At 63.9% G+C, this 56,891-nt stretch carries 56 protein-coding genes (2 of these 56 only partly in view); 24 read left to right on the forward strand and 32 right to left on the reverse strand.

The genetic code is table 11. The features are described from left to right. The 8 genes from leuB to accD form a co-directional block, all read left to right on the forward strand. Positions 1–174, forward strand: partial view of a 3-isopropylmalate dehydrogenase gene (gene leuB / locus FHW64_RS18980; protein WP_184528967.1) — the 3' end only. The gene continues 915 nt to the left of window position 1, outside the view; only the last 174 of its 1,089 coding nucleotides appear in the window; its start codon lies off the left edge, out of view; the stop codon is at positions 172–174. Between the two features lie 89 nt (positions 175–263). After that, on the forward strand, positions 264–1,406 hold the full coding sequence (asd, locus tag FHW64_RS18985; RefSeq protein ID WP_184528969.1) for an aspartate-semialdehyde dehydrogenase: 1,143 nt from the start codon (positions 264–266) through the stop codon (positions 1,404–1,406). Between the two features lie 166 nt (positions 1,407–1,572). Next, on the forward strand, positions 1,573–4,305 hold the full coding sequence (locus FHW64_RS18990) for a FimV/HubP family polar landmark protein (RefSeq protein ID WP_184528971.1): 2,733 nt from the start codon (positions 1,573–1,575) through the stop codon (positions 4,303–4,305). Between the two features lie 25 nt (positions 4,306–4,330). Further along, the gene (truA, locus tag FHW64_RS18995) at positions 4,331–5,143 is read left to right on the forward strand and encodes a tRNA pseudouridine(38-40) synthase TruA (RefSeq protein ID WP_184528973.1); all 813 of its coding nucleotides are present in this window, start codon (positions 4,331–4,333) and stop codon (positions 5,141–5,143) included. Then, complete coding sequence (locus FHW64_RS19000; protein WP_184528975.1) at positions 5,140–5,826, forward strand: phosphoribosylanthranilate isomerase; 687 nt, start codon at positions 5,140–5,142, stop codon at positions 5,824–5,826. The genes truA and FHW64_RS19000 overlap by 4 nt, the downstream gene beginning before the upstream one ends. A gap of 55 nt (positions 5,827–5,881) precedes the next feature. Beyond that, positions 5,882–7,159, forward strand: coding sequence for a tryptophan synthase subunit beta (gene trpB / locus FHW64_RS19005; RefSeq protein WP_184528977.1), 1,278 nt, complete (start codon positions 5,882–5,884; stop codon positions 7,157–7,159). Next, positions 7,156–8,001 (forward strand): tryptophan synthase subunit alpha, encoded by an 846-nt coding sequence (trpA, locus tag FHW64_RS19010; RefSeq protein WP_184528978.1) that lies wholly within the window; start codon positions 7,156–7,158, stop codon positions 7,999–8,001. Before trpB ends, trpA begins: the two co-directional genes overlap by 4 nt. 23 nt (positions 8,002–8,024) lie before the next feature. After that, on the forward strand, positions 8,025–8,897 hold the full coding sequence (gene accD, locus FHW64_RS19015) for an acetyl-CoA carboxylase, carboxyltransferase subunit beta (RefSeq protein ID WP_184528981.1): 873 nt from the start codon (positions 8,025–8,027) through the stop codon (positions 8,895–8,897). A gap of 6 nt (positions 8,898–8,903) precedes the next feature. Here the strand turns inward: accD and FHW64_RS19020 are convergent, their stop codons facing one another. Beyond that, entirely contained in the window at positions 8,904–9,464 is a 561-nt protein-coding gene (locus tag FHW64_RS19020) for a YggT family protein (RefSeq protein ID WP_184528982.1), read from the reverse strand. A 51-nt stretch (positions 9,465–9,515) separates the two neighbouring features. Between FHW64_RS19020 and FHW64_RS19025 the strand changes: the two genes are divergently transcribed. The 4 genes from FHW64_RS19025 (at position 9,516) to FHW64_RS19040 (ending at position 13,646) form a co-directional block, all read left to right on the forward strand. After that, positions 9,516–10,163 (forward strand): LON peptidase substrate-binding domain-containing protein, encoded by a 648-nt coding sequence (locus FHW64_RS19025; RefSeq protein WP_184528984.1) that lies wholly within the window; start codon positions 9,516–9,518, stop codon positions 10,161–10,163. Positions 10,164–10,285: 122 nt separating this feature from the next. After that, positions 10,286–11,848, forward strand: coding sequence for a lysine--tRNA ligase (gene lysS / locus FHW64_RS19030; RefSeq protein ID WP_184528986.1), 1,563 nt, complete (start codon positions 10,286–10,288; stop codon positions 11,846–11,848). Next, complete coding sequence (locus tag FHW64_RS19035; RefSeq protein ID WP_221210366.1) at positions 11,845–13,122, forward strand: Hsp70 family protein; 1,278 nt, start codon at positions 11,845–11,847, stop codon at positions 13,120–13,122. Before lysS ends, FHW64_RS19035 begins: the two co-directional genes overlap by 4 nt. Beyond that, positions 13,119–13,646 (forward strand): YgjP-like metallopeptidase domain-containing protein, encoded by a 528-nt coding sequence (locus tag FHW64_RS19040; RefSeq protein WP_184528988.1) that lies wholly within the window; start codon positions 13,119–13,121, stop codon positions 13,644–13,646. Before FHW64_RS19035 ends, FHW64_RS19040 begins: the two co-directional genes overlap by 4 nt. Here FHW64_RS19040 and nagZ read toward each other — a convergent pair whose 3' ends face one another. The 22 genes from nagZ to FHW64_RS34745 all read right to left on the reverse strand — a co-directional run bounded on the left by nagZ (position 13,647) and on the right by FHW64_RS34745 (position 32,653). Next, positions 13,647–14,720 carry a beta-N-acetylhexosaminidase gene (gene nagZ, locus FHW64_RS19045; RefSeq protein WP_184528990.1) on the reverse strand — a complete coding sequence of 358 codons (1,074 nt, stop codon included), beginning with the start codon at positions 14,718–14,720 and terminating at the stop codon, positions 13,647–13,649. Continuing rightward, positions 14,717–15,112: a holo-ACP synthase gene (gene acpS / locus FHW64_RS19050; RefSeq protein ID WP_184528992.1), complete on the reverse strand. Its 396-nt coding sequence runs from the start codon at positions 15,110–15,112 to the stop codon at positions 14,717–14,719. Before acpS ends, nagZ begins: the two co-directional genes overlap by 4 nt. Continuing rightward, on the reverse strand, positions 15,109–15,879 hold the full coding sequence (locus FHW64_RS19055) for a pyridoxine 5'-phosphate synthase (RefSeq protein ID WP_184528994.1): 771 nt from the start codon (positions 15,877–15,879) through the stop codon (positions 15,109–15,111). Before FHW64_RS19055 ends, acpS begins: the two co-directional genes overlap by 4 nt. After that, positions 15,876–16,634 carry a DNA repair protein RecO gene (gene recO / locus FHW64_RS19060; protein ID WP_184528996.1) on the reverse strand — a complete coding sequence of 253 codons (759 nt, stop codon included), beginning with the start codon at positions 16,632–16,634 and terminating at the stop codon, positions 15,876–15,878. Before recO ends, FHW64_RS19055 begins: the two co-directional genes overlap by 4 nt. Next, positions 16,635–17,573 carry a GTPase Era gene (gene era / locus FHW64_RS19065; RefSeq protein ID WP_184528998.1) on the reverse strand — a complete coding sequence of 313 codons (939 nt, stop codon included), beginning with the start codon at positions 17,571–17,573 and terminating at the stop codon, positions 16,635–16,637. Then, positions 17,570–18,268 carry a ribonuclease III gene (rnc, locus tag FHW64_RS19070; protein WP_184529000.1) on the reverse strand — a complete coding sequence of 233 codons (699 nt, stop codon included), beginning with the start codon at positions 18,266–18,268 and terminating at the stop codon, positions 17,570–17,572. The genes era and rnc overlap by 4 nt, the downstream gene beginning before the upstream one ends. Before the next feature lie 28 nt (positions 18,269–18,296). After that, positions 18,297–18,653 (reverse strand): DUF4845 domain-containing protein, encoded by a 357-nt coding sequence (locus FHW64_RS19075; protein WP_184529002.1) that lies wholly within the window; start codon positions 18,651–18,653, stop codon positions 18,297–18,299. Positions 18,654–18,683: 30 nt separating this feature from the next. Further along, on the reverse strand, positions 18,684–19,655 hold the full coding sequence (gene lepB / locus FHW64_RS19080; RefSeq protein ID WP_184529004.1) for a signal peptidase I: 972 nt from the start codon (positions 19,653–19,655) through the stop codon (positions 18,684–18,686). 3 nt (positions 19,656–19,658) lie between these two features. After that, on the reverse strand, positions 19,659–21,470 hold the full coding sequence (gene lepA, locus FHW64_RS19085) for a translation elongation factor 4 (RefSeq protein WP_184529006.1): 1,812 nt from the start codon (positions 21,468–21,470) through the stop codon (positions 19,659–19,661). 523 nt (positions 21,471–21,993) lie between these two features. After that, the gene (locus tag FHW64_RS19090; RefSeq protein WP_184529008.1) at positions 21,994–23,469 is read right to left on the reverse strand and encodes a DegQ family serine endoprotease; all 1,476 of its coding nucleotides are present in this window, start codon (positions 23,467–23,469) and stop codon (positions 21,994–21,996) included. A 51-nt stretch (positions 23,470–23,520) separates the two neighbouring features. Next, complete coding sequence (locus tag FHW64_RS19095) at positions 23,521–24,573, reverse strand: MucB/RseB C-terminal domain-containing protein (RefSeq protein ID WP_184529010.1); 1,053 nt, start codon at positions 24,571–24,573, stop codon at positions 23,521–23,523. Positions 24,574–24,588: 15 nt separating this feature from the next. Further along, complete coding sequence (locus tag FHW64_RS19100) at positions 24,589–25,233, reverse strand: sigma-E factor negative regulatory protein (RefSeq protein WP_184529238.1); 645 nt, start codon at positions 25,231–25,233, stop codon at positions 24,589–24,591. Positions 25,234–25,246: 13 nt separating this feature from the next. Further along, positions 25,247–25,921 carry an RNA polymerase sigma factor RpoE gene (rpoE, locus tag FHW64_RS19105; RefSeq protein ID WP_184529012.1) on the reverse strand — a complete coding sequence of 225 codons (675 nt, stop codon included), beginning with the start codon at positions 25,919–25,921 and terminating at the stop codon, positions 25,247–25,249. Beyond that, a complete protein-coding gene (locus tag FHW64_RS19110) occupies positions 25,918–26,382 on the reverse strand; it encodes a hypothetical protein (protein ID WP_311733333.1) in 465 nt (154 codons plus the stop codon). Before FHW64_RS19110 ends, rpoE begins: the two co-directional genes overlap by 4 nt. Positions 26,383–26,415: 33 nt before the next feature. Continuing rightward, complete coding sequence (gene fabF, locus FHW64_RS19115; protein ID WP_184529015.1) at positions 26,416–27,660, reverse strand: beta-ketoacyl-ACP synthase II; 1,245 nt, start codon at positions 27,658–27,660, stop codon at positions 26,416–26,418. Positions 27,661–27,754: 94 nt separating this feature from the next. Beyond that, positions 27,755–27,994, reverse strand: a complete 240-nt coding sequence (acpP, locus tag FHW64_RS19120; RefSeq protein WP_007830471.1) for an acyl carrier protein — start codon at positions 27,992–27,994, stop codon at positions 27,755–27,757. 99 nt (positions 27,995–28,093) lie between these two features. Then, positions 28,094–28,837, reverse strand: coding sequence for a 3-oxoacyl-ACP reductase FabG (gene fabG, locus FHW64_RS19125; protein WP_184529017.1), 744 nt, complete (start codon positions 28,835–28,837; stop codon positions 28,094–28,096). Between the two features lie 22 nt (positions 28,838–28,859). Beyond that, positions 28,860–29,813 carry an ACP S-malonyltransferase gene (gene fabD / locus FHW64_RS19130; protein ID WP_184529019.1) on the reverse strand — a complete coding sequence of 318 codons (954 nt, stop codon included), beginning with the start codon at positions 29,811–29,813 and terminating at the stop codon, positions 28,860–28,862. Positions 29,814–29,856: 43 nt separating this feature from the next. Further along, positions 29,857–30,834: a beta-ketoacyl-ACP synthase III gene (locus FHW64_RS19135; RefSeq protein ID WP_184529021.1), complete on the reverse strand. Its 978-nt coding sequence runs from the start codon at positions 30,832–30,834 to the stop codon at positions 29,857–29,859. Next, positions 30,834–31,883, reverse strand: coding sequence for a phosphate acyltransferase PlsX (gene plsX / locus FHW64_RS19140; protein ID WP_184529023.1), 1,050 nt, complete (start codon positions 31,881–31,883; stop codon positions 30,834–30,836). Before plsX ends, FHW64_RS19135 begins: the two co-directional genes overlap by 1 nt. Positions 31,884–31,978: 95 nt before the next feature. Then, a complete protein-coding gene (gene rpmF, locus FHW64_RS19145; protein ID WP_028248601.1) occupies positions 31,979–32,161 on the reverse strand; it encodes a 50S ribosomal protein L32 in 183 nt (60 codons plus the stop codon). 141 nt (positions 32,162–32,302) lie between these two features. Then, a complete protein-coding gene (locus FHW64_RS34745; RefSeq protein ID WP_311733334.1) occupies positions 32,303–32,653 on the reverse strand; it encodes a YceD family protein in 351 nt (116 codons plus the stop codon). Positions 32,654–32,887: 234 nt separating this feature from the next. Here FHW64_RS34745 and FHW64_RS19155 point away from each other — a divergent pair, with 234 nt between their 5' ends. Genes FHW64_RS19155 through FHW64_RS19165 form a run of 3 tightly spaced genes read left to right on the forward strand, consistent with a single transcriptional unit; the run spans position 32,888 to position 35,384 of the window. Then, a complete protein-coding gene (locus FHW64_RS19155) occupies positions 32,888–33,469 on the forward strand; it encodes a nucleoside triphosphate pyrophosphatase (protein ID WP_184529027.1) in 582 nt (193 codons plus the stop codon). Next, entirely contained in the window at positions 33,466–34,233 is a 768-nt protein-coding gene (locus FHW64_RS19160; RefSeq protein ID WP_184529029.1) for an SAM-dependent methyltransferase, read from the forward strand. The genes FHW64_RS19155 and FHW64_RS19160 overlap by 4 nt, the downstream gene beginning before the upstream one ends. A gap of 11 nt (positions 34,234–34,244) precedes the next feature. Continuing rightward, the gene (locus FHW64_RS19165; protein ID WP_184529031.1) at positions 34,245–35,384 is read left to right on the forward strand and encodes an MFS transporter; all 1,140 of its coding nucleotides are present in this window, start codon (positions 34,245–34,247) and stop codon (positions 35,382–35,384) included. A 1-nt stretch (position 35,385) separates the two neighbouring features. Here FHW64_RS19165 and FHW64_RS19170 read toward each other — a convergent pair whose 3' ends face one another. The 4 genes from FHW64_RS19170 to FHW64_RS19185 are packed head-to-tail and all read right to left on the reverse strand — an operon-like array spanning position 35,386 to position 38,518. After that, a complete protein-coding gene (locus tag FHW64_RS19170; protein WP_184529033.1) occupies positions 35,386–36,429 on the reverse strand; it encodes a S49 family peptidase in 1,044 nt (347 codons plus the stop codon). A gap of 1 nt (position 36,430) precedes the next feature. Then, the gene (locus tag FHW64_RS19175) at positions 36,431–36,796 is read right to left on the reverse strand and encodes a Rieske 2Fe-2S domain-containing protein (RefSeq protein ID WP_184529035.1); all 366 of its coding nucleotides are present in this window, start codon (positions 36,794–36,796) and stop codon (positions 36,431–36,433) included. A gap of 10 nt (positions 36,797–36,806) precedes the next feature. Then, on the reverse strand, positions 36,807–37,475 hold the full coding sequence (locus FHW64_RS19180) for an HAD-IA family hydrolase (RefSeq protein ID WP_184529037.1): 669 nt from the start codon (positions 37,473–37,475) through the stop codon (positions 36,807–36,809). Further along, positions 37,472–38,518: an RluA family pseudouridine synthase gene (locus FHW64_RS19185; protein WP_409350635.1), complete on the reverse strand. Its 1,047-nt coding sequence runs from the start codon at positions 38,516–38,518 to the stop codon at positions 37,472–37,474. Before FHW64_RS19185 ends, FHW64_RS19180 begins: the two co-directional genes overlap by 4 nt. A 536-nt stretch (positions 38,519–39,054) precedes the next feature. On the opposite strand from FHW64_RS19185, the gene FHW64_RS19190 reads away from it, so the two are divergent. The 9 genes from FHW64_RS19190 (at position 39,055) to FHW64_RS19230 (ending at position 51,131) form a co-directional block, all read left to right on the forward strand. Continuing rightward, a complete protein-coding gene (locus FHW64_RS19190) occupies positions 39,055–42,027 on the forward strand; it encodes an Rne/Rng family ribonuclease (RefSeq protein WP_184529041.1) in 2,973 nt (990 codons plus the stop codon). 475 nt (positions 42,028–42,502) lie between these two features. Beyond that, positions 42,503–43,225 carry a sugar transferase gene (locus FHW64_RS19195; RefSeq protein ID WP_184529043.1) on the forward strand — a complete coding sequence of 241 codons (723 nt, stop codon included), beginning with the start codon at positions 42,503–42,505 and terminating at the stop codon, positions 43,223–43,225. Next, positions 43,222–44,661 (forward strand): mannose-1-phosphate guanylyltransferase/mannose-6-phosphate isomerase, encoded by a 1,440-nt coding sequence (locus tag FHW64_RS19200; RefSeq protein ID WP_184529045.1) that lies wholly within the window; start codon positions 43,222–43,224, stop codon positions 44,659–44,661. Before FHW64_RS19195 ends, FHW64_RS19200 begins: the two co-directional genes overlap by 4 nt. 31 nt (positions 44,662–44,692) lie before the next feature. Next, positions 44,693–45,658: a GDP-L-fucose synthase gene (locus FHW64_RS19205; RefSeq protein WP_184529047.1), complete on the forward strand. Its 966-nt coding sequence runs from the start codon at positions 44,693–44,695 to the stop codon at positions 45,656–45,658. 28 nt (positions 45,659–45,686) lie between these two features. Next, entirely contained in the window at positions 45,687–46,661 is a 975-nt protein-coding gene (locus FHW64_RS19210) for a hypothetical protein (protein WP_184529049.1), read from the forward strand. After that, the gene (locus tag FHW64_RS34750) at positions 46,658–47,335 is read left to right on the forward strand and encodes an acyltransferase (protein ID WP_184529051.1); all 678 of its coding nucleotides are present in this window, start codon (positions 46,658–46,660) and stop codon (positions 47,333–47,335) included. Before FHW64_RS19210 ends, FHW64_RS34750 begins: the two co-directional genes overlap by 4 nt. After that, complete coding sequence (gene wzy / locus FHW64_RS34755) at positions 47,332–48,684, forward strand: O-antigen polysaccharide polymerase Wzy (RefSeq protein ID WP_184529053.1); 1,353 nt, start codon at positions 47,332–47,334, stop codon at positions 48,682–48,684. Before FHW64_RS34750 ends, wzy begins: the two co-directional genes overlap by 4 nt. Then, complete coding sequence (locus FHW64_RS19225) at positions 48,681–49,892, forward strand: glycosyltransferase (RefSeq protein WP_184529055.1); 1,212 nt, start codon at positions 48,681–48,683, stop codon at positions 49,890–49,892. The genes wzy and FHW64_RS19225 overlap by 4 nt, the downstream gene beginning before the upstream one ends. A gap of 6 nt (positions 49,893–49,898) precedes the next feature. After that, positions 49,899–51,131, forward strand: coding sequence for a glycosyltransferase WbuB (locus FHW64_RS19230; protein WP_184529057.1), 1,233 nt, complete (start codon positions 49,899–49,901; stop codon positions 51,129–51,131). A 55-nt stretch (positions 51,132–51,186) separates the two neighbouring features. Here the strand turns inward: FHW64_RS19230 and FHW64_RS19235 are convergent, their stop codons facing one another. The 5 genes from FHW64_RS19235 to FHW64_RS19255 form a co-directional block, all read right to left on the reverse strand. Further along, positions 51,187–53,433 (reverse strand): polysaccharide biosynthesis tyrosine autokinase, encoded by a 2,247-nt coding sequence (locus FHW64_RS19235; protein WP_184529059.1) that lies wholly within the window; start codon positions 53,431–53,433, stop codon positions 51,187–51,189. Then, positions 53,433–53,870: a low molecular weight protein-tyrosine-phosphatase gene (locus FHW64_RS19240; RefSeq protein ID WP_184529061.1), complete on the reverse strand. Its 438-nt coding sequence runs from the start codon at positions 53,868–53,870 to the stop codon at positions 53,433–53,435. The genes FHW64_RS19235 and FHW64_RS19240 overlap by 1 nt, the downstream gene beginning before the upstream one ends. A gap of 16 nt (positions 53,871–53,886) precedes the next feature. Continuing rightward, complete coding sequence (locus tag FHW64_RS19245) at positions 53,887–55,050, reverse strand: polysaccharide biosynthesis/export family protein (protein ID WP_184529063.1); 1,164 nt, start codon at positions 55,048–55,050, stop codon at positions 53,887–53,889. A gap of 248 nt (positions 55,051–55,298) precedes the next feature. Next, the gene (locus FHW64_RS19250) at positions 55,299–56,582 is read right to left on the reverse strand and encodes a heme biosynthesis protein HemY (RefSeq protein WP_184529065.1); all 1,284 of its coding nucleotides are present in this window, start codon (positions 56,580–56,582) and stop codon (positions 55,299–55,301) included. Positions 56,583–56,587: 5 nt separating this feature from the next. Further along, positions 56,588–56,891: the 3' portion of a uroporphyrinogen-III C-methyltransferase gene (locus tag FHW64_RS19255; protein ID WP_184529067.1), read on the reverse strand. It continues 773 nt past the right edge of the window; only the last 304 of its 1,077 coding nucleotides appear in the window; its start codon lies off the right edge, out of view — the gene reads right to left on this strand; it ends in the stop codon at positions 56,588–56,590.

A 56,891-nucleotide genomic window follows, 5' to 3' on the forward strand; every position in this document is an offset into this window, starting at 1 on the left:
TTCTCCCTGAACCAGCCCGAAGCTGCCGACCGTATCGAGTCGGCGGTCAAGCACGTGCTCGCTCAGGGTCTGCGCACGGCAGACATCTGGTCCGCAGGTACCACCAAGGTCGGAACCCGCGAGATGGGCGATGCCGTGGTGGCTGCCATCACCAAAAAGACGATTACCGGCTAACCGCAGCCCGATTCGTCACGCCCTCCCCGGCTCTGACGAGCCGGGCGCAAAGAAAAGACTGATTTCTTTTTTCAGAAGGGCAAATTGAAATGGCGAACGCAAATCAACCTCTGGTCGGCCTCGTAGGCTGGCGCGGCATGGTCGGCTCGGTCCTCATGGATCGCATGCAGGCCGAAGGCGACTTCGGACTGATCGAGCCGGTCTTCTTCTCGACCTCCAACGCGGGTGGCAAGGCCCCCGCCATGGCCAAGAACGAGACCACGCTCAAGGACGCGCATGACATCGACGCACTGAAGAAGTGCGACATCGTCATCACGGCCCAGGGCGGCGACTACACCACGGAGGTGTTCCCCAAGCTTCGCGCAGCCGGCTGGAAGGGCCACTGGATCGACGCGGCCTCCACACTGCGCATGAACGATGACGCGATCATCGTGCTCGATCCGGTCAACCTCCCCGTAATCCAGAGCGCGCTCGCCAAGGGCGGCAAGAACTGGGTCGGCGGCAATTGCACCGTGAGCTGCATGCTGATGGGCGTGGGCGCCCTCTACAAGGCAGGCCTGGTGGAATGGATGACCAGCATGACCTACCAGGCCGCTTCCGGCGGCGGCGCCCAGCACATGCGCGAACTGCTGACCCAGTTCGGCACGCTGAACGCCGAAGTGCGAGCCCTGCTCGACGACCCGAAGTCCGCCATCCTCGAGATCGACCGCAAGGTCCTGGCCAAGCAGCAGTCGCTGACGGCACTCGAAACCGCCAATTTCGGCGTTCCGCTGGGCGGCAGCCTGATCCCCTGGATCGACAAGGATCTGGGCGACGGCATGAGCAAGGAAGAGTGGAAGGGCGGCGCCGAAACCAACAAGATCCTGGGCCAGGGTGCCGGGTTCGGAACGGCTGCCACTCCGGTCGATGGCTTCTGCGTGCGCATCGGCGCGATGCGCTGCCATAGCCAGGCGCTCACCTTCAAGCTAAAGAAGGACGTCCCACTTGCCGATATCGAGGCATTGATCGCTGCTGACAACGAATGGGCCAAGGTCGTGCCGAACACGCGGGAGGCCACGGTCAAGGAACTCACGCCAGTCGCGGTGACCGGCACGATGTCGATCCCGGTCGGCCGTATCCGCAAGCTGGCCATGGGTCCGGAGTACGTTGGCGCGTTCACGATCGGGGATCAGCTCCTGTGGGGTGCGGCCGAGCCGCTGCGCCGCATGCTGCGCATCCTCCTGGAAGTCTGAAGCGTTACATGCGCGCCCTTCGGGGCGCGCTGCGTTGCTACGCAGCAACGTCCCATGCATGACGAAGTTTGCACGCACTGGGTAGATAAGGCCTGTCGCCTTGTCAGTGCGGGGTGATGGTGTTAACGTCCTCTTACATTTCTGGGCCGAGCTGCCCCCCTCCAGCATGACACGACCATCATCGCCCGCGGCCCGTCTCTCGGCCACCTCGCCCGCCCCTACGACGATGGGTCGAGGCCAGCTTTCCGTACTCAGCGCGGCTGTCGCGGTGGCTGTTGGCGCTTTCAGCGCCGACGCCAGCGCACTCGCGCTCGGGCGCCTCAATGTCCAGTCGGCTCTCGGTGAACCGTTGCGTGCGGAAATCGAAGTGACCGAGATGACTGCGGCGGACATGGATGGGCTCAAGATCCAGATCGCCTCGGCCGACGCCTTCAAGGCAGCGGGCGTGCCCTACAACCCCGCCCTTTCCGACGTCCGCGTAGCCATCCAGCGGCGGCCCGGCGGTAACTATGTCGTGCGCCTGTCGACCAATCGAGGCGTGAGCGAGCCGTTCATCGACTTGCTGCTCGAAGCCAACTGGAGTTCCGGCCGCGTGGTCCGCGACTACACAGTGCTGCTGGACCCGCCCACCACCCGTCAGGCAGCCGCGCCCGTTGCGCCGACCGCACCGCAGATCACGGCGGCACCCCCCCGCGCCGCAGCACCGGTCGTGGTCGAGGCGGCGCCCCAGGCACGTCGTCAACGCAGCGCCCCTGCCCCGGCCGCCGCGCCGAGCGAGTCGAACAACGTCCGTACCGGCACGGGTGCTGGTGCCGCCGATCAGCAGGTCACGACCAAGGCTGGCGATACCGCCGGCAAGATTGCTGCTGCATACAAACCGGCCGACGTATCGCTTGATCAGATGCTGGTCGCGCTCCTGCGAGCCAACCCGAACGCATTCGTCGGCGGCAACGTGAATCGGATGAAGGCTGGCGCCGTGCTCGACATCCCGAGTTCGTCCCAAGCCGAATCCGTGACGGCGACCGAGGCGAAACGCACGGTCACCGCCCAGAGCCAGGATTTCAGCCAGTATCGCCGCCGCTTGGCCGAGAACGCACCCGAGACGTCTGTGGCCGACGCCGGCCGCCAAGCCTCTGGCAAGGTGCAGACCAACGTCGAGGATCGCAACGCAGCGAACACTTCGACCGACAAGCTCAAGATCTCCCAAGGCATAGCTCCCGGCCGTCCCACGGACGAGCAAATCGCGCAGGCAGCCGAGACGAAGGCTCGCCAGGAGCGCGAGAAGGAACTGACCAAGAATCTCCAGGACCTGAACCAGCTCAAGGCAGCCGCTGGTGCGCCCGCGGCGCCGGGCGCTGCGCCTGCACCTGCGCCAGTTGCCGCCGCACCGGCGGCCGCGACTGCTCCTGCACCCGCGACGCCGGCGGCAACAGCACCGGCCGCCGCCGCATCGACGCAACCGGCCGCAGCGGCAGCGCCGGCAGGGCAAAGCGCACCTGCGGCTCCTCAGGCCGCATCGCCCGCACCCGCAGCATCGCCAGAGGCGACTGCCGCAGCCCCCGCTACAGCACAGGCTCCTGCGCCCGCGGCCGCTCCAGCACCAGCTCCTGCTGCAAAGCCCCCGGTCAAAGCCGCCGCACCGGCACCTGCTCCGAAGGAACAGAGCTTCTTCTCGGAGCTGATGGAAAACCCGCTGATGGTCGCGGCTGCCGCTCTGGTGGCCCTGCTGATCAGCTTCCTGCTCTACCGCGTCCTCGGCCGCAAGCGCCGCGATGCGGGTGACAGCGTCTTCATCGAGAGCCGTATCCCGAAGGACTCCTTCTTCGGCGCGAGCGGCGGCGAATCGGTGGACACCAAGAATCGCGGCAACTCCGTTGTTTCCTCGCTCTCCTATTCCCCGAGCCAGCTCGATGCCGGCGATGTCGATCCGGTGGCCGAAGCCGACGTCTACCTGGCGTATGGCCGCGACCTCCAGGCAGAGGAAATCCTTCGCGAGGCGCTCCGCGTCAATCCGGAACGCACTGCGATCCACCTCAAGCTGCTCGAAATCCACGCCAAGCGCCGCGATCTGCGCGCCTACGAAGCACTCGCTTCCGAGGTTCACAAGCTCACCGGAGGCACCGGCACCGAATGGAACCGCGTCGTCGAACTCGGCAAGGATCTCGATCCGGGCAACCCGCTGTACGAAGCTGACGGCAAGAGCGTCTCGGCTGCGGAAGCCGCAGCTTTCGCAGGTACCTTGGCCGCAGCTTCCGCAGCCGTCTCGACCCCGGCTCCGAGCCCGGTCGAGCAGGCAGAGGCTGAAGCGCCGCCTCCGGCCTTCGTGCCTTCGGTCGCACCGCTGGACTTCGATCTCGATCTGTCCACCCCGCTTGCAGCGGCGTCCACAGCGCCCGCCCCCATCAACGTGAGCCTGCCGACTGCGCCAGCGCCGATTCAGTCGACCCCGCGCGATATTCCGCGCCCGATCGCTGTTCCCGGCGGTCTGAACGGCGGCGGTGCATCGACTCACACGCCGAAGATCGACCTCGAGAACGATTTCGACACGGCACCTGGCGCGCTCGAACCGGTGACAAACGGCTCATCGCTTCGCGACGAAGAACGCACGCAACCGGCTCCACTGCGCGCAGGTCTGCCGACGGACTCGGGTTTCATCGAGTTCGACATGAGCTCGCTGGCTGGCCTGTCGACGCGCACCCCGGCAGACACCGAGCGCGGCCGCCTCGAACCCATTGAGGAAGGTGCCGACAACCCGCACGTCATCAAGCTGTCCCTGGCCCGCGAACTCAAGGCGCTGGGTGACGTTGAAGGCGCCCGCTCGCTGGTCGAGGAAGTTGCCGCCGAAAGCTCCGGCGACGTGAAGGCCGAAGCAAAGCAGATGCTCGGCCAACTGCGCTGAGCAGCCCACGGGCTGCCGTGCTGTCGTGAGGCTGGCCCTCGGCATCCGCTACAACGGTCAGGCTTACGACGGCTGGCAAAGCCAGCCCTCCGGCCGGACCGTCCAGGACAAGCTCGAAGCAGCCCTGTCGCAGTTCGCCGACCAGCCGATTTCCACGCTCTGTGCCGGCCGCACCGATTCCGGCGTCCACGCTCTGATGCAGGTGGTGCACTTCGACACCACCGCTGTCCGCCCGCCTTTCTCCTGGGTGCGCGGCACCAACAGCTTCCTTCCCGACGACATCGCGGTGCAGTGGGCGCATCCGGTGTCCGATCAATTCCATTGCCGCGCGAGTGCCCTCACCCGGCGCTATGTCTACGTTCTGTCGCAATCGCCAGTTCGACCAAGTCTCGAAGCGGGTCGAGTGGGCTGGTCGATGTACGAACTGGACGGCCAGGCCATGCGCGCCGCCGCGGCGATGCTGCTCGGTCGGCACGACTTCAGTTCCTTCCGCGCCTCGGCCTGCCAGGCACTCTCGCCGGTCAAGGAGATGCGGCGCATCGCGATCACCCGGCACGGCGACACGGAGCGCTGCCGCTGGCACGTCGAATTCGAGGCGGATGCGTTCCTGCATCACATGATCCGAAACATCATGGGCTGCCTCGTTCGCATCGGCCAAGGCAAGGAACGACCGGAGTGGATGCGCGAAGTCCTCGAAGCGCGCAGCCGACTGGTGGCCGCGCCGACCTTTTCGCCGCACGGGCTCTACTTCCTGGGCCCGTTGTACGCCGCCGGGTGGGGTCTACCGCCCGAGGCAACCGTTGATGGCGGAGGCGCTGCGTATGATGGCCCGCCATGAACGCCGCACCACTCGCAGCCCGTACCCGGATCAAGATCTGCGGGCTCACGCGCGAACAGGACGTTGACGCCGCGGTCGAAGCCGGTGCCGACGCCATCGGTTTCGTCCTTTACCCGGCAAGTCCGCGGGCGGTAACGGTCGAACGCGCAGCCGAACTCGCCTTGCGCCTCCCCCCTTTCGTTTCTCCAGTGCTGCTGTTCGTCAACGAAGACGCTGCACACAGCGTGAGGGCGCTGTCTTCCGTGGCGGGTTCAATGGCCCAGTTCCACGGCGATGAATCGCCGGCGCAATGCTGGGAAGCCACCGGCAATGGCACATACCGGTACATGCGTGCGGCCCGGATTCCACTGGGCGCAGCCGGCGCGGGCTTCGACCTCGTAAAATACGCGTCCGATTACTCCCGCGCCCAGGCCATCCTGCTCGACGCCCATGTCGAAGCCTATGGCGGTGGCGGCAAGGCATTCGATTGGTCACTCCTACCACCCGCCGTCGACGCTCACCTCGTCTTGAGTGGTGGGCTCACACCTGCAAACGTGGGCGATGGCATTCGTCAGCTCCGGGCGCGATGCAAGTCGCTGTCCGTTGACGTGAGTTCGGGCGTCGAGGCCTCCAAGGGCATCAAGGACGCCGCCAGGATTCGCGACTTCGTGGCCGCCGTACGTGCGGCCGATGCCTCCTCCTAGTTTGCAGCCGGCTGCCCGCCTCGATCGACCGGGCGCCGGCCCACCGATCGAGACCATGAACACCTATCAGCAACCCGACGCCAGCGGCCACTTCGGCATCTATGGCGGCACTTTCGCCAGCGAAACGCTCACGCACGCGATCAGCGAACTGCGCGACGCCTACGCCAAGTACAAGGACGACCCGGAGTTCCTCGCCGAATTCCGCTACGAACTCGCGCACTTCGTGGGCCGTCCCTCACCGATCTATCACGCTGCCCGGACCAGCCGCGAAATGGGCGGCGCGCAGATCTACCTGAAGCGCGAAGACCTCAACCACACCGGCGCCCACAAGGTGAACAACACCATCGGTCAGGCGATGCTCGCCAAACGCATGGGCAAGCCCCGCGTGATCGCCGAAACCGGTGCAGGCCAGCACGGCGTCGCAACTGCGACCATCTGCGCCCGCTACGGCCTCGAGTGCGTGGTCTACATGGGCAGCGAAGACGTCAAGCGCCAGAGCCCGAACGTGTATCGCATGAACCTGCTCGGCGCGACGGTCGTTCCCGTCGAATCCGGCAGCAAGACGCTCAAGGACGCCCTTAACGAGGCGATGCGCGACTGGGTCACGAACGTCGAGAACACCTTCTACATCATCGGCACCGTCGCGGGGCCGCACCCCTACCCGACCATGGTGCGCGACTTCCAGAGCGTGATCGGCAACGAGTGCATCGACCAGATGCCCGGCATGCTCGCCGCCCAGGGCATCACCGGCGAAGCCGAAGGCAGGCAGCCTGACGTCGTCGTCGCCTGCGTGGGCGGCGGCAGCAATGCCATGGGTATCTTCTACCCCTACATCCCGTTCGCCGGCACTCGGCTGATCGGCGTGGAGGCGGCTGGAGAAGGCCTCGACAGCGGCAAGCATTCGGCCTCGATCCTCCGCGGCAGCCCCGGCGTGCTTCATGGCAACCGCACCTACCTGCTCCAGAACGAAGACGGCCAGGTGACCGAGACGCACAGCATCAGCGCGGGGCTGGACTATCCCGGCGTCGGGCCGGAGCATGCCTACCTCGCAGACATCGGCCGCGCCGAGTACGTCGGAATCACCGATACCGAAGCACTGGAGGCCTTCCACTATCTCTGCCGCACCGAGGGCATCATCCCCGCACTGGAATCCAGCCACGCGGTGGCCTACGCCATGAAACTTGCGAAGACCATGCGCCCGGACCAATCCATCCTGGTGAATCTCTCGGGCCGCGGCGACAAGGACATCGGCACCGTGGCCGACTTGTCTGGCGTGGACTTCTACGACCGGCCGTCGATGCGCGGCCTCAACGTGAAGGGAGGCAAGGCATGAGCCGTATCGCCGCCACCTTCGAAGCCCTGCAGAAAGCGGGCCGCAAGGCGCTGATTCCCTACGTCACCGCCGGCTTTCCCTATTCCGACGTCACCCCTGAGCTGATGCAGGGGATGGTCGAGGCCGGTGCCGACGTGATCGAGCTTGGCGTGCCCTTCTCCGATCCAATGGCAGACGGTCCAGTGATCCAGCGCGCCGGCGAAGCAGCCTTGGCGCTGGGCGTCGGCATGAAGCAGGTGCTCGGGATCGTCGCCTCGTTCCGTCAGAAGGACCAGCGCACGCCCGTAGTCCTGATGGGCTACGCAAACCCGGTCGAGCGCTACGACATCGTCCACGGCAAGGGCAGCTTCATCCGCGACGCGGCAGCCGCGGGCGTCGATGGACTGCTGGTGGTGGACTATCCGCCGGAAGAGTGCGAGACCTTCGCCGCCGAACTCAAGTCGAAAGGCATCGACCTCATCTTCCTGCTCGCACCGACCAGCACCCCCGATCGCATGGCGCAGGTTGGCCGTATCGCCACGGGCTACGTGTACTACGTGTCGCTGAAGGGCGTGACCGGCGCGGGGCATCTCGATACCGAAGCAGTGAGCCGGATGATTCCTCGCATCCGCGCGCATATGCAGCTGCCCGTCGGCGTCGGCTTCGGCATTCGCGACGCGCAGACCGCCAAGGCGATCGGTGCATCTGCGGATGCCGTCGTGATCGGCACGCGGATCATTCAACTGATCGAAGATCAACAGCGCGATGCGGTGGTGCCTCGGGTGCGCGAGTTCCTGACCGGAATCCGGCAGGCGCTCGACACCCTGCCCGCCACGACCGCCGGCAGCCCGGCTGGCAGATAATCGCCGCCACCAAAGGAGCCCCCGTGAGCTGGCTTGAGAAACTTCTCCCCCCAAAAATCGCACCGACCGACCCGAGCGAACGCCGCCAGATGCCCGAAGGCCTCTGGATCAAGTGCCCGAGCTGCGAAACGGTGCTCTACAAGACCGACCTCGAGCACAACCAGAACGTGTGCCCGAGCTGCGGCCACCATCACCGCATCAGCGCGCGTGCGCGTCTCGACGCCTTCCTGGACGCTGAAGGTCGCTACGAGCTCGGCCAGGAAGTGCTGCCGGTCGACGCCCTCAAGTTCAAGGACAGCCGCAAATACCCTGAGCGGCTGAAGGAAGCGCTGGAGAACACTGGCGAGACCGACGCCCTGGTGGTGATGGGCGGCTCGGTCCATAGCATCAACGTAGTGGTCGCCTGCTTCGAGTTCGACTTCATGGGCGGCAGCATGGGCAGCGTGGTCGGCGAACGCTTCGTGCGCGGCGTCGAGACCGCGATCGAGCAGAAGGTGCCCTTCATCTGCTTCACCGCCACCGGCGGTGCGCGCATGCAGGAAGGCCTGCTGTCGCTGATGCAGATGGCGAAGACCAACGCTGCGCTCACGCATCTCGCGAAGAAGGGCCTGCCTTACATCAGCGTGCTGACCGATCCGACCATGGGCGGTGTGAGCGCGGGCTTCGCGTTCGTGGGCGACGTGGTGATCGCCGAGCCCAAGGCACTCATCGGCTTCGCCGGTCCGCGGGTCATCGAATCGACCGTGCGCGTGACGCTGCCGGAAGGCTTCCAGCGCGCCGAGTTCCTGCAGACCAAGGGCGCGGTCGACTTCATCTGCGATCGGCGCGAACTGCGCAAGACCATCGCGAACACGCTGGCGATGCTGCTTCGCCAGCCAGCGGACGCCGTGCTCTGACGGCCCTCAGCGGCCGAGAGTGAAGACCGAGCCCATCATGCTGCCAAGGATGATGGCGCCAACCTGAAGCAGCACGATCGCGACGAGCGCCGACAGGTCAACGCCGCCCACCGGCGGAATGACCCGGCGCAGCGGCCGCACCAGCGGCTCCGCCAGGCGCGCGATCAGGTCGTGCAGCATCGACGACGCGCTCGGCACCCAGGAAAGAATCGCGTAGACGATCAGTAGCGCGGTGAGCCCCGACACCGCAAGCTGAAGCAGCCCGATCAGCGAAATGAGGGGAAGGATCGTCCACCGACCGAGTCCGCCCAGCAGCAGCCCCAGCAACACGAACTTGACCAGCACGAGCAGCCACGCCGCCACGCCGCTCGCAAGGTCCCATCGCTTCACTGATGGCACGATCCGGCGCAGGGGCAACACGATCCAGTCAGTGACCGCAAACACGAAGCGTCCAAGCGGATTGCCGAACGGCACCCGGTGGTACTGCATGTAGAGGCGCAACAGGCAAGCGCCGCCCAGAAGGCCGACGATCACGTCAAGCAGGAACGATGGGATCTGATAGAACATGGGCGCGAGGTCGTGAGCGGAATGCGATGATAGCCACGCCAAGGTTCACCGATGACGACACAAACCCCTCTGCGACCGATCCCCTTGTTTCCGCTCGGCACGGTGCTGTTCCCCGGTGGCTTCCTGCCGCTGCGGATCTTCGAGGTGCGCTATCTCGACATGATCGGCAAATGCCACAAGAGCGGCGAGCCCTTCGGTGTCGTGTGCCTCACCCAAGGTTCGGAAGTGCGCAAGGCCGGAGCTGGCGCGGAAGCCTTCGCGACCATCGGCACGCTCGCGCTCATTCGCGAACTCGATTCACCCCAGGCTGGACTGATGCAGATCGAATGCATTGGCACGCAGCGCTTCCGTGTTCATTCGAGCGAACTGCAGAAGCACGGGCTGTGGACCGCCCAGGTCGAGGCCATTGCAGACGATGTGCGACTGGAAGTCCCCGCGGACTTGAAGCATGTCTCCGACGCATTGCGTCGCGTGGTCGACACGCTGGACGAGCGGCGTCGCCAACAGGGCGTTCCGGGTCTTCGCCTGCCCATCATCGAGCCCTATCAGTTCGACGATTGCGGCTGGGTTGCCAATCGCTGGTGCGAGCTTCTGCCGGCACAGCCCGAACTCAAACAGCGCCTGATGGAACTCGACAGCCCGCTGATGCGGCTCGAACTCGTTAGCGATCTGCTGGCACGTACCGGCATCGCGAAGTAGCGCGCTACGAATTCGATAGCAAGCGACCCACTATTGATGCGGGTCGGACGCGGGTCCTTTAATGGCCCCGCGCGGTTAAAATGGCGGGTTGCGCTCGACATCGACAGCGCCACTACCCAGCCATGTCCGACCACCTGATCCCCTCCGTCCCCACTCCTGCGGCAGCGCCTGCCTCGACGCCCGCCATCGACGACAACCAGCTCATTGCCGAACGGCGCGAGAAGCTGAAGGCGCTGCGCCAAGCGCAGGCCGAGGGTAAAGGGGTCGCTTTCCCCAACGACTTCAAGCCCGCCGACCGTGCGGCTGCACTGGTCACCTCGCACGGTGAGACGCCCGCAGACGTACTCGATGCGACGCCGATCGCGGTCAGCGTCGCCGGCCGCATGATGCTCAAGCGGGTCATGGGCAAGGCCAGCTTCGCGACCGTGCAGGACGCCACCGGACGCATCCAGCTCTACGTCACGCGCGATGCGATCGGTGAAGAACTCTATGCCGAGTTCAAGCGCTGGGACCTCGGCGACATCCTCGGCGCCGAAGGCACGCTGATGAAGACCAAGACCGGCGAGCTCTCCGTCAAGGTCACTTCGCTGCGCCTGCTCACCAAGAGCCTGCGTCCGCTGCCGGACAAGTTCCACGGCATGGCCGACCAGGAACAGAAGTACCGCCAGCGCTATGTCGACCTCATTACCGACTCGACGGCGCGTGACCGTTTCGCGGCCCGTAGCCGCGCCGTGAGCGCCCTGCGCGAATTCATGGTGAGCAACGACTTCCTCGAAGTCGAGACGCCCATGCTCCACCCGATCCCGGGCGGCGCCAACGCGAAGCCGTTCAAGACGCACCACAACGCGCTGGACCAGGAGATGTTCCTGCGCATTGCCCCCGAGCTGTATCTCAAGCGCCTCATCGTCGGCGGCTTCGAGCGCGTGTTCGAGATCAACCGGAGCTACCGCAACGAAGGCATTTCGGTGCGGCACAACCCCGAGTTCACGATGATGGAGTTCTACGCGGCGTACTGGAACTACCGCGACCTGATGGACTTCACCGAAACGCTGATCCGCACGATCGCGGACAAGGCAGTCGGCACCCAGCAGCTCACCTACCAAGGCAAGGCGGTCGATCTCACCCAGCCTTTCGAGCGCCTCACGATCCGCGAAGCCATCCTCAAGTACACCGACGCGGGCTCGAATGTCGACGACTCGACCTGGCTCGTCAACGCACTGCGGAAGCTGGGCCTGACCGAAGAGAAAGACAAGCTCTCGCAGCGTAGCCTCGCATCGCTGCAAGTGATGTACTTCGAAGAGACGGTCGAAGAGAAGCTCTGGCAGCCGACTTTCATCATGGAGCACCCGACGGAAATCTCGCCGCTGGCACGCGCGAACGACGAGCGCCCGGAGGTCACGGAACGCTTCGAGCTCTACATCACCGGACGCGAATTCGGCAACGGGTTCAGCGAGCTCAACGATGCCGAAGACCAGGCCGCGCGCTTCAACGCGCAGGTCGCCGCCAAGGACAGCGGCGACGACGAGGCGATGTACTTCGACCACGACTTCGTGCGCGCGCTCGAATACGGCATGCCGCCCACCGGCGGTTGCGGCATCGGCATCGACCGGCTGATGATGCTGTTGACCGACTCGCCCAGCATCCGCGACGTGATCCTGTTCCCGGCCCTGCGGCGCGAATCTTGAGCGAGCACGTGCCGGCAATCGGCATCGACTTCGGTACCTCGAATTCCGCCGTCGCCTTTGTGGCCGACGACGGGTTTGCGCGGGCCCTGCCGCTCGAAGGCACCGCGACCACCATTCCGACCGCGATTTTCTTCAACGCCGAAGATCGCACCACGCACTTCGGTCGCGACGCGATCTCGCTCTACCTGGCCGGTGTCGAAGGCCGGCTGATGCGATCGCTCAAGAGCCTGCTCGGCAGTTCGTTGATGCAGGAGCAGACCGAGGTCTTCGGCGGACGGATCGGCTTCGAGGACATCATCACCCTCTTCCTCACCGAGCTTGGCAGCCGTGCGCGCGCGCAGTTGGGTGCCCAGCCGGGCCGCGTCGTGATCGGCCGCCCAGTCCACTTCGTTGACGATGACGAGGAGCGCGACCGGCAGGCCGAAGAAACGCTTCGCCGCGCCGCCAGGAGCGCGGGGTTTGGCGAGGTCAGCTTCCAGTACGAGCCCATTGCCGCCGCGTTCGACTACGAGCGGCGCGTCGAGAAGGAATCGCTCGTGCTCATCGTCGATATCGGCGGCGGCACCTCGGACTTCACCGCGGTGCGCCTCGATCCTTCGCACAGCCAGATCGGCGACCGCGCTACGGACGTGCTCGCCACGACCGGCGTACACATCGGCGGCACGGACTACGACCAGCGACTCAGCCTCGAATGCGCGATGCCGGAGTTCGGATTCCGGCACATCGGCCCGCAAGGACGCGAGGTGCCGAGCAGGACCTTCTTCGATCTCTCGTCGTGGCATCTGATCAACTGGCTGTACGCGCCCAAGGCCGTTCGCCAAGTGCAGGAACTGCGCACCGGCTACGCCGACACCCGTCTGCACGATCGGCTCATGAATGTGCTCTTGAACCGCGAAGGGCATCGGGTCGCCAGCGAAGTCGAAGCCGCGAAGATCCGCGCCTCGACGACGAATGCCGACGCATCGATCGACCTCTCGTGCGGAGAGCGCGATCTCGCCGTCGCACTCACCGCCGACGGCATGGCGCGCCATCTCGGCCCGCTGCTGGAGCGCGTGATCGCCTGCGCCCACGAGTGCGTGCGGCTGGCCGCGCTCGGCAACGATGGACTGGATGCTATCTATTTGACCGGTGGTTCTTCGGCTCTGCGTCCGTTCCAGCAGGCGCTGGCTTCCGCATTCCCCAGTGCGAGGATCGTCGAGGGCGACTTCTTCGGCGGCGTTGCGGCCGGCTTGGCCTACACGGCTGCGGGCACACGGACGCCCCGGCCGGTATGAAGTACCTCGCCGCTTATCCCGCGGCGCTGCGCGCCCAGGTCGAGCAACTCATCGCCCAAGACCGTCTGGCCGCTCTGCTGCGCGGACGCTACGGCGATGCGCACGACATCCGCACGGATCGCGCACTCTACGACTACGTAAGCGAGCTCAAGAACGAATTCCTGCGCAATGCCGAGCCGCTATCGAAGGTGGCTTTCGACAGCAAGCTCCATGTGATCCGCAACGCCCTCGGCACGCACACGACCGTCTCGCGCGTGCAGGGCAGCCGGCTGAAGTCGAAGCGCGAGATTCGCGTCGCGAGCCTGTTCAAGGAAGTCCCGCTCGAATGGCTGCGCATGATCGTCGTGCACGAACTGGCGCACATCAAGGTGCGCGAGCACGACAAGGCCTTCTATCAGCTCTGTGCGCACATGGAGCCGGCCTATCACCAGTTCGAGTTCGACCTGCGGCTTTACCTGACGCACCTAGACGTTGGCGGTGGCCGCCTGTGGTCCGCGACCACCTCGCCAGAGCCGAACGCGTAGTCAGGGCCTCGGAAGCATCTGTACCGCGCTGCGGTACGCGGTGGACTGCATCAATTCATCCCAGTCGATGGCCGGTGACTTGGGGAGCAGGCTCCGGCGTCGCGCCTCGCTCACGGGGTTCGGCTTCCATTGGCCGTCGCGACCTGCGGCGGCAAAGCCATCGAGCAGCTGATCGAGCACTGCGCCATCGCCAACGCTCTGGTTGCACAGCAGCGCCAGATCGCAGCCCGCATTCAAGGCGGCCAGCGCTGCATCGACATAGCTGAGGGATTCGCCGTCGATTTGCCGCGCCGCTTCCATGCTGAGGTCGTCGCTGAACACGGCGCCTTCGAAGCCGAGCTTGCCTCGCAGGATCTCCTGCAGCCACTTCGCGGAGAAACCGGCGGGCCGTGCATCGACCTTGGGATAGATCACATGCGCCGGCATCACGGCCGAGAGCGAACCGACAAGCCAGTCGTAGGGCCGCGCATCGTCCGCAAGGATCGCCTTGAGGCTGCGGCGATCAACCGGGATCGCCACATGCGAATCCGCCTTGACGAAGCCGTGCCCCGGAAAGTGCTTGCCGCAATTGAGCATGCCGGCCTGCAGCATTCCATGCATCAAGCTGCGGGCAAGCACTGCGACCACGCGCGGATCGCGATGAAAGCTGCGATCGCCGATCACGCTGCTTTCGCCGTAGTCGAGGTCGAGCACCGGCGCGAAGCTGAAGTCGACGCCGCACGCCCGAAGCTCGGCCGCCAGGACATGCCCGCAGGCCACCGCGACTTGCGTCGCCCGCAGCGCATCCTTCATCCACAGCTCGCCCAGGATCCGCATGGAAGGCAGCCGGGTGAAGCCATCCGTGCGGAAGCGCTGGACCCGGCCGCCCTCGTGGTCCACGCAGATCAGGATGTCGGGCCGGATCGCCTTGATCTCGGCATTGAGCGCACTCATTTGCGCGCGGTCGCGCCAGTTGCGCGTGAAATGGATCACGCCGCCGACGAGCGGATCAGCGAGGCGTCGGCGGTCGGCCGCGTTCAGCTCGACTCCCGCGACATCGATGATCAGCGGGGCGTGCGGGGTGTTCTGGTTCATTCTTTGCGCTCGACCACGACGAAGCTGGCCGCGTAGTCGGTTTCATCTGTCACGGTCACGTGGGCCGTCAGGCCTTGTGCTTCAAACCAGGTCTTGAGTTCGCCGTGCAGCACGATCACGGGCTTGCCGCTCTTCTGGTTGACGATCTCGCAGAGGCGCCAGCTCATCGGCATCCGCATGCCGAGGCCGATCGCCTTGCTGAAAGCTTCCTTGGCCGAGAAGCGCGTCGCCAGATAGCGCAGCCCGCGCTTCGGCCAGCGAGCGCCGCGCGCCTGCCAGACAGCGAACTCGGCGTCACCCAAGACCTTGCGCGCAAAGCGCTCGCCTTGGCGCTCCAGGGTCGCCGAGATGCGCCGGATATCGCAGATGTCGGTGCCGATGCCGTAGATCACCTGGGCGCCTGCTCGCCGGCTTCTTCGATGCGCCGCAGGTATTCGCGCGTTGCCGCGGCGTAACCCAGCTCCAGCGCGTCGGAAACGAAGGCATGGCCGATCGACACCTCTCGCACACCCGGCACCACACGCAGGAACTCGGTCAGATTGTCGCGGCTGAGGTCGTGTCCTGCGTTGACTTCGAGACCCGCCGCCTGCGCGGCGCGCGCAGCCTCGGCATAGAGCCGCAGAACCGAATGCGCCTTCGAGGTGTCGCGCGACGCTGCGTAACCCTCCGTATAGAGCTCGATGCGGTCGGCGCCCACCGCCTTGGCAGCTGCCATCATTTCGGGATTCGGGTCCATGAAGAGGCTCACGCGCACACCCAGGGCCTTGGCTTCGGCAATGACCGGGCGGAGTCGCTCGGCGTCTTCCGGAAAGGTCCATCCGTGGTCACTGGTCGACTGGGTCTCGCTGTCCGGCACAAACGTCGCCTGATGCGGGCGCAGCTCGCGCACGAACTCCATCAGGTTGTGGAATGGATTGCCCTCAATGTTGAACTCGGCTTTCGGCCATTCCTTGTGAAGCAGCGCCGAGAGGTCGCGCACGTCCTGCGGACGGATATGCCGCTGGTCGGGCCGCGGATGCACGGTGATGCCGTGCGCGCCCGCGTCGAGGCACATCGACGCCGCGAACAACACGCTCGGAATGCCGAGCTGACGCGTGTTGCGCACCAGCGCGACCTTGTTGAGGTTGACCGACAGGGCGGTTGAAATCGAGGAGCTCATAGTGCTTGCAGGTCCCGCATCATCTGCCGCGTACGCAGCGTTGCAACGCCGCAATGGTAGTTGAGCAAGTTGCGCAACTGGATGCGCAAGGCGCCATTGACCCCGGCGCACGCACGGAGCGTGGCGACGAACGGCGCGAAATCGTCGAGCGCAGCCTGAAGCGCCTGCCAGTCGGCACCTTGTAATGAGGGCTCGTCTTCGAAGGCTTCGCGCAGGCCGGCCTCGGGCACGAGGGTGTAGCGGACCTCGCCCTGGAGCGGAGCGAGTGTGAGCGTCTGCGCATCCAGCGCCGGTAGCAATCCGACTTCCCGCAGCAGCAGCAGCTCGAAGGCGCGCAAGGCCGCGGATTGCGTTGCCGCCTGCGCGGCAGCGTGGTCACCGGCAAGCACCTGCACAACGCCGGCATAGGCGTCGAAAAGCGCTTCGTGCGGATCATCGCGCGCAAGCAAGCGCAGCAGCAATTCGTTGACGTAGTAGCCCGACAGCAATGCCTCGCCGGTCGGCATCACATGGCCGCCCATCCATTCGGCACTCTTGAGCGTGCGGATCTCTGCGTCGCCGGAAAAGCTGAGCTGAAGCGGCTGCAGCGGCAGCAACACCGGCCGGAAATTGGAGCTGGGCCGCTTCGCCCCCTTGGCCACGAGCGCAATGCGGCCGTGGTGGCGGGCGAAGACTTCGAGGATCAGGCTGGACTCGCTCCAGTCGTAGCGGTGGAGCACATAGGCAGGTTCATGCGAGACGCGCTTGACCGCCACTCACTCATACCCGAAGGAACGCACACGGGCCTCGTCGTCGGCCCAGCCGGAACGGACTTTGACCCAGAGTTCGATGAAGACCTTGGCATCCATGAGCTTCTCGAGTTCCTGCCGCGTCTCGGTGCCGATGCGCTTGATGCGCTCGCCCTTGTCGCCAATAACCATTGCCTTGTGGCCGTCGCGCTCCACGACGATCGTTGCAGCGATCTTGACCAGGCGCTTCTGGCCCTTGCGCGCGGGCGGCTCTTCGGTGAACTTGTCGATCACGACGGTCGATGTGTAGGGTAGCTCGTCGCCCGTGAGGCGGAAGAGCTTCTCGCGCACCATCTCGCTCGCCAGGAACTGCTCGCTGCGGTCGGTCAGTTCGTCCTCGTCGTACCACCATGGCTGTTCGGGCAGGTACTTCTCGCAGATGCCGAAAAGACGCTCGACGTCCTTCGAATTCTTGGCGGACATCGGCACGAACTCCGCGAATGCGTGCTTCTGCTGCATGGTCTGCAGCCAGGGTGCGATGTCGGCACGGCGATGCACGTGATCGAGCTTGTTGGCGATCAACACCGTGGGGATGCCGGTGCCGAGAAGCTTCAGCACCCGCTCATCCGCCGGAGTGAAGCTGCCAGCCTCGACCACGAACAGGATCAGATCGACATCGGAAACTGCCCCGACCACCGTCTTGTTGAGCGAGCGATTCAGCGCATTCGCGTGAAGGGTCTGGAAGCCCGGCGTATCGACAAACACGAACTGCGTTGCACCGAGCGTCCGCATGCCGGTGATGCGGTGCCGCGTGGTCTGCGCCTTGCGCGATGTGATGCTGATCTTCTGACCGACCAGGGCATTGAGAAGCGTCGACTTGCCGACATTGGGCTTGCCGACGATCGCCACCAGTCCGCAGCGTTGGGATTCGGGAGAAGTGGGGGCGGAGTCGATGGGTTCGTTCATGGGGTTGCCTTCGCGCCGCGCGCCTTGAGCCGGATCAACATCGCCGCCGCGGCAGCCTGCTCAGCGGCGCGACGCGAGCCGCCGATGCCGTGCTCATGCAGTCCCAGGTCGGACGCCTCGCATTCGACTTCGAAAGTCTGCTTGTGCGCGGCGCCGAGCGTTCCGACGACACGGTAGACCGGCAACTTCATTTTGTGGCCCTGAAGCCATTCCTGCAATTCGGTCTTCGGGTCCTTGGCGGCCGCTTCCATGCGCGGATTGATTTCCACGGATTCGTACAGACGCTCGACCAATGCCTGCGCGGCGCCGAACCCGGCATCGAGATACACCGCACCGATCACCGCCTCGAGCGCATCGGCGAGGATCGATGGCCGGTTCTGGCCACCCGAGCGGGCCTCGCCTTCGCCCAGTCTCAGGAGCGGCGAGATGGCAAGTTTGAGCGCGAGTTGGTGCAGCGTGTCCTGCTTGACGAGATTGGCGCGGACCCGGGAAAGGTCGCCCTCCGACATCTCAGTCAGCCGGGTGTAGAGGAGATGCGAGACGGCGAGGCTGAGCACCGAATCGCCCAGGAACTCGAGCCGCTCGTTGTGGTCGGCCGAGAAACTGCGATGCGTCAGCGCGCGCTGCAGAAGCCGAAGATCGGCAAACGAATACTGGAGCCGCGCCTGGAGCGCGGCAAGGCCGCCTTGGTTCACTGTGCGGCAAGCCTGGGGATGGGAGCCATCAGCTCGAACGGCCGCGGTACTTCAGCAAGAGGTAGGCGGGCCCGAAGAGGTGGATCTCGCGGTCATAGGCGAAAGAGACGACGACCTTGTCGCCGTCCTTTCGCACTTCGAGGTCCTTGCCGGTGACCGACGTGAAGTCATCGATTGCCTGGGCTCGATCGAAGATGGCGCGGACTTCGGGCACGGTCGTGCCCTCCTTCGCCTTGTTCGCGGCCTTCGTGATGGCCTGGTATTCGATAAGTGTCGGGATCACCTGCGCCACAACTACGCCGACGCACGCCACCACGATCGCCACGAACAACAGCCCGATGAACGAAATCCCGAGCTGCTTCTGTCTTGCCACTACAGACTTCATTGCCCTCTTCCCTATGTAGACACTAAATAGTTATTTGAATGTGCCGATGCGTCGCCAGTCGCTGAAATTCATCCAGATAAGGAATGCCCTGCCGACGATGTTCTGGTCCGGGACAAATCCCCAATAGCGCGAATCCAGCGAATTGTCGCGGTTGTCGCCCATCATGAAGTAATACCCCGGAGGCACCTTGCACACCACGCCTTCAACACTGTAGCGGCAATTCTCCTGAAAAGGGAACGCCATGATTTCGGCTTCCGAGAGGCCGGCACGACGAGTCTCGTCATTGAGGATGTCGTGCTGCGTGCCATTGAGGTTTTCCGAGTATTGCTTGAGGTAGCGCATCGTCTCCTCGTCGAAATAGTCCGGAATGGCATCCTTGCTGACCGGCTGCCCGTTGATCGTCAGCTTCTTGTTCAGGTAGGCCACCTCGTCGCCTGGAACGCCGATGACCCGCTTGATGTAGTCCATGCTGGGCTTGGGCGGGTAACGGAACACCATGACTTCGCCCCGTGCTGGCGGCCGGCCTTCGGTGATCTTGGTATTGATGACCGGCAGGCGGAGGCCGTAGACGAACTTGTTGACCAGGATCAGGTCGCCGACGAGCAGCGTCGGCATCATCGATCCGGAAGGAATCTTGAAGGGCTCGGCAATGAACGAGCGCAGCAAGAACACCACCAGGATCACCGGGAACAATCCAGCGGTCCAGTCCAGCCACCAGGGCTGCATGAGCAGGCGATCGCCTGCCTTGACGTCGACGGTGTCGACCTGGGTGATGCCCTGGCGTGCGAGTTCTTCGCGCCGGTTCGCGAGCGAGGACTCGAGCGAAGCAGCCGCACGTCGCCGCTTGGGAAGGAAATAGAAGCGTTCCGCCAGCCAGTAGACGCCGGTGACGACCGTGGCGAGGAACAGCAGAAGTGCAAAGTTGCCTTCAACTGCGCCGAAATACCAGGCACCGATGTAGCCGACGAAGGCCGCGAGAATCAATGAGGTGATAAATGCCATCTTTTAGTCTTCGACTTGCAGGATGGCGAGAAAGGCCTCTTGAGGGACCTCGACCGAGCCGATCTGCTTCATTCTTTTCTTGCCCGCCTTCTGCTTTTCGAGCAGCTTGCGCTTGCGGGTGATATCGCCGCCGTAGCATTTGGCAAGCACGTTCTTGCGCAGCGCCTTGATTGTCTCACGCGCAATGATGTTGGCTCCAATGGCCGCCTGGATGGCGACATCGAACATCTGCCGGGAAATGATCTCGCGCATCTTGCTGACGACGGCCCGCGACCGATATTGGCTCTGACTGCGGTGCACGATGATCGACAGCGCATCGACCTTGTCGCCATTAAGCAGGATGTCAACCTTGACGACATCCGACGCACGGTATTCCTTGAACTCATAGTCCATGGACGCATAGCCCCGGCTAACCGATTTCAGTTTGTCGAAGAAGTCGAGCACGATCTCGCCGAGAGGCATCTCGTAGGTCAGCATGACCTGCCGGCCGTGATAGGCCATGTTCATCTGAACGCCGCGCTTCTGGTTGGCAAGCGTCATCACGGCGCCCACGTATTCTTGCGGCATGTAGATGTGGACCGTGACGATCGGCTCGCGGATTTCCGCCATGCGCCCGACGTCGGGCATCTTCGACGGGTTCTCGACCATGATGACCTCGCCGTCGCTCTTCACGACCTGGTAGACCACGCTGGGCGCCGTCGTGATGAGGTCCTGGTCGAACTCGCGCTCGAGGCGCTCCTGCACGATCTCCATGTGCAGCAGCCCCAGGAAGCCGCACCGGAATCCGAAGCCGAGCGCCTGAGACACCTCGGGCTCGTAGTGCAGCGACGAATCGTTGAGCTTGAGCTTCTCCAGCGCATCGCGAAGCGAGTCGTACTCGCTCGCCTCGGTCGGATAGAGGCCCGCAAACACCTGCGGTTGGATTTCCTTGAAGCCGGGCAGCGGCTCGGTCGCAGTGGCTGCCGCACCGCCGGTGCCAGTCTTGATCTGCGTGACCGTGTCGCCGACCTTCGCGGCCTGCAGTTCCTTGATGCCGGCGATGATGTAGCCGACCTCGCCGGCTTCGAGGGACTCGCGCGCCTCGTTCGCCGGCGTGAACACTCCAAGGTTGTCTGCGTTGTAGCTGGCACCGGAAGCCATCATCTTGATGCGATCGCCCTTCGCAAGGCGACCATCAACCACACGCACGAGCATCACCACGCCGACATAGGAATCGAACCAGCTGTCGATGATCATCGCGCGAAGAGGTCCGTTGGGACTGCCCTTCGGCGACGGCACCTTCGCGACGATCGCCTCGAGGATCTCGTCGATGCCCATGCCGGTCTTCGCAGAACAGGGAATAGCTTCTGTCGCATCGATGCCGATCACGTCCTCGATCTCGGCCTTCGCGTTCTCTGGATCTGCTTGCGGCAGGTCCATCTTGTTGAGCACAGGCACGACTTCAACGCCGAGGTCGAGTGCGGTGTAGCAGTTCGCGACTGTCTGCGCTTCAACGCCCTGACTTGCATCAACGACGAGCAATGCGCCTTCGCATGCAGAGAGCGATCGACTCACTTCATATGAGAAGTCCACGTGGCCCGGTGTGTCGATCAGATTGAGGTTGTAGATCTGTCCATCGCGCGCCTTGTAGTGCAGCGCAGCGGTCTGCGCCTTGATGGTTATCCCACGCTCTTTCTCGATGTCCATTGAGTCGAGCACCTGTGCTTCCATCTCGCGCTCGGCGAGACCGCCGCAACGCTGGATCAAGCGATCCGCAAGCGTCGACTTGCCGTGATCGATGTGCGCAATGATCGAAAAATTTCTGATGTGATTCATCAACGGGAACGCTTAAGTACTTGAATTGGCTCGGGCACAAAGGGCTGCGGACAAGAAAAAAGGGCGCGTCCACAAGAGACGCGCCCTGAACCAACAAGCAATGGCAACTGCAGTAGTTGGAACTTCATTGTAGGCAAAAAGGGGGGCGCGTACAGTCGGGCCAAGGCCCTCGGACGGCCGTTGCAGGTCAGCAACAGCACACTTATAAACAACTTATCAACAGTGTCGGTGGACCAATCGCTTAACAACTTGTGGGCGAACTGTGGACCGTCGGTGGACGGACTGCAGGTATCTCGCATCGTGAAGATCCCGCGGTGGCTTATGCGATGACCAAAGGCTGCGGGCGCCCTATTCTACCGAAATCCATCATTAGACCCCTTACAAGTTAGCATTCGCTAACCAATTGAAGGTGCTGGCAGGCCTCAAAAAATTTTTCTTGGCGATGCGGCCGTGGCGCGACAGCGTCGAAAAAATGGCCCCAAACCCGACTACGGGGTGGGGCCACTTGACGCCGTCGATGTGATCAGCGTGCAGGCCGCACGAGCGCGTATTGCGCCCAGTCGCCCCGACGGAATAGCAGGCTGATCGGCTTGCTCCGGTCTGCCTTCGCCAGAGCCGCCTCGAACTCCTTGACGCTCGACACTTCCGTATTGCTGATGGCCAGAATGACATCGCCCTCCCGCAGGCCCGCCCGTGCGGCAGCATCTGTTGCGGCATCGACCTTCACGCCACCCTTGAGCTTCAGCTCTCGCCTTTGCGAGTCGGGCAGATCGCTCAGCGCGAGACCCATCGACTTCGCAGCGGCGGATGCCGGTGCCTTGCCCGTCGGCTCATCCCGATCCGAAGCACGCTTTGCAGGCTTGTCCGGCTCGATCTCGGCGATGGTCACGTTCAGGTCGCGCGTGTTGCCGCGTCGGAAGACCGTGACCGAACTCTTCGTGCCCGGCTTGGTGTTGCCCACGAGGCGCGGCAGATCGCTCGGCTTCTCGATCGACTTGCCGTCGAACTTGGTGATGATGTCGCCCGGTTCGATCCCTGCCTTCTCGCCTGGCGAGCCGGCCTCGACGCCACGAACGAGCGCGCCTTGTGCCTTGCCGAGGCCGATCGACTCGGCCACATCCTTCGTGACCTGATCGATCTGCACACCAATGCGCCCGCGCGACACGCGGCCAAAGGCGCGCAACTGGTCGCTTACGCGGATCGCCTCGTCGATCGGAATCGAGAACGAGATCCCCATGAACCCGCCGGAACGCGAATAGATCTGGCTGTTGATGCCGACCACCTCTCCACGCATGTTGATCAACGGGCCGCCGGAGTTGCCGGGATTGATCGCGACATCGGTCTGAATGAACGGCAGATAGTCGCCAGTATCACGCTGCTTCGCGCTCACGATGCCGGCGGTGACGGTGTTCTCGAGGCCGAACGGTGAACCGATCGCCATCACCCACTCGCCCACTCGCAGCTTAGACACATCACCTACCTTGACGGCAGGAAGGCCGGTTGCATCGATCTTCACCACAGCAACGTCGGTACGCTTGTCGGCACCGACGATCCGTGCCTTGAATTCGCGTTTGTCCGGCAGCGTCACCAGGACTTCGGAAGCGCCGTCGACGACGTGCGCGTTGGTCATGACGAAGCCGTCCGAGGAAAGAATGAAGCCGGATCCGACACCGCGTGGACGCTCTTCCTCTTGAGGCGCCGGACGGTTGGGACGTCCCTGACGCGGGACGCCGGGCATCGGCTGCCCGAAGAAGCGACGGAAGAACTCCTGCATCTCCTCGTCCATCTCCGGGTTGCCGCTTCCTTGGGTCACTTTCTCGACAGTGCGGATGTTCACCACGGCCGGCCCGACCTGATCGACGAGGTCGGTGAAATCGGGAAGGATGCGCGCCTGCGCGAATGCGGGTGACGGCGGCAGCAGCGCAGTGGTCGACACGACGGCCAGCGCGCAGGCCATCACGCACGCGCGGAGCTTGTTCCTCTCGAACTTGAGCATCATCAACTTCTTTCGTCTAAGAGCTTGGACAAAACGATATCCACGAGCGACGGTTCAGCGCGCGCGGGCGAGGCTTTGGGCAAACGCGTCCAAAGTCTGCGGCGGCACTTCGCCCACGGCCGTCAGCCACCAATCCCCATCCGTGTCGGTCAGTCGGCGCGTCAGCGTATACGTCGCACCGAGCGCAAGAAGGACCTCTTTAGCCGGGCGCTGGGCATCGTAAGGCTCCAGGAAAAGCGACACGGAAGCGAGGCCATCCGAGAAGGTCCACTGCATCGTGTGGCCCTGCGACTCGCCGCCAGTCGGTCGGCGATAGCAATTCACGGGCTTGAACCCGGGCACCGGCTTCTTGAGCGTCCAGCCCTCTCGTTGCGCCGTCGTGCGTTCAAGCTCCGACTTCTCGACGCGATAGCCCGAGGTGCTGGTCATCATCTGGTTCAACGCATGAACCTTGATCGGCGCGTCGAGTTGCAGTTCGGAGAAGGCGGACTGCTCGATGACCTTGTTGTCGCGATCGAGCGTCTGCAACTTCACGACCAGGCCGGAGCGGCGTTCGCTCCACACTCGGTATCCAAAACGGAATTCGTCACGAGGCTCCAGAAGGACCACGTCCGCATCGAATCCAGCAACGCGCCCCTTGCCCACGATCCGCGCACCATAGAAATCGGCAATGGATGAGTCCGGCGCGCCAATAAGGTTCGGGAACAGCTCTAGGTTCTCGCGCTTTTCGCTCTTGACCACCTTCGACTCAGGCAGGAACGTGACGACCCGGTCATTGCGCCGAAACGTCGAACGCGGCGGCCCGGACAGCGCCTCAATGCGCTCCATCTGAAGATCGCCCTCGCAGACGTGCCAGATGCGCGCGCTCGAAAGATCGCCCGTCTCGGCCGAGACGACAAACGTGCCAACATAGCTGCGCTGCTTCGACGCAGCATGCATTCGCTGGAGCCACTCGACGACCCCCAGGCTTGGCGTTTCACCAGTGGTGGGGCTCGCCTTCGCCGGCGGTGCGGCGCCCCGGGTCTGAGCCGTGGCCACCTGTGTCAAGCACAGCGCAGCCGTGAGGATCACGTATCGACGCGCGGGGATTGGGATCGAAACAGTCATCGCAGATGCAAGCGCTCAGCGCGAAGGCCTTTCGAAGGTGGCATTGCGCAGGAAGCCTGACGGAAGCTGCGATCCCCCGCTGACCTGCTGATGGGCTTCGAGTAGCTGATCGAGTCGTGGATCGCGCAGCATGACCTGCGGATTGCCGTTTCCGACCAAAACTCGGGTGGGGACGAGCGCTTGGCGCTGCGCAGGAGCCACATTGGCCGTCGCGACCACCGTGGCTGGGACCGCCTGCTGCTGGGCGAGCTGCGCGCCGGGAGCCCTGGCCCCCTCAACGCCAACCCAGTTCCAGCCGATGGCTGCTGCCGCCGCCAGCGATGCCGCCCCGGCGACAAGCTTCCAGCGAAAGACGGGCTCGTTCGCCGCCTCGACGCGCGGACGTCGGACCGGCTGCGCCTCAGGCAATGACTCCACGGCTTGCAGCGGAGGTTCTGCCGCCAGGCGGTCCTGGAATCGCGAAAGGAAGGTCGTCGTGTCGCTGCATGGTGCGTGAACTCCCGAACGCAGCACATCGCCGACCAGATGATAGGTCTGCCAAGTCGCGCGCAAGTCCTCGTCAATACCGAGGCTGCCAACCACGTGGACAAGCTCTTCACCTCGCAAATGGCCATCAGCAAGCGCGGACACCTGCTCACGAACTGTGTTTGTGTGCTTCATTTCATTCACCTGCTTACCATCGCTTGCCGGACTGGTTGTCCAGCAAGGGCTTGACCCTGGCAGAAATCGCCTCGCGAGCCCGGAAAATCCGCGATCGCACCGTGCCGATCGGACAGTTCATGACCTCGGCGATCTCTTCGTAACTCATACCCTCGATTTCCCGCAGCGTCACTGCCTGCCGGAGTTCAGCCGGCAACGCTTCCATGGCCGCCTCGACAGCCGCAGCAATTTCGTTGGCGGCCATCACGGACTCGGGGGTCTCGTCGCTGATTGGTTCGTTTCCGGGCCGGTAAGTTTCATCGTCATCTTCGGAAGACGAACGCAGGGCACTCTCGGTTACGGTTGGGTCGCGCTTCATGTCGACCAGCGCCTTCTTGGCGGTGTTCACGGCGATCCGGTAGAGCCACGTATAGAACTGGGCCTCGCCTCGGAACTGGTGCAGCGCCCGATAGGCTCGGATGAAGGTTTCCTGGGCGATGTCCTCGATCAGGTTCACGTCCCGCACCATACGGCCGATCAACCTTTCGATCCGGCGCTGGTACTTGACGACAAGCAGTTCGAAAGCCTTCTGGTCGCCCGCCACGGTCCGCTGGACCAGCTGAAAGTCGACTTCGCCCGGCCTCACCGCTTCGGCGGGCGCGCCTGACGGGCCGGCATCCGGTGGAACGGGGGGCGGTGAAGCTGTCATGACGAGAGGTGGTGCGCGTCTGAGGCGGATTCCGGGATCCCGGCCTTCGCTTTCGTCTGAATGGCGCGCGAATATAGCGCGCGGCGCAGATCTCGCCACCTTTGGGGCATGGCATTACGCTCGACCCAGACCCACCGTGTTGCGCCGACCGGTTCTCTAAGCCGTATGAGCAGCAGCCATTGCAGATCCAGCATCACCGCGGCCTGAGCAGTAGGCAAGTCAATGCCACCAGACATCGACCAGGATTGACCGTCGAAGATCAGATTTGCGCGGCTTGAACTTCGAAATACCCCGGTCCATGCCGCTAACGTGGCAATGATCGCGCAAACAAGGAGAACTCCGTCCCGCCAGTCGATTCCGGCCGATTGAACGGAGGCCACGATGACGGCGCAGATGCCAAGCACCCACAGAGCGATCAAAAGTCGCTCCGCATCGCGCGAGCGCCCCACCGGATAAATCACCGATGGGGCGCTATGCATGGGAAAAGAAGAGGATCAAACGCGCTTGAACACCAGCGTTCCGTTGGTGCCGCCAAACCCGAAGTTGTTCTTGACCGCGACGTCTATCTTGAGATCGCGCGCCTCATTGGCGCAATAGTCGAGATCGCACTCCGGATCCTGATTGAAGATGTTGATCGTCGGCGGGCTCTTTTGATGATGAACGGCCAGAACGGTGAACACCGACTCGATACCCCCAGCGCCACCCAGCAGATGCCCCGTCATCGACTTGGTCGAGTTCACGACGAGCCTTTTGGCGTGGTCGCCAAAAGCGTTCTTGATGGCGTTGGTCTCGTTCAAATCGCCCAATGGGGTCGACGTCCCATGAGCATTGATGTACTGGACTTGGTCTGGGCCCACGCCCGCATTAGCCAGCGCCACTTCCATGGAGCGGCGGGGCCCGTCCACGTTTGGCGCCGTCATGTGATACGCGTCGCCACTCATCCCGAAACCCGAGACTTCGGCGTAGATCTTTGCGCCGCGAGCCTTCGCGCGCTCGTATTCCTCGAGTACCAGCACGCCTGCACCCTCGCCAAGCACGAAACCGTCGCGATCCTTGTCCCATGGACGGGATGCCGTCTTGGGATCGTCATTTCGCGTGGACAGGGCACGTGCCGCGGCAAAACCACCCAATCCGAGCGGAGAGACGGTGGACTCGGCGCCGCCGGCGATCATGACGTCGGCATCGCCGTACTCGATCATTCGAGCGGAAGTGCCGATCGCATGCAAGCCGGTGGTGCACGCGGTCACTACCGCAATGTTTGGACCCTTGAATCCGTACTGAATCGACACATGGCCCGAGATCATGTTGATGATCGAAGCCGGCACGAAGAACGGAGACACGCGGCGCGGACCGCGATTCACCAATTCGGCGTGAGTGTCCTCAATGAGGGGGAGACCGCCGATACCGGAGCCAATATTGCATCCGATACGCACTGCCTCTTCTTCCGACAGCGCATCACCCGTGGGAAGACCGCTGTCTTGCACCGCCTGCATGGCGGCGGCAAGCCCGAGGTGAATAAAGCGATCCATGTGGCGCGCTTCTTTCTCGGCGATGTACTGCTTGATGTCGAAACCCTTCACTTCGCCGGCAAACTTGCAGGCGAAGCCGCTCGCGTCGAACTTGGTGATGGTGTCGATCCCCGACTTCCCGGCCAGTAGATTGGCCCAGGATTCGGTGACCGTGTTTCCGACAGGAGCGAGGCAACCGAGCCCGGTCACGACGACGCGGCGTTTGGTCATGCCGGCAAACCTTTCTGGAAGCGCTGAGACCGCTGCAGGGCGCTCGCAAGCATCAAGACTGCGGGCCGAAGGTACGGTATCTCAGCGTGGCCGATCAGGCCTTTTGATTCTTGGTGGCGTAGTCGACGGCGTTTTGCACCGTGGTGATCTTCTCGGCGTCTTCGTCCGGAATTTCGATGCCAAACTCGTCTTCGAGCGCCATCACGAGTTCGACCGTGTCGAGCGAGTCAGCACCGAGGTCGGCAACGAAAGCCTTTTCATTGGTGACTTGGGACTCTTCAACGCCGAGTTGTTCGGCAATGATTTTCTTGACACGTGCTTCGATATCGCTCATTTGGTTCCCTCTGAGGGTTGTAGGTAATCGGTGGATTTTAGCCGGCCGGATTGTGGCATTTGCCGCTCGGCTGTAGGTGAAGGGGATTGCGCTGGCGGCCTACATGTGCATGCCGCCGTTCACGTGCAGCTCCTGACCGGTGACGTAGCCCGCCTGAGGAGATGCAAGGAACGCGACTGCATTGGCAATGTCAGCAGGCTTACCCAGATGACCGAGAGGGATCTGGGCAAGCAGCGCCTGCTGCTGTGCCTCCGGCAAGCTGGCGGTCATGTCGGTTTCGATGAATCCCGGCGCGACGCAATTGACGGTGATGCTGCGACTGCCGAGTTCGCGCGCCAACGCTCGCGTCATGCCAGCGACGCCAGCCTTTGCCGCCGCGTAGTTGGCCTGGCCCGCATTGCCCGAAGCACCGACCACGCTGGTGATGTTGATGATGCGCCCATAACGCTGCTTCATCATCGGTCGGATCACTGCGCGTGACAGCCGGAAGACCGCCTTCAGATTGGTATCGAGAACGGCGTCCCAATCGGAATCCTTCAGACGCATCGCAAGCGTGTCGCGGGTGATGCCCGCGTTGTTCACGAGCACGTGGATGGCACCGTAGACCTTCACGATTTCGTCGACGAGCGCTTCGACAGCAGCGCCGTCGTTGACGTCCAGCGCGCAACCGCGGCCACCGTAGGCGCCCAGCGCCGCAGTGATCTTGGCAGCACCATCGTCTGTCGTGCCTGTTCCGATCACCTTGAGGCCACGCTGGGCCAACTCGAGCGCGATGGCGGCACCGATGCCGCGCGACGCTCCGGTCACCAACGCGACCTGTCCTTCAAATTTAGGAGTGCTCATTGGATTAACTCTGGATCGACGCTCAAGCTGCGAGCAATTGCCTGGTGTCGGCGAGACTCGCCGGGTCATACACCGACGCTGCAGCCAACTCGGGAGCGATGCGCTTGGCCATGCCGGCCAGCACCTTACCGGGACCGCATTCGATCAAGGCTTCGATCCCGCGCGCCTTCAGGGCATGCACCGTTTCGACCCAGCGCACGGGGCCAGCGGCCTGACGCACTAGCGCATCACGGATCGACTCGGGATCAGTCACGACTGCCACATCGATGTTGTTGACCACTGGAATCTGCGGCGCCAGGAAAGTCACTGACGCCAGGCGCTCACGCAGCGCTTCTGCCGCGGGCTTCATCAAGCTGGAGTGAAAAGGCGCAGAGACCGGCAGCGGCAGTGCCCGCTTGGCTCCGTTCGCCTTCAGGACTTCACAGGCCTTCTCGACTGCGGCCTTGCTTCCGGCGATCACGGTCTGCATCGGATCGTTGAAATTCACAGCCTCCACGACTTCGGCACTGCCCGTACCAAAGCTCGCAGTCACTTCGGCACAGCCCGCCTTCACCTTCTCGGCGTCCATACCCAGAACGGCCGCCATTGCTCCAGCCCCGACAGGAACCGCCTGCTGCATGGCCTGTGCGCGAAAGCGCACCAGAGGAGCAGCCTGAGCCAGCGTCAGCACACCAGAAGCGACCAGCGCAGAGTACTCGCCCAACGAATGCCCGGCCACGACGGTCGGTCGATCGCTGCCTTCGGCCAGCCAGGCGCGCCATGCTGCGACGCCGGCAACCAGCATCACGGGTTGGGTGTTGGCCGTCAGGGCGAGCGCTTCTTTCGGCCCCTCATGAATCAGGCGGGCAACATCCTCGCCCAGCGCATCCGACGCTTCGCGCAGCGTCTCAGCCACGGCAGGATGATCGCCCCAGGCGTCGAGCATGCCCACCGCCTGAGAACCCTGTCCCGGGAAGACAAATGCGAAAGATTTCATTGTTCTTGGCTCCACGTGCGCAGCCGTCGCCGCGATGCGCACTTCAATAGTTCAACAGCACCGCGCCCCAGGTGAATCCGCCGCCCACGCCTTCGAGCATGAGCGTGTCGCCCTTCTTGACCTTGCCCGATCGCACCGCGTGGTCGAGCGCGAGGGGGATCGATGCGGCCGAGGTGTTGCCGTGCTCGTCGACCGTGACGATCAGCTTTTCGCGAGGAAGCTTGAGCTTCTTGGCCGTGCCTTCCATGATCCGGATGTTGGCCTGATGCGGGATCAGCCAATCGATGTCCTGATCGGTCTTGCCGGCTTTTTCCAGGGTCGTGCGCGCCGCTTCTTCCAGCACGCGAACCGCGAGCTTGAATACCGCCTGCCCATCCATGTGCAGGAACGGCGTGCCAAGCACAGAGCCGCCAGATACATGGCCCGGCACGCACAGGATGCCGACGTGCTTGCCGTCGGCATGCAGGTCGGTAGCCAGAATGCCGGGTTCGCTGCTCGCCTCGAGGACGACTGCGCCGGCACCGTCCCCGAACAGCACGCAGGTGGTCCGATCGCTGAAATCCAGGATTCGCGAAAACACTTCCGCCCCAACGACAAGCGCGCATTTGGCGCTGCCGGTGCGGATCATTGCGTCGGCGACGGTCAATGCATAGACGAACCCACTGCAGACCGCCTGAACATCGAACGCAGGGCATCCTGCAATACCGAGCTTGTTCTGAAGAATGGCCGCCGCGGACGGGAACACCATGTCTGGCGTGGACGTCGCGACGATGATCAGATCCACATCGGCCGCACTCCGGCCGGCGGCTTCAAGGGCGCCACGGGCGGCCTCGAGCCCGAGATCGCTACTGGTTACTTCAGGCGCAGCAAAATGCCTGGCCCTGATTCCGGTGCGCTCGATGATCCATTGGTCAGAGGTCTCAACGCCGCGAGATGCGAGGTCTCGAGCCAGATCGTCGTTGGTCACGCGGCGAGGCGGCAGGTAGCTGCCGGTGCCGGTAATGCGAGAGAAAAGTGTCATCAGACGTGGAGCGCTGCCGCGTCGGCCGCTGCTGGTTCTTGCCGCGCAAGCAGGGGCGCGGCGTGGGCTATGCGGGCCCGCACACGATCGAGCAGGTTGTTGCGAGCGGCATCATAAGCGCGATCCAAGGCATGGCCGAAAGCCACTTCATCCGCAGAGCCATGGCTCTTGAATACCAACCCGCGAAGCCCGAGCAAGGCGGCGCCGTTGTACCTCCGATGATCGAGGCGTCGCTTGAGCGCTTTTAGAACCGGATAAGAGACGATCGCCGCCAGTTTGCTGAAAAAGCCGCTGGAATACTCGATTCTAAGAAAGTCCACGATCATCGAAGCAACGCCCTCTGTTGCCTTCAATGTGACATTGCCAACGAAACCGTCGCACACAACGATATCGGTCGTCCCTTTGAAGATGTCATTCCCTTCCACGTTGCCGTAGAAGTTGAGATCCTGCGAATTGGCTGCTTTTCGAAGCAGTTGACTCGCTTTTTTGATCGTTTCGCTACCTTTGATCGCCTCTTCCCCGACATTCAGAAGGCCCACACTGGGGGACTCATTGCCGGTCAACGCCGAAACCAGGGCCGATCCCAGAACGGCGAACTGCAGAAGATCCTCTGCGTCGCAATCCACGTTGGCGCCAAGATCCAGAACGGTTGTCGCACCGCCCTTGCTGTTGGGGAGTTGGGGGGCAATTGCCGGCCGGTCGATGCCATCCAGCGTCTTGAGGAGATATCGCGCAATCGCCATCAACGCACCGGTGTTACCGGCGGAGACGGCCGCTTGAGCAGCCCCATCCTTTACTTGCTGGATGGCCACACGCATCGACGAATCCTTCTTCTTACGAAGCGCGATCTCGATGGGGTCATCCATGCCAACGACCTCGGTGGCCGCGACCACCGTTGCGCGGGGATGGGAGAAGCTGGAAAGCTCGTCGGGAATGCCAACGAGAAGGAGCGACGCCTCGGGGTGGCGCTCAAGAAAACCACGGCAGGCCGCGAGCGTGACGCGCGGACCGTGGTCGCCGCCCATGCAATCAACGGCAAGCGTGATCACTGAAGGCGCAGGGAATGAAGCAGACGGCGTAGCCATCAAAACAAAGGCCCGACGCTACGCAAAAAGTAGCTTCGGGCCTCGACCTTGAAACGGGTTCAGGCTTCGGATTTGGTCTTGAGAACCTTGCGACCGCGGTAGAAACCGTTCGGGCTGATGTGGTGACGCAGGTGGGTTTCACCGGTCGTGGGCTCGACGGCGATGCCGGGCACGCCCAGCGCGTTGTGCGAGCGGTGCATGCCGCGCTTCGACGGCGACTTCTTGTTTTGCTGGACGGCCATGATGGCTCCTGAATGAATTCGGGTGGGTTGGTGGGCATGCGAGGCGGCGATAACGCTCCAATAGCATTAGCGGCGGCGCGCGCGAAGCCCATGATTATAGCCTAGAGGCACCAAAGAACGCCACTCCCGCCGCCTGAACGTCTATTTGTCCTTGCCCGACCTCAATTGCTTGAGTACGGCAAATGGATTTGGCTTGGCTTCTTCCCCCGCATCGAAATCGGGATCGATCGCCGATAGGCGCGCAGGCTCGGGACACACTTCGTGCCGCGGAGTGACTGGAATTTCCATCAGAAGTTCGTCCTCGATGAGTCCGTGCAGGTCGAAGTCCCGGCTCGCCACCAAGACATCTTCTTCGGCTTCCTCGTCTTCCGCTGCGGCAATGGTCTCGTCCGCGACAAAGCGGAACCACCGAGCGACATCGAGCGCCACATCCACCGGCGCGAGGCAGCGCTGACAAACCAGAGGAACCAGAGCGTGTGCGGTGAGGTGCACCCATGGCACTGCGTGACCGTCGGCACCACCTCGGAGCTCCCCTACGGCCTCCCACTGGACAGGCAAGTCGGCGGACGGCTCGACCAACTCGGCATGCAGCCGCTGATAGCTCCGTACTGGCTCGCTCCCGGAAATGGAGGCACCCGCTTCGGCAAAACCATTCACGTCCAGTCGGCCGGGGACAAATTCTCTCGTCATCCGATCAGTCTAAACCGCTCGCGCACAATCGCGACCATGCAACGCCAAGTGATCCTCGCCTCGACCTCGCGATACCGACGGGAACTCATGCTCCGGCTGCGTCTGCCCTTTGATGTGCAGCCACCGGAAGTCGACGAAACGCCCCTCGACGGCGAAGTGCCGCGCGCGCTCGCGGAACGGCTCGCGCTCGAGAAGGCGCGCGCCGTCGCGCGCCTCTTTCCGGAGGCCGTGGTGATCGGCTCGGATCAGGTCGCCGACCTTGCCGGCGAGCCCCTAGGCAAGCCCGGGGACCATGCACGTGCCACGGCGCAGTTGCGCCGCATGCGCGGCCAGACGCTGATCTTCCAGACTGCGGTAGCCGTTGTTTGCCAGGCAACCGCATTCGAGCAGCGCGATCTCGCACCGGTGCGCGTGGTTTTCCGCGACCTCACCGATGCGGCAATTGAGCGCTATCTAATCGCAGAACAACCCTATGACTGCGCCGGAAGCGCAAAAAGCGAAGGGCTCGGCATCGCCCTCCTCGATGCCATCGACAGCGACGATCCGACCGCGCTCGTCGGCCTGCCTCTGATTCGCACAGCACGCATGCTGCGAGCCGCTGGAGTCGACCTGCTGTGACGAGCCAAGCCCACGGCAAGCTCTACCTCGTCCCCGCCCCGCTGGACTTCGGGTGCGACGAGCAGCCCGATATCCAGGAAGCTCTGCCGCTCGGCACGCTGCAAGCGGCCGCACGCATCACTCATTGGATCTGCGAGAACGCCAAATCGGCGCGCGCCTATCTGAAACGGATTGATGCGGTCGCACCCCTTGCAGCGCCGCTCCAGGCACAACAGATCCAGGAGCTTCCGCGCGAGGTGCACAAGAAGGGCGATCACGGCGGGCAGTTCGACGCCCGGCCGTTGCTTGCGGCGGCGCTCAACGGCAACGACATCGGGTTGCTCAGCGAAGCCGGCATGCCAGCCATCGCCGACCCCGGCTCCTCGGTGGCCAAGGCTGCGCATGACCTTGGCATCACGGTCGTGCCGCTCGTCGGTCCGGTATCCCTGCTCCTGACACTCGCCGCCAGCGGGCTCAACGGGCAGAACTTCGCTTTCGTCGGCTACCTGCCGCAGGACGCGGACGCCCGCATTCGCCGTATTCGAGAGCTCGAAACGCTTGCACTCAAGACAGGCCAGACGCAACTCTTCATCGAAACGCCATACCGGAATGCCGCCCTGCTGCAGGCGTTGACGCAGACACTGCAGCACAACACCCGTCTGGCGGTCGCAAGCGGACTGACGCTCTCGTCATCCCAGATTCGAAGCAACACCGTGAAGACATGGCGCACCATGCCGGGCCTGCAGGATGAACGCATGCCGGCGGTATTCGCGATCGGCCGTTAGTGGCTCCAACGATGACGGTCACTTCCGCAAGGATGCGCTGGGCATCGCGCGCGCAGTTCTTCTGTTCGGGCTTTGTATTTGCCACCTGGGGCGTGCACATCCCCACGGTCAAGGCGCACTACCACGTGAACGAAGCGCAGCTCGGTTTTGCCATGCTTGCCGCGGGCGTCGGTGCACTGCTGGGCCTCACCCGGGCCAGTCGCTGGATCGGCCGCCACGGCGCAAGACGCATGGCGGCGGTTTGCGGTTGCACTTACGCGGTGCTCCTGTCCGGTCTGCTCCTTGCCCCCAATTTCCTCGCCGTGCTTGCGCTGCTCGCGGTATTCGGTATCGCGACGAGCGTGTTTGATGTGGCAATCAACACCGAAGCCGCCCAGCTGGAATCGCGCAACGGAAAGCCCCTCATGAGCGGTATGCACGGCATGTTCAGCCTCGGCGGCATGGTCGGGGCGACCACGGGAGGCGCGGCGATCGCGGCGGGCATGGCACCGCAGCACCACCTGACGCTCGTCGCAGCTGCGATGGCACTCACGATCGCCCTTTCATCTCAATGGATGCTTCCGAAAGAGGCCACCGCGTTTCAGACCTCGGACGAAGGATTTCGCCTTCCGCGCGGCGCCCTGGCCATACTCGGCCTGCTGGCCGCGCTGGGCCTGATCGCCGAAGGCGCGATCTACGACTGGAGCGTGCTGTATCTCCAACAGGAGCTCGGCAGCGCGCAGCAGCAGGCAGCACTGGCCTATGGAAGCTTCTCTGCGGCCATGGCGCTGGCGCGATTCTGCGGCGACGCGATGAGAGCCCGGTTCGCGCCCGCCGTGCTGCTGCGCGGCAGTGCTCTGCTGGCGGCCGCTTCGATGACGCTCGTACTGGTCACCAGCAATCCCTGGGTGGCACTCGCAGGATTCGCGGGCGTCGGGATCGGCTTTGCGAATGTGGTGCCGGTTCTTTTTTCGGCGTCGGCGCGTGTGCCGGGCGTCGAGCCTGCGCAGGGCATTGCAGCAGTTTCGGCAGCCGCCTATCTGGGTTTCATGGCCGGGCCGCCGGTGATCGGCTTCCTGGCGCAGATCAGCTCGTTGACAGTCGCGCTATATGTAGTGGTGGCCTTTGCGGCCGCGCTGGCAGCCTCCGCCCGCTACGCCAATTCCGCCTGATTCACCGCAGCGCTGGCGCTGCGCGCAACGCGCGGACCGACGCATCGCCAAGGGCAGCACCGAATTTCTTCGCGAGCTTTTCGGCCACGTTGTCGCGGCGGGTGTAGTCGATGAGCTCTTCGGCCTTGACCACTTCTCGCGCGACGTAATCTACATTGCCGAGCTGATCCGCCAGACCGAGTTCGATCGCCTGCTGACCGCTCCAGAACAGGCCGCTGAAGAGGCCCGGCGAATTGACCTTGAGGCGATCGCCACGGCCAGTCTTCACCACATCGATGAACTGCGTGTGGATCTGGTCCAGCATCTGCTGCGCATGCGCGCGCTGGGCGTCGCTCATCGGGCTGAACGGATCGAGAAATCCCTTGTTCTCGCCCGCCGTCAGCAACCTGCGCTCCACGCCGACCTTCTCCATGATTCCCGTGAACCCGAAGCCATCCATCAAGACGCCTATGCTGCCGACGATGCTGGCCTTGTCGACAAAGATCTTGTCCGTAGCTGCCGCGATGTAGTAGGCAGCCGAAGCGCAGGTCTCTTCGACAACCGCATAGATCGGCTTGTTGTACTTGGCCCGCATGCGCTTGATCTCATCGTTGATGATGCCGGCCTGCACAGGGCTGCCGCCCGGCGAATTGATGAGCAGGATCACGCCCTTGGCGCCCTCGTCCTCGAACGCGGTCTTCATCGCCGCAACGACGAACTCCGCACTTGCATCGGCGCCGTCCGCGATCTCGCCCTTGATCTCGATCACCGCGGTGTGCGCCGTCGTCTTGGCCGCCGTTTGCGAGCCGCGCGAGATCACGAACCACGCCAGCGCAACGAAGAAGACCAGCCAAGCCAGGCGGGTGAAGTTCCTCCACCGGCGTGCGGCCCTTTGCTCCTTCAATGCAGCGAAAGCGAGCTTCTCCAGAGTCGCACGCTCCCATCCGGATTGCTGGGTCGGATCGTTTCTCGACATGTTTCTCGAGCCCCCCTGGGCGGTTGATGAAGGCGCGGCGCGATCGAAGGGTTCGAACCCTTCGGGCTCCGTGCGGTTTGAATCGGTCATGTCAGAAGGCGAGAGGTTGGAGGTTCCAGGCAGTATGCCAGTGCACGACGCCGTCACGCTCGCTGAGCGCGATCTTCACCAGGCCTCCGCGGCACGGGCCGCCGACGCATTCGCCGGTGTCGGGCCTGTAAACAGCGCCGTGCGTCGCGCAGAGGAGCCATTGCCCGCTGTCGTCGAAGAAGCGGTCGGGCTGAAAGTCCAATTCCATCGCCACGTGGCTGCAGCGATTCAGGTAGGCATGCGCCACGCCCTCGAAGCGGACAGCGAATGCACGGCAGGTCTGCCCTGCGTGCACCACGTCGAACGGCACCGCGCGGCCGCCTTCGACCAGCTCAGCGGCGTTGCAAAGAGGAATGCAATCGCTCATGCCCGGATTTTCACGCGTTCCCCAGAAGCCATTCCGCAAGGCCGGAAACCGAATGCGCCACGTGCAGCGGCGAAAGTGGCTCGAAGCCGCCGGGTTCGTGCGCCCCGTAGCTCACGCCGACGCTCGCGCAACCGGCATTGATCGCAAGTTGGAGGTCGTGTGTGGTGTCCCCGATCATCAGCGTGCGTTCGGGTGGCACGTCGAGCTCTTCCATGAGCTCCAGCAGCATGCGCGGATGCGGCTTGCCGAAGGTCTCATCTGCCGTGCGCGAGGCATCGAAGCGGTCCCGCAGCGCGACCGTCGCGAGCGCCTCGTTCAGCCCCCGGCGCGACTTGCCGGTGGCGACGGCGAGCAGGTGGCCGCGGGCCCGCAGCGCGTCCAGCATCGGGAGCACACCGTCGAACAGCACGACGTCGTCCTGGTGCTGCAGGTAGTGGAAGCGGTAGCGCGCGCCCAGTTCCGGATATTTTTCCCGCGGGACGTCGGGAGCCGCCTTTGCAAGCGCTTCGGCAAGCCCCAGCCCGATTACCCAGGCGGCATCGCTTTCGCTGGGCTTGGCGCCACCAACATCCACCACGGCGGCCTGGATGCACCGGACGATCAGTCGCGTAGAGTCATAGAGCGTCCCGTCCCAGTCAAAGGCAATCAGGTCGAAACGGCGGGAGAGTGGGTCAGTCATGAGGAATTTGATGGATGGGCAGCGAGCACGTCGAGCGCCTCCGGCGAGACCAGAGCACTCAGCTCCGTCGGGAGATCGGCCTGCAGCGCCATGCGCTCGTGACTCGCGGGATGGTTGAACTGCAGGCGCCAGGCGTGCAGGAACATGCGTTTGAGGCCAATCTTCTGCAGCGCCCGGTTGTGCTCGAAGTTGCCATATTTGTCGTCGCCGACGATGGCGTGGCCGGCCGAGGCGAGATGAACCCGGATCTGGTGCGTCCTGCCGGTCTTGATGGTGACCGCGAGCAGCGATACGGGCACCGCATCCGCCGCCAGATTGAAACGGGCAAGCACCTTGACCAGCGTGACCGCCCGCATTGCATCCGGGTGATCCTTGGCCACCACACGCACGCGGCGCTCGCCCGCCTCAGATCCGCCGGTCGACCCCGGAAGCAGATATTTCGCAAGCGGTGCGTCGAGCACCTTCTTGTTCGCTGGCCAATCACCGTCGACCAGTGCGAGATACGTCTTTCCGGTCTCGCGGTCACGAAACTGGTCCTGCAGCGCCGTGAGGGCCGAACGCTTCTTGGCGACCAGCAGGATGCCGGAGGTCTCGCGGTCGAGCCGGTGCACCAGTTCGAGGAAACGGGCCGCCGGTCGCGCGCGTCGCAGTTGCTCGATCACGCCGAAACTCACGCCGCTCCCGCCGTGCACCGCGACACCGGCGGGTTTGTTGATTGCGATCAGTGCGTCGTCTTCGTGCAACACGGGGAATTCCCGAGGTGGCGCGGCCGGCGACGCCCCCTCTTCCGAACGCGCAGCGACCCTCACTGGGGGTACGCGCAGCACGTCGCCTTCGGAAAGACGGGTCTCTGCCTGCGCTCGGCCCTTATTGATGCGCACCTCGCCCGAACGGATGATCCGGTAGACGTGCGTCTTCGGCACGCCCTTCAGTTGGCGGAACAGGAAATTGTCCAGTCGCTGCCCGGCAGACTCCTCGTCAACCGTGAGAAAGCGAACTTCCGCTGCCCCGGGGCCTGGCTTCGCACCTATAATATTTTTCACCAGCGCGGTCATGTAAGTGCTTGATTAATCAGAAGTTTAGAGCACGCAGGAGGCGCTGTGAGGTCGATGCCGCTTTGATGTCGAGTCCGCAAGCTGCGCGCTAATGCGCAAGGCGGCGGGCGCTTCATCCGAGTCAAGCCGACGCCCACGAAACACCATTACGGAATACCCAGCCGGCAGCTCCAGGCTACCGGCGGATCGAAGCGAGTACCTCGTGTTGATGCTACTGGTTCAACTTGTCCTGCGCTGGCTGATGCCGGCGAGCACAGGCATTGAGCCGCAAGCCGTGCGCATCACCATTGCGCCAGTCGCTGTCGAAAAGATAGCAAGTCAGCACCCGATTGGGCTCGCACCCATCCACGCGCCCCCGCCCTGGCCTGCATTGAGCTGAATCTCGATGCGGCTGCCGGCATTTGTGCGGCAGTTCAAGCCAAGGCATAGCGGCAATTCCTTCGTTTCGCGGCGCGCCGTCCGTGCATCGTTAGGTCCGTCATGGACCGGTAGACGAGACGAAACATAGAGAAGGACAACGCATCATGAAACGGATGCTGATCAATGCCACGCAGGCCGAAGAACGCCGCCTGGCAATCGTCGATGGGCAAAAGCTCCTCGACTACGAAATCGAGATTGAGGGACGCGAACAACGCAAGGGCAACATCTACAAGGCGGTCGTGACGCGCGTCGAGCCGTCGCTGGAAGCCTGCTTTGTCGACTACGGCGAGGACCGCCACGGCTTCCTCCCGTTCAAGGAAATCTCCAAGCAATACTTTGCCGAAGGCGTTTCGGCCAGCCAGGCCCGGATCCAGGACGTGATCAAGGAAGGCCAGGAGCTGGTCGTCCAGGTCGAAAAGGAAGAGCGCGGCAACAAGGGCGCCGCCCTAACGACCTTCATCTCCCTGGCCGGGCGCTACGTCGTCCTGATGCCCAACAACCCGCGAGGCGGCGGTGTCAGCCGGCGCATCGAGGGCGACGACCGGGCCGAGCTCAAGGAAGCGATGGACCAGCTCGAGTACCCGAAGGGGATGAGCATCATCGCGCGCACCGCCGGCATCGGCCGTTCGGCGCCCGAGCTGCAATGGGACCTGAACTACCTGCTCAAGCTCTGGTCCGCCATCGACGGCGCCGCCAAGGGCGGCAAGGGCGCCTTCCTGATCTACCAGGAGTCCTCGCTGGTCATCCGCGCGATCCGTGACTATTTCAATCACGACATCGGCGACATCCTGATCGACACCGACGACATCTACGACCAGGCCCAGCAGTTCATGGCTCATGTGATGCCGGAGCACGCAGGCAGGGTCAAGCGCTACCGCGACGACGCGGCGCTGTTCAGCCGCTTCCAGATCGAGCACCAGATCGAATCGGCCTACGCCCGCACGGTGCAGTTGCCCAGCGGCGGCGCCATCGTGATCGACCACACCGAGGCGCTGGTCTCGGTCGACGTGAACTCGGCCCGCGCGATCAAGGGCGGTGACATCGAGGAAACCGCGACCCGAACGAACCTCGAAGCCGCCGACGAAGTGGCGCGCCAGATGCGCCTGCGCGACCTTGGCGGCCTCATCGTCATCGACTTCATCGACATGGATGAGTCGAAGAACCGCCGCGAAGTCGAAAGCCGCCTGCGCGACGCGCTGCGCCAGGATCGCGCCCGCGTGCAGTTCGGCTCGATCAGCAAGTTCGGCCTCATGGAAATGAGCCGCCAGCGCCTGAAGCCGGCGCTGAGCGAAGGCTCCTCCATCCCCTGCCCGCGCTGCGGAGGCTCCGGCCACATTCGCGACACCGAATCGAGCGCACTGCAGATCCTGCGCATCATTCAGGAAGAGTCCATGAAGGACAACACGGCGGCCGTGCATGTTCAGGTGCCGGTCGAAGTGGCCTCCTTCCTGCTCAACGAAAAGCGCACCGAGATCGCAAAGATCGAACTCAAGCAGCGCGTGAGCGTGCTGATGGTGCCGAACAAGACGCTCGAGACGCCCAACTACAAGCTCGAGCGCCTGAAGCACGACGATCCGCGCCTCGACCACATCGACGCCAGCTACAAGATGGCTGACGAATTCGAGGATCCGACGTCGGTGACGCGCCGTTCGCAAGAGCCGACCAACAAGCAGACGCCGGTGATCAAGGGCGTGCTGCCAGACGCACCCGCGCCTGTCGTGGCCCCGAAGCCCGAAAGCGTCCAGGCGCCTGTCGCGGCGCAGGCCGCAGCAACGGCTGCCGCCTCCGCGGCACAGGCCAAGGCGGCCGAAACGGGCTTCTTCGGCTGGATCAAGCGCGTCTTCGGCGGCGCCCCTTCCGCGGCACCTGAGCCCGCGCCGGCTCCCGTCGAAGCACCGAAGCAGCGTCGCGAAGGCCGCTCTGGCCGAGACGGCGAGGCGCAACGCGGTCCGCGCGAAGGCGGCGACCAGCGTCGTGGACGCGCCGAAGGCCGTAGCGGTCGCGATGGCGAACGCCGTGGCGGTCGCAACGGCGATCGTCGCGAAGGAGGCGAGCGCCGCGAAGGCCGTAACGAGGCCCGCACCGAAAACCAGGCACGCGAGCCGCGCGAAGCGCGCCAGGGCCGCGAAGGCGAACGCCGCGGTCGCGGTGGCGAACGCCGCGAAAGCGAAGTCCGCCAGCAGCCGATGGAGGCGGTAGACGCCCAACTCGAAGCCCAAGCGCTTGCCGCAAGCGGCGCAGCCAACGATTCCGCCATCCAGGCCGAACGCGTGCCACGTGGCCGCGGCGAGCGCCGCGATCGCGGGGAGCGTGGCATGGAGACGGGACGCGAACGCGGCGGCGACGCCTCGCGCGAATCCGGCGAAGTGGCCGAAGGCGGCGCATCCGGCGAACGCGCGGGTCGCGGCAGCCGCGAAGAACGTGCACCACGCGGCGAACGTGGTGAACGTGGCGAAGGCCGCCGCGAACGACGCAATGACGGCGCTGCGCGCCCTGAAGCGTCTCTGGAACAATCCGTTGCCGAACTCAATGGAGCACCGGCTGAAGAGCAAGGCGTCGAGGCAGCGCCGCGCCGTGAAGGCGAAGAGCGTCGCGGCCGTTCGCGCGACCGGTACGGCCGTGATCGCCGCGAACGCGCACCGCGCGAAGAGGGCGACATCAACATCGCTGCTTCGACGGAACGCGCGGCGAGCGAAGTCCAGACGGCCCAACTGCCCGCGGAACCTGCGCTTGCGGAGGTGATTGCCGCGCCCCAGGCGCAGCCGATCGTGGTTCCGACAAGCGCTGCGCCCGTCCGCGCGATGCCCAAGATCCAGCCCTTCGTACTCCCTTTGGACGAACTGGCTCAGATCGCTGAAGGCTCGGGGCTGCAGTGGGTGAACTCCGACGCCGACCGTGTGGCGCAAGTCCGCGCCGCGATCGACGCGGAGCCCAAGCCGGTTCATGTTCCCCGCGAGCGGCCGCCGGTCATCGTGCTCGACGACGGTCCGCTGGTACTGGTCGAAACCCGCCGGGATCTCGCGGGCATCGTGCTGCCTTTCGAAAAGGCAACGCAGGACGCGAGCCCCCGTCTTTAAGACCAAAGGGGCGCTGAGCCCCTGATTCACAAGAACCAAGCCCGGTGTGCAAGCACCGGGCTTTTTTCATGCGTGAGCGCCCGCTCCCGGCAGCTCATTGCTGTCGCCACCCCCTCTTCGCCTGTATCGAGATTTCGCGGGCGATGCGACTTGTGATGCTGCGCCGCACAAGAGGCAGTGGCTGCACAAAGTCACGTTTCGCCAAACGGCGTATGTAAACAACACATTCAGGCCCGCGAGCATTAACATGTTGTTAAACAAAAGGACTACACTTGGTTCGCACATGTTGCATCGCATCAACCGTCGTGGCAACGCACCTTACAGAGGTAAAGACTAGACCGTTTGGCGGAAGATGTAGCGCTTTTGTTGACACGACAACGGCAGCAGCATATGTTCAAATTCTTGCGAATAGTAGTAAAGCGTTACACTGGAACGCCCCCTGATTGAAGCAGCACCCGTTACGGGAGAATTTCAAATGTTTCGTTCTGACTCGACCGCAAACGGCAACGTGGTCCGACGTTTTTCTCCCGACGGGGGCGGTCCTTCGGCACCTGCGACGTACGCACAGCCGCGCCGACTGTCCTACTTCGAACGCACCGTCAAACGGTCGATCGACATCGTGGGCGCACTCACGTTCTTTGCCCTGTTCGGGCCGCTCTACGTCATCGTCGCGCTGAGCGTGGCGATCAGCATGGGCCGTCCGGTCCACTTCTGGCAGAACCGCCTCGGCGAAAACGGTCAACGCTTCCGGTTCTACAAGTTCCGCTCGATGGTGCGGAACTCCGAGGATGTCCTGGATGAGTTCCTCAGCCGCAACGACATGGCCCGCACCGAATGGGACACCTTCCAGAAGTTGGACAAGGATCCACGGATTACACCGATTGGCATGCTCATCCGCAAGCTGAGCCTGGACGAACTCCCCCAGTTCTGGAATGTCCTGAAGGGTGACATGAGCCTCGTCGGCCCACGCCCGTGCATGGAGCGCCAGCGGAGCCTCTACGGCAAGGGATGGGAGCACTACTGCGCAGTGCGCCCCGGCATCACCGGCTTGTGGCAGGTGAGCGGTCGCAACAGGCTGTCGTATGCACGCCGCGTGGAACTCGACGTCGAATACGTGTGCAACTGGTCTCTCTGGCTGGACATCAAGATCCTGTTCAGGACCGTCCGCGCCGTGGTCAGCGGGGAGGGTTCGCGGTGACAGTCGTTCACCCCGTTGTTCTCTGCGGGGGTAGCGGCACGCGGTTGTGGCCCCTCTCGCGCAAGACGCTTCCGAAGCAGTTCGTTCCGCTCGTCGGCGACAAGAGCTTGCTGGTGCTCACGCTGGAGCGCCTTCGCAAGCTCAACACCGAAGTCACCTGCGTGGCATCGGAAGAGCATCGATTTCTCGTGCAGGAATGCGTGGATGCGGCCCGGGTGACGGGCAGGCAACTGCTCGAGCCTGTTGCGCGGAACACTGCCGCCGCGATGGCTGCCGTGGCGCTGCTGAGCAAGCCGGACCACCTGCTGCTCTTCGCGCCCGCGGACCATCACATTCCCGATGTCGACAGCTTCGCCGACACGATCCGCAAAGGCATTCCCGCCGCGTTGCATGGCCATCTGGTGACGTTCGGCGTGGAGCCGACCTTCCCCAGTACCGCCTACGGTTACATCCGTCAGGGGACCAAGCTCGATGGACCACTGGCAGATGAAGCGGGCCATACGGTGGCGTCCTTCATCGAGAAGCCAGCGGCGGCTCGCGCCGAGCAGTTGCTGCTCGAGGGGGGAAACTTCTGGAACGCAGGGATCCTGCTCGTACAGGCCAAGGTGCTCATCAAGGCACTGGAAGCGCATGCGCCGGACATCCTCAAATCGTGCAGGGCTGCGACTCAGGCAGTCGAAGTCGACGGTGACTTCCTGCGCATGGAACGGTCCACATTCGAGCACTGCCGCAGCCAGAGCATCGACTACGCGGTCCTCGAAAAATCCGACCTCGTTGCCGTCATCCCCTTCCGCGGACGTTGGACTGACGTCGGAAGCTGGAATGCGGTGGCCGAACTGCACGACCTGGACTCGAACGGCAATCGCATCAGCGGCAATGGCTTCGCGATGAGTTCGGCTAACACCTTCATCCATGCGCCCATTCGTCCTGTCGTGGCGCTGGGCACCAAGGATCTGCTGGTGGTCGACACGCCGGATGCATTGCTGGTGGTGCACAACGACTGCGTCGAGCAGGTCAAGGACGTCGTCGCGCTGCTTACAGCCAAGGGTCAGAGCCAGGCGGTCAACCACCGGCGCGTCCCAAGGCCTTGGGGCGCCTACGACAGCATCGATGACGGCGAGCGCTTCGCGGTCAAGCGGCTCACGGTGAAGCCGGGCGCCCGGCTCGCGCTCAGGATGCACCACCATCGCGCCGAGCACTGGGTCGTGGTCAAGGGCGCCGCCCGCGTGACCTGCGACGGCAATGCCCGTCTCGTGAAGGAAAACGAATCGATCTACATCCCCGTGGGCGCGGTCTACCGTCTGGAGAATGCCGGCAAGACCACCCTCGAAGTGATTGAGGTGCAGACAGGCAGCTACCTGGGTGATGACGACATCGTTCGTTTCGACGGCGAAGACGCGTTGGGCGCCGACACCAGTCAACGCAAACTCGCGTGACCCTCATCCTTGAACGTCAAGGTGATACTGAATGAACGAGTTCCGGAAGCCGATATTCGTGGCGGGTCATCGCGGCATGGTCGGAAGTGCGATCGTGCGCGGCCTTGCCAGCAGGGGCTACACCAACATCATCACGCGCAGTCGCGCCGAGCTTGACCTGACCGATCAGGCGCAGGTCAGGGCCTTCTTCGCCAAGGAGAAGCCGCAGGAGGTGTACATGGCGGCGGCGCAGGTTGGCGGCATTCATGCCAACAACACTTACCCGGCCGAGTTCATCTATTCAAACCTGATGGTCGAGGCGAACGTGGTCCACGAGTCGTGGCGCAACGGCGTCGCCAGGCTGCTGTTTCTCGGATCGAGTTGCATCTATCCGCGCCTTGCCGCCCAGCCCATGTCGGAGGATGTGCTCCTCACCGGCAAGCTGGAGCCCACCAACGAGCCGTATGCGATCGCGAAGATCGCCGGCATCAAGCTGTGCGAAAGCTACAACCGCCAGTACGGCTGCGACTATCGCAGCGTGATGCCGACGAACCTCTACGGCCCCGGCGACAACTATCACCCGCAGAACAGCCATGTTCTGCCGGCGATGATCCGCCGCTTCCATGAGGCCAAGACGTCGGACGCGCCGTCGGTCGTGATCTGGGGCACCGGCACACCCAAGCGGGAATTCCTCTACGTCGACGACCTGGCCAGCGCATGCGTCCACATCATGGACCTCCCCCGCGAGGTCTATGCCGCGCACACCGAGGTGATGAGCAGCCACATCAACATCGGTTCGGGCGAAGACCAGTCGATTGCCGAACTCGCCCAACTGGTGAGCGAGGTCGTGGGATACCGCGGCTCGATCCAGTACGACACGAGCAAGCCCGACGGCACGCCGCGCAAGCTGCTCGACATTTCCCGCATCCGCCAGCTCGGCTGGATGCCCAGAGTGCCTTTGCACGAAGGCATTGCCAAGGCGTACGAAGATTTCCGCAGCGAAGAACTGGTCGCGTGAGCGGGGATCTCCCGATACGATTCGCGTGATGTCAGGCCCTTCGATCTCGCTCATTCCTCCGGGCAGCGGTGGTGTCAAGGATTACGCGGTCGTCGTCGGTGGCCCGTTGCAGGCGCCTCCGATGGAGCTCAGTCCCACCACCGACTCATCGTCGTGGACCGGTGACTTGCTGCTGCTGCATTTCAGCTGCTACGGCTTCCAGAAGCGCGGCGTACCTCTCTGGCTGGTCAAGCGGATCGGCAGCCTCCGGCATCAGTTCAGGTCCTTCGGCGTGGTCTTCCACGAACTCTTCGCCTCCGGCCCGCCCTGGGGGTCGGCGTTCTGGCTCAACGGCATCCAGAAGCAGATCGCGCGCGAGCTGCTCTCCGTTTCCGATTTCTGGCTGACCAATCGGAGCGAGTCCGCCCGCTGGCTGCTCGACCAAAGTCGGGAAGCACCGCACCGCGTGCTGCCGGTGTTCTCGAGCGTCGGCGAGTTGGACGACATCGGGACAGAGCGCCTTCCGCACATGGTCGTGTTCGGGAGTTCGGGCGTGCGGGCCAATGTCTACCAGTGGGCCGACGGTGAAATCTTCCGGCGAGCACGAAACGCGGGGCTCGAGATCCACGACATCGGCCCGCCGCAACAGGATCCGGCACTGCTCCAGCGCTTCGAGCAGGAAGGCGTGGTAGCACACGGCAGACTCTCCGCCGCGGAAGTCAGCGCCAAGTTGGCCACGGCAGCTTATGGTGCCCTCGCCTACCCATCCGACTACGTCTCGAAGAGCAGCATCTTTGCAGCCTATTGCGCGCACGGCATCTGCCCGGTGTTGCTCTTCAAGGAATACGGCTCGTACGACGGCCTGTCGCCGAACGTGCACTACATCCCGGGCTTCGAGGCACTGGCCACCTCGGCAGCGAACGCCAGGGCCATCGGGCGTGAAGCGCGCGACTGGTATGAGCCGCATCGCATCGACGCCCATATCGCCGCGCTGCAGACCATGGCCGCGGAGGTGCAGAAATGAACGAACTGAAGTTCCTCTGGACCTCGCGCGAACGTCCTCCGTTCGGTTCGAAACGCTGGCTCGTGGTGTGGGCCAAGCGTGCGCTTCAGCTTCGCCCGCTGATGAGCCTCGTGTTGCACAGACGGAAACTGCGCTCACGCGGCATGGCAATCGGCATGCTTTCGGTGGTCGATACGGATGACGTGAAGGGCCCCGGCTCCAACATCAGCATCGGCGATCGAAGCTTCATTGCGCACAACGCCGAGCTTGTCGCGCTCGAAAAGATCACCATCGGTTCGCGCGTGGCCATCAATGACCGCGTGACCGTGCTCACGGCGAGCCACCATGTCGGCGATCCGACATGGCGACAGTTCAGCAAGCCCGTGCGCATCGAGGACTACGCATGGATCGCTGTCGGCGCGACGATCCTGCCGGGCGTGACGATCGGCTACGGCGCGGTGGTCGGCGCCGGTGCGGTCGTCGCCAAGGACGTCCCGCCATTTGCGGTCGCGACCGGCAATCCCGCCACCGTGCGCCTGGATGTGCGGCCTCACGATCTGGACTACGATCCCGTCATCCTCCTCGCACCGTACGAAGCCTGGGTGGGCCGCGGCAGAGGCGCCCCCGTCACTTCGGCCGACGCCATTCCATCGAGCGAACCGGCACCGATGGGCAACCAGAAACCCACGCCATGAGCGCCGTCCTTTCACCAACGCAGCAGCGTGCCGCCAGCAGGCCTCAGGCGCTCAGCCGTGCGGGGCAGCTTTTTCTGGTGGTCTTCATCCTCGTCGTGTACGAAGGCGCAGTGCGCAAATGGGTGACCTCCGCGGCGTCGCTGCCGCTGATCGGCTTGCGCGACCTCTGCGCCGCCTGGCTGGTCTTCTACGCATGGAAGCGCGGCTATCTGCGCCAGAACATGAGGATCACGTCCGCCATGTTTGCGTGGTCGCTGCTGGTGGTCGGATGGGGCCTCTTCCAGCTCGCCGCAGGGCAGAGTTCGCTCATCATCTTCCTGATCGGGCTGCGCTTCTGGCTGCTGTACACCTGGTTTGCCATCGCTGCGGCGGCCTCCATGAACGAAACGGACTATCGAACAGCCGTCCTGACCGCGGGATGGATGATGCTCTTCATGGCGCCGCTCGTCGTATTGCAGCACTACTCACCGCCCGGCGCATGGATCAATGTGCAGCTGGACAACGACGATGAGGAAGGCATCTACACCGTCGTGGCCGGTGTGGTTCGCACCACCGGTACCTTCAGCTTCACCGCCGGCTATTCGACGTTCATGGGGCTGGTGGCGCCATTGGTCTTCGGTCTGCTGTTGGCGCGAAAGCCTCGCAGCAAGCACACGCTCTTCGCGACCGCGGTGTTCGTTGCTCTCCTGGTCGGAGTGCTGATGAGCGGCTCCAGAACGGCCGTCATTTCGTCGGGGATGATGTTCTTGGTGTACCTGCTCGGCAGGATGCTGTTCTCCCGAATGCAGCAGAAGCCGGCGGCCGCGGTCGGGGTCGTCGTCGCGTTGCTGCTGGTCGGAGTCTTCATGATCTTCTTCCGGGATGCACTCGACGTGACGCAGACGCGATTCGAGCAGGCGTCTGAATCGGAAGACTTCTGGGCCCGTGTGCAGACCATCCTGGTGGGGGAACCCCATGTATTCGAGACCCTCAACTGGCTGGGAGCGGGTGTCGGCTACGGCTCCAACCTCGCCAATTTCGTGCGCACCGGTTCGTCCGAATACTTCGCGCTCGCAGAATCCGAAGGCGGCCGCATCCTGCTCGAAGGCGGACTGCTGGGGCTCCTCTACGTGGGGCTGAAGCTATTGGTGATCGCGATCGGCGTCGTCAAGAGCATCTGGCTGTCGAGAAAGACCCATTCGCCCTTCCCGCTGCTTGTGTGGCTCACCGCCGCGCTGGCGATCATGACGTGGCCCTCCAGTGGCCAGTTGACCGCCCATGGGCTCCTGTCGATCATCTTTGCTTTTGCACTCCTGGTCTTCCGGTTTCCGAGGCTTGAGCTCTTTCCCGGACGTGCCTCGAAAACGTGAGACTCCTTCACTTCGTTCCATCGGTTGATCCACACGGCGGCGGGCCCATCGAAGGCGTCAGGCGACTTCGGGACGCTCTGGCGGCCATCGGCCATCCGGGCGACATCCTGTGCCTCGACAAGCCCGATGCCGACTTCGTCACCGCCTTTCCCGGACAGGTGACGGCGCTGGGTCCGTCCTCGAGCGGCTATTTCTACAACGACCGTGTGGTCCCGTGGCTTCAGGCCCATGCCGCGGACTACGACGCCGTGATCGTGAACGGGCTCTGGCAATACACCGGCCTCGCAACGTGGCGGGCGCTCGGTCGTTCGGCGACGCCCTATTTCGTCTACACGCACGGCATGCTCGACCCCTGGTTCAAGCGCCGCTACCCGCTGAAGCACCTGAAGAAGTGGCTGTACTGGCCCTGGGCTGAATATCGCGTGTTGCGCGATGCCGCTGCAGTGATCTTCACCTGCGAGGAAGAACGCCTTCTTGCGCGCCAGTCCTTCTGGCTCTATCGGGCGCGAGAAGTCGTCGGGTCATACGGCACCTCGCAGCCACCGACCAACGCACGCGCGCTGGCGGCCGGATTCACCGCCGCCTTTCCCGAGATCCAGGGCAAGCGTGCGCTGCTCTATCTCGGCCGCATTCACGAGAAGAAAGGCGGCGACCTTCTCATCGATGCCTTCGCGCGCGTGCTTGGCGAGGCGCCGGACCTGCACCTCGTGATGGCTGGCCCCGGCGACGACGGCCTCGTGAGTCAACTGAAGAGCCGCGCCGAACGGCTCGGCATTGCACAGCGCATCACCTGGACCGGCCTGCTGTCGGGCGACCTCAAGTGGGGCGCGTTCTATGCCTCCGATGTGTTCTGCCTGCCCTCGCACCAGGAGAACTTCGGCATCGCGGTCGTGGAGGCCCTTGCCTGCGGCAAGCCGGTGCTCATCAGCGACAAGGTGAACATCTGGCGCGAGATCCAGCAGGACGGCGCCGGACTGGTCGGCCCCGACACGCTCGACGGCACCATCGCGACCCTGCGCCAGTGGCTTTCTCTGTCGCGCTCCGACGTCGCCGCCATGCGCATCGCCGCGCTGCGCTGCTTCCAGGCGCGCTTCCAGATCGAGCAGGTGGCGGAGACGCTCGTGCGGATCATCAGCGACCACTCGCCCGGCGCGTCGCATTTCGGCCCTCTCGAACGCGCCTCGAATCAACCTCGAAACGCTGCCTGAGGGCCAATGAAGCTTCTCGTCTACGGGATCAATTTCGCCCCCGAACTGACCGGCATTGGCAAATACACAGGCGAGATGGTCGCCTGGCTTGCCGCACAGGGACACGACGTTCGCGTTGTCACCGCACCGCCCTACTACCCCGACTGGGCGGTCTGGCCCGGCTACAACGCGGGGCGCTACACCACCGAGAACTGGAACGGCGCCAAGGTCATCCGCACACCCTTGTGGGTGCCGCGCAAGGTGACTGGCACCCGGCGCCTGATCCATCTCGCCAGCTTCGCGCTGAGCAGCATTCCTGCGCTCCTCTCGCATTGGCACTGGAAGCCGGATGTGGTGTGGGTGACCGAGCCGCCCCTCTTCTGCTCGCCGGCCGCCGTTGCCTTCGCGCGGCTCCGCTCCGCAAAGGCGTGGCTGCACATCCAGGACTACGAAGTCGATGCGGCTTTCGAGCTCGGATTGCTCAAGGGCCAGCGGATACGCTCCATCGTCGCCTCGATGGAGCGCCGGCTCATGCGTTGTTTCGATCGAATCTCGACGATCTCGATGCGGATGATGGAGCGCGCGAGCAGCAAGGGGACCGAGGATGCGCGTTTGATCTCCCTGCCCAACTGGGCTGACGTGTCGAGCATCCGCCCCCTCGCCGGCGAGAGCCCCTATCGCGCTGAACTGGGCATCCCGCCGGATGCGGTCGTCGCACTCTATTCGGGCAACATGGGGGCCAAGCAGGGGCTCGAACTTCTGGCCGAGACGGCCTCGCTGCTTGCCGAGCATCGCGACCTCCACTTCGTCTTTTGCGGCAATGGCGCCGGGCGCGCAGACCTCGCGAAGCGCTGCGAAAAACTGGCGAACGTGCGCTTCCTCGATCTGCAGCCGATGGAACGTCTGGGCGATCTCCTCGGGCTCGCGGACATCCATCTGCTACCGCAGCGCGCCGACGCTGCCGATCTGGTGATGCCGTCGAAGCTCACAGGCATGTTGAGCAGCGGCAGGCCCGTGGTGGCAGGCGCCAGGCCCGAGACCGAGCTTGGCCAGGTCACCGCGAAATGTGGCGTTGCCGTGCCGCCGGACGATCCGAAATCATTTGCCGATGCGGTGCTCTCGCTTGCCTCGCAGCCGGAACGCCGGCGCGAACTCGGCATCCTGGCGAGGGCCTATGCGGAGGAGAACTTCGACCGCGACGCGGTCCTCAGGCAGTTCGAGCGCGACCTGAAAGCCTGCGTGGCAGACGCACGCCGCTGAAACGAGGGCTCAGCGCGCGACCGACGGCGATCGAGCCGCCATCCGGTCGCCGCGATCACTGCTCTTCGGGCAGGATGCTCTCGTAGTTGTAGTGGGTGTAGCGATAGCGGCCGTACTTCGATGCCGACAGTGTCCGGCGGCCGAGATTCATCGCATTCAGCAGCACCCCGGTGGCCGCCTTGCCGCTCATCGCGAGGCGCCGCGTGCTTTCCTTGATTTCGCCCATGGTCGACAGGTCGGCCCGCGCCACCAGCAGCACGGTGCCCGTGTGCGCGGCCACGGTGCTCGTGTCGGCGGCCACCAGCACCGGCGGCGAGTCGATCACCAACAGGTCGTATTGCTCCGACAGACGCTCCAACATGGTCTTGAACGAGTCCGACACCAGCAGCTCGGCCGGGTTCGGCGGCAGCTGGCCGGTCGCGAGAAAGTCGAGGTTCTGGACCACCTGCTTGTGAACCGTCTGCTGGATCGTCAAGCTGCCCGCGATCAGTTCCGACAGACCGCCGTGCCGTTGCAATCCCAGGTACTGGTGCGTATGACCGCGGCGAAGGTCGGCGTCGATCAGCAGCGTGCGGCGCCCGGCAGCCGCCATCAGCGCTGCGAAGTTCGCCGACACGAAGCTCTTGCCGACACCCGGAGTCGGCCCGGTGATCAGCACCCGGTTGTTCGGTGATTCGAGCATCGCGAACTGCATCGCCGTTCTCAGGCTTCGCAGGCTTTCCACCGCGGGATCGTCGGGATGCTCGATCGCCAGGAGCCTCACACCCGTCACACCGCTCAAGCGCCGCTTGGCAATCGCATCCTGGTGCGAACTGACCGGAATGGACGAGAACACCGGCAGGCCGCTATTGATTTCAACCTCATGCGGATCGCGAATCCGACGCTCGACGAAGGCATTGCGCAGGAAGGCGGCAACCACGCCGAGGAACAGTCCCAACGCGAGCGAGGCACCAATGATGGACTTGCGGTTTGGCTTGATCGGATACTGCGGCACGACGGCCTCGTCGACCACGCGGACGTTGCCGACCTTGCCCTCCTTTACCAAGCGCAGTTGAAGCGCGTTGTTGAGGAGCGACTGGTACAGCTCGGTGTTCACCTTGACCTCGCGCTCCATGCGCACCGCTTCCTGCTGCGCATCAGGGAGTTGCTTGATGCGCTGCTGGATCTCGCCCAGATCGGACCGGAGCGCCGCAATCTGCGCATCCAGCGTCTGGACCAGCGGATGGGCGGAGGTGAAACGCGCCTCGAGTTCCCGCCGGCGCTGCTGGGCTTCCAGAAGCTTCGTCTCGCGATCCACCGACTGGCTGACCGCGATCGAAGCGGCCTGGGAGAAGTCGATCGTGCCCTTCTGGTTCCGGTAGCGGTTGTAGGCGTCTTCGGAAGCCTCGAGTTGCTTCTTGAACTGCGGCAACTGGACATCGAGGAACGCGAGAGTCTTCTGCGCCTCCGCCGCCTTGCGTTCGATGTTCTGCCGCACGTATTCCGCTCCCACGGCGTTCAACACACGCGTGAGCTTGTACGGATCGGTGTCCTGCCGTGATACGTTGATGATTCCCGATGACTTGCCGCGCTCGTACACGTTGAGGCTGTTCTGGAGCCCGATGACGGTGGGCAGTTCGGGCAGCGACTGGACATCAAATTCCGCACCGGGCTTGCCTTCGAGTTTGGCGACCATCAGCTCGATCGGCCCCTTGGTACTGGTGGCCTTCAGCATCGTGCCGACCGTTCCGCTCAAGGGCTCGTTCAGGCCGGGCCCGGAGAGCGCGTAGCGCCCGCCGTCTTTCGCCGTGATGATGAAACCCGCCCCTTGGAGCGGTTCCGGCAAGTTGAACCTCGAGACCTCGATGTATTCCTGGCCGGACACGTAGCCGGGTTGGCCGAGGAACCCTGGGTTCGACAAGCCCGTCGAGCGCCGCGCCAGCCAGCCTCCGATGTACGGGATGTAGCGAGGCGTCGCGACGACGAAGAGATTGGCCGTTTCGGCCGCCTTCGCTGCGATCATGCGCGAGCGGAGGATTTCGATTTCCGCGCTGGCAGGCGTCTTCACGTCGACCAGTCCGCCCGCCTCGTTCAGCACGCCTTTCCCGCCGCCTTCCTCGACCTGGATGACCATGGCGGCCTCGTACACGGGCCTCTCGAGAGACGCATAGATAAACCCGGCCACGAAGACCACGAGCGCGACGCCGGCGATCAACCACTTGTTGGCCTGCAGCACCTCGACGTATCGACCGATGTCGAACTCCTGTTCCTCCGGCGTTTCAAATACGCTGGGGTTGGGCTTGGGGGTGAGCGTGGAGTTCATTAACTGGATACTCTGGAAATGCGGTCAACCCATTGCTGGGCACCGTCTTCGATGGAGGCGAGCGAACGCTGGAAGGCGTCCTTTCCGGCGCGGTACGGATCAAGCACATCCCGATCGTTGAACTCGCCGAGCCGAAATACCTTGCCGATTGCGAATGGATAGCGTCCCTCGACCTCGCGCCGCTGACCGCGGTCCATCACGAGGATCAGGTCGGCACGCTGGCACATCTCCACGTCGAGTTGCCGCGCCTGATGCTTCGCGATGCTGATCCCGCGCTCGTCCATCAACTCGCGGGCCATGGGGTCCGCGGGCCGCCCCACCAGCGCTTCGAGCCCCGCCGATGTGACCTGCGCACGAGGAAGCGCCGCACTGAACAGCCCCGCTGCCATCGGGCTGCGGCAGATGTTTCCAAGACACACGACAAGGACGTTTCGCATGTTCGCAATCAGACAGTTATCGACCGGACCCCGTCGGGGTGACGACACCGCGATAGGTGGTCCAGGTCGTTGCAGTTGGCAGAACCAGGTTGAGCACGCGGTTCCACTTGACCAGTGGCACCGGATCCACGAACACCACGTCCTTGGCCCGCAGCGCAAAGCCATCCGCCATCGCGAGGGCCGTCGGCGTCTTCGCGTCGAGGTGGAAGATCGACTGGCCGCCCGTCGGCTCGTTGCGAATCACATAGATCTGGATCGGGTTGGCGGTGTTCAGATTCAGGCCGCCGGCCTCGATCAGAGCATCACTCAGGCTCAACCGGCCATTGCGCATCGGCACACCCAGCTGCGAGGTGACCTCACCCAGGACCCCAACCTTGGTTTCATCACGGCTGCGGAAGTACAGCATGTCGCCCGGCTTCAGCAGGATCCGGCTCGGGTCGATCCCCGCATCAGCCATAGCCAGGAGATTCAACGGCGTCATCTTGCCGTCGCGCGTGAGCTCGATCGCCGAACGGTCGCCATTGGTCGTCAGCCCGCCGGCGCGGTTCATGGCCTCGGCCAACGTCATCGGGATGTCGCTGAACACCATCAGGCCAGGCGTACGGATCTCGCCTTCCATATATGCGCGCTTGCTTCGAAAGGCGTTGACGCGCACGCTAAGCTGCGGATCGCGGTAGACGCGCGACAGGCGTTTGACGAGCGCCTGCTCCACTTCCTCGACGGTCATGCCATTGACATTGAGCGAGCCCGCATACGGAAAGCTCATTTGGCCAGTGACCGACACGATGTACCCAGGGGCCGCAGTCACTGCTGCGCCGTCTCCACCGCCGGCGGAAGGCGGGGTGCTGTAAATGATTTCGGGATGGTCCAGCACCTGGATGCCCAGCACGTCTCCCGGACCGATGCGATACGGCCCGGCCTCACCAATGAGCTTTCGCACCTCGGACCCGACGGTCGACTTGGCGGTCGCGGCACGCTGCGCCTGGATCAGTTCAGGCGTGATTTCCGTAATGGCGCCTGGCGGTGGCGGATCGATCTCGTTGGTCGAAAAGCCGGAGGGCGAGACAGCCTTGGCTGCGTCGTTGCTGGCGGAACTGAACCCCGGAGCCAGAGGTGCACAGCCTTGAACCAGCAAAGCGACCGCAGCCAGGCAACCGGCTTGGAGGAAATAGCGCTTCAAAACCGACCTCGCATGGTGACCCCGAAATGAATACTTTTGCAAACAGTTACCACTGTACCTCAGGAAAGGTAACGACTCAAACCCTTTATTGGCTTAGTGCGTAAGGTGGATGAACGCCTTCAACGAAGTACACCAAAAGACTTCATCAAAAGGAGGAATTTGCCGACATACAGCGAATTCGAGGGGTCTTTTTTCTGATTCGCTGCTACAGAATCAATAGCATCAAGGCCGCACGCAGTCTGGCCAGATCAGGGATTCTCTGTTTGCGCGGCGCGCTTCCATGCGGCGGACGCCTGATCGGCGTCATCGCGCGCCTCGGCGAGCTGGGCCAGTGCCTGCCAAGCCCGCCGATGGAGGTTGGCGTCCTGCAAGCCCAATCCGGCCTGTGTGAGCAACTGTTGCGCCTTGCCCCACAACTGGCGCTTCATGCAGGCCATGCCCGCGAGGTACTGCAGATTGGCATCGCGCGGGTTGTTGCGCTGGGCGGACTCGATGCGAGAGAGCCAGTCCGCGTCCACCGAGTCCAGCCCCGCTTCGAGTGCGCGCACCAGCTTGACGCGCAGCGACTCACCCAGACTTTGCGGCTGCTGGATCATCCGCTCCCAGACCGGCAGCAGCCACGCGCGAGCCACAGACAGATCGCCGCGCAGGGTGACCATGCGCTGGGCCGCGTGGATCGCAACTTCCGGAATCTCGCGCTCCGTGGTCTCGAATTCGTTCCACGCGCGCAGAAGCTGCGCTGGGTCGTATGCGCCCGAGAGCAGTTCGGTCGCGAGGCCGCGAACGATGCTCTGCGCACCCGAGTCCGAGAACGCGCGGTGCTTCGCGAGGAGACGCGCGGTTTCGAGCGCCTCCAGCGTCCGGCGATCTTGCCGCGCAGCTTTCAGACGGATACGCAGGGCCAGCGTGCGTCGCTGCGCGCCGTGCGGCAGCTCTTCCAGGCGCGCGAGAGCGCCCGGCGCGTCGCGATCGTCCAGCGCCCAACGGGCCGCTCGCAGCTGCACGCCCTCTCGGGTCTCCGGCGTCGACATGGCGCCGCGCTCCGCGCTCTCATTGAGCGCCTGTTGAAGGTGCGCATCGCGCGCGGGCTTGTCCTGCAGGGATTGCGCGCTCTCCGCCGCCAGCAAATGCGCCATCACGCGGACCTGAGGCGCGGCCGGAAGGCGCGCATCGAGTGCAGCAAGCGCGCGCTCCTGCACCAGCGCGGCCAGGGCTGCCTTGCGGGCACGCGAGAAGCGCCCGGCCAGCAATTGCACCGCAGCATCGAGAAGCGACGCATGCAAGGCGCGTTCTTTCTGCTGGAGTCGCCATTGCCGAGCCTGCTTCGGCAGCGAGAACAGGGCCGACAGGCCGCGCAGAGCCAGGTGCAGGAACACGAAAGCCGCAAGCAGCAGGAGCAACGTGAGGTTCAGCGACAGATCGACACGCCATGGCGGCCAGAAGACGGTGATCGTGCCCTGGTTGTTGCCCGCAAACAGCGCGACCGCAGCTGCGATGCCGAACAGTGCGAGTAGCCAGAGAGCCGCGCGCATGGTCGCTAGCGCCCGGCAGCGGCCGTCGCCAGGGCCGCGAGGGTTTCATCGACGCGCGGCGGCTCGGTCGTCTTCACCTGCGCCTGGATCTGCTGGAGCAGCGTGGCCGCGGCCTGCACACGGCGCGATGCCGGGTCGAAGTAGCGATTGAGCGATACCGACACTGCGGCGAGTTCGCCCCGTGCAGTTTCGACCTGGCGCGAGAGGATCGACAGGCGTGCGTTGAGCAGCTTGAGCTTCAGGTTCTCACGCAGGAAGAAAGTCTGGTCCGGCGTGAGCAGCACCGCCTCGGGCCGATCGATGCGCCCC

Source organism: Variovorax sp. Sphag1AA, from assembly GCF_014192575.1.
Classification (GTDB): domain Bacteria; phylum Pseudomonadota; class Gammaproteobacteria; order Burkholderiales; family Burkholderiaceae_C; genus Variovorax.

Excerpts from the sequence above, each read along its gene's own strand:
- asd (WP_184528969.1), top strand. The coding sequence starts at position 264 with ATGGCGAACGCAAATCAACCTCTGGTCGGCCTCGTAGGCTGGCGCGGC.
- FHW64_RS18990 (WP_184528971.1), top strand. The coding sequence starts at position 1,573 with ATGACACGACCATCATCGCCCGCGGCCCGTCTCTCGGCCACCTCGCCC.
- FHW64_RS19000 (WP_184528975.1), top strand. The coding sequence starts at position 5,140 with ATGAACGCCGCACCACTCGCAGCCCGTACCCGGATCAAGATCTGCGGG.
- trpB (WP_184528977.1), top strand. The coding sequence starts at position 5,882 with ATGAACACCTATCAGCAACCCGACGCCAGCGGCCACTTCGGCATCTAT.
- trpA (WP_184528978.1), top strand. The coding sequence starts at position 7,156 with ATGAGCCGTATCGCCGCCACCTTCGAAGCCCTGCAGAAAGCGGGCCGC.
- FHW64_RS19020 (WP_184528982.1), bottom strand. The coding sequence starts at position 9,464 with ATGTTCTATCAGATCCCATCGTTCCTGCTTGACGTGATCGTCGGCCTT.
- FHW64_RS19025 (WP_184528984.1), top strand. The coding sequence starts at position 9,516 with ATGACGACACAAACCCCTCTGCGACCGATCCCCTTGTTTCCGCTCGGC.
- lysS (WP_184528986.1), top strand. The coding sequence starts at position 10,286 with ATGTCCGACCACCTGATCCCCTCCGTCCCCACTCCTGCGGCAGCGCCT.
- FHW64_RS19040 (WP_184528988.1), top strand. The coding sequence starts at position 13,119 with ATGAAGTACCTCGCCGCTTATCCCGCGGCGCTGCGCGCCCAGGTCGAG.
- nagZ (WP_184528990.1), bottom strand. The coding sequence starts at position 14,720 with ATGAACCAGAACACCCCGCACGCCCCGCTGATCATCGATGTCGCGGGA.
- FHW64_RS19055 (WP_184528994.1), bottom strand. The coding sequence starts at position 15,879 with ATGAGCTCCTCGATTTCAACCGCCCTGTCGGTCAACCTCAACAAGGTC.
- era (WP_184528998.1), bottom strand. The coding sequence starts at position 17,573 with ATGAACGAACCCATCGACTCCGCCCCCACTTCTCCCGAATCCCAACGC.
- FHW64_RS19075 (WP_184529002.1), bottom strand. The coding sequence starts at position 18,653 with ATGAAGTCTGTAGTGGCAAGACAGAAGCAGCTCGGGATTTCGTTCATC.
- lepB (WP_184529004.1), bottom strand. The coding sequence starts at position 19,655 with ATGGCATTTATCACCTCATTGATTCTCGCGGCCTTCGTCGGCTACATC.
- lepA (WP_184529006.1), bottom strand. The coding sequence starts at position 21,470 with ATGAATCACATCAGAAATTTTTCGATCATTGCGCACATCGATCACGGC.
- FHW64_RS19090 (WP_184529008.1), bottom strand. The coding sequence starts at position 23,469 with ATGATGCTCAAGTTCGAGAGGAACAAGCTCCGCGCGTGCGTGATGGCC.
- FHW64_RS19095 (WP_184529010.1), bottom strand. The coding sequence starts at position 24,573 with ATGACTGTTTCGATCCCAATCCCCGCGCGTCGATACGTGATCCTCACG.
- FHW64_RS19100 (WP_184529238.1), bottom strand. The coding sequence starts at position 25,233 with ATGAAGCACACAAACACAGTTCGTGAGCAGGTGTCCGCGCTTGCTGAT.
- rpoE (WP_184529012.1), bottom strand. The coding sequence starts at position 25,921 with ATGACAGCTTCACCGCCCCCCGTTCCACCGGATGCCGGCCCGTCAGGC.
- fabF (WP_184529015.1), bottom strand. The coding sequence starts at position 27,660 with ATGACCAAACGCCGCGTCGTCGTGACCGGGCTCGGTTGCCTCGCTCCT.
- acpP (WP_007830471.1), bottom strand. The coding sequence starts at position 27,994 with ATGAGCGATATCGAAGCACGTGTCAAGAAAATCATTGCCGAACAACTC.
- fabG (WP_184529017.1), bottom strand. The coding sequence starts at position 28,837 with ATGAGCACTCCTAAATTTGAAGGACAGGTCGCGTTGGTGACCGGAGCG.
- fabD (WP_184529019.1), bottom strand. The coding sequence starts at position 29,813 with ATGAAATCTTTCGCATTTGTCTTCCCGGGACAGGGTTCTCAGGCGGTG.
- FHW64_RS19135 (WP_184529021.1), bottom strand. The coding sequence starts at position 30,834 with ATGACACTTTTCTCTCGCATTACCGGCACCGGCAGCTACCTGCCGCCT.
- rpmF (WP_028248601.1), bottom strand. The coding sequence starts at position 32,161 with ATGGCCGTCCAGCAAAACAAGAAGTCGCCGTCGAAGCGCGGCATGCAC.
- FHW64_RS19155 (WP_184529027.1), top strand. The coding sequence starts at position 32,888 with ATGCAACGCCAAGTGATCCTCGCCTCGACCTCGCGATACCGACGGGAA.
- FHW64_RS19165 (WP_184529031.1), top strand. The coding sequence starts at position 34,245 with ATGACGGTCACTTCCGCAAGGATGCGCTGGGCATCGCGCGCGCAGTTC.
- FHW64_RS19170 (WP_184529033.1), bottom strand. The coding sequence starts at position 36,429 with ATGACCGATTCAAACCGCACGGAGCCCGAAGGGTTCGAACCCTTCGAT.
- FHW64_RS19175 (WP_184529035.1), bottom strand. The coding sequence starts at position 36,796 with ATGAGCGATTGCATTCCTCTTTGCAACGCCGCTGAGCTGGTCGAAGGC.
- FHW64_RS19180 (WP_184529037.1), bottom strand. The coding sequence starts at position 37,475 with ATGACTGACCCACTCTCCCGCCGTTTCGACCTGATTGCCTTTGACTGG.
- FHW64_RS19190 (WP_184529041.1), top strand. The coding sequence starts at position 39,055 with ATGAAACGGATGCTGATCAATGCCACGCAGGCCGAAGAACGCCGCCTG.
- FHW64_RS19195 (WP_184529043.1), top strand. The coding sequence starts at position 42,503 with ATGTTTCGTTCTGACTCGACCGCAAACGGCAACGTGGTCCGACGTTTT.
- FHW64_RS19205 (WP_184529047.1), top strand. The coding sequence starts at position 44,693 with ATGAACGAGTTCCGGAAGCCGATATTCGTGGCGGGTCATCGCGGCATG.
- FHW64_RS19210 (WP_184529049.1), top strand. The coding sequence starts at position 45,687 with ATGTCAGGCCCTTCGATCTCGCTCATTCCTCCGGGCAGCGGTGGTGTC.
- FHW64_RS34750 (WP_184529051.1), top strand. The coding sequence starts at position 46,658 with ATGAACGAACTGAAGTTCCTCTGGACCTCGCGCGAACGTCCTCCGTTC.
- wzy (WP_184529053.1), top strand. The coding sequence starts at position 47,332 with ATGAGCGCCGTCCTTTCACCAACGCAGCAGCGTGCCGCCAGCAGGCCT.
- FHW64_RS19230 (WP_184529057.1), top strand. The coding sequence starts at position 49,899 with ATGAAGCTTCTCGTCTACGGGATCAATTTCGCCCCCGAACTGACCGGC.
- FHW64_RS19235 (WP_184529059.1), bottom strand. The coding sequence starts at position 53,433 with ATGAACTCCACGCTCACCCCCAAGCCCAACCCCAGCGTATTTGAAACG.
- FHW64_RS19240 (WP_184529061.1), bottom strand. The coding sequence starts at position 53,870 with ATGCGAAACGTCCTTGTCGTGTGTCTTGGAAACATCTGCCGCAGCCCG.
- FHW64_RS19250 (WP_184529065.1), bottom strand. The coding sequence starts at position 56,582 with ATGCGCGCGGCTCTCTGGCTACTCGCACTGTTCGGCATCGCAGCTGCG.